44 protein-coding genes and 1 tRNA gene (1 of these 45 running past the window's edge) are annotated in these 57,671 nt (G+C 41.2%); 22 read left to right on the top strand and 23 right to left on the bottom strand.

Annotated elements, in window-relative coordinates; genetic code table 11:
• Positions 1 to 548 carry the end of an o-succinylbenzoate--CoA ligase gene (menE, locus tag L6773_RS10910; RefSeq protein ID WP_237854366.1) on the top strand. The gene continues 1,000 nt to the left of window position 1, outside the view, so the window shows 548 of its 1,548 coding nt (coding positions 1,001-1,548); its start codon lies beyond the left edge, outside the window; the stop codon is at positions 546 to 548.
• 515 nt (positions 549 to 1,063) lie between these two features.
• Here the strand turns inward: menE and tnpA are convergent.
• Positions 1,064 to 1,519: an IS200/IS605 family transposase gene (gene tnpA, locus L6773_RS10905; RefSeq protein WP_237854365.1), complete on the bottom strand. Its 456-nt coding sequence runs from the start codon at positions 1,517 to 1,519 to the stop codon at positions 1,064 to 1,066.
• A gap of 1,500 nt (positions 1,520 to 3,019) precedes the next feature.
• Between tnpA and L6773_RS10900 the strand changes: the two genes are divergently transcribed.
• Positions 3,020 to 3,781, top strand: a complete 762-nt coding sequence (locus L6773_RS10900; protein ID WP_237854363.1) for a hypothetical protein — start codon at positions 3,020 to 3,022, stop codon at positions 3,779 to 3,781.
• 189 nt (positions 3,782 to 3,970) lie between these two features.
• Here L6773_RS10900 and L6773_RS10895 read toward each other — a convergent pair whose 3' ends face one another.
• A complete protein-coding gene (locus L6773_RS10895) occupies positions 3,971 to 5,527 on the bottom strand; it encodes an NAD(P)/FAD-dependent oxidoreductase (RefSeq protein ID WP_237854361.1) in 1,557 nt (518 codons plus the stop codon).
• A 545-nt stretch (positions 5,528 to 6,072) separates the two neighbouring features.
• On the opposite strand from L6773_RS10895, the gene L6773_RS10890 reads away from it, so the two are divergent.
• Positions 6,073 to 6,435: a DoxX family protein gene (locus L6773_RS10890; RefSeq protein WP_255727739.1), complete on the top strand. Its 363-nt coding sequence runs from the start codon at positions 6,073 to 6,075 to the stop codon at positions 6,433 to 6,435.
• On the opposite strand, the gene L6773_RS10885 is transcribed toward L6773_RS10890, so the two are convergent.
• Positions 6,430 to 6,792, bottom strand: coding sequence for a DoxX family protein (locus L6773_RS10885; protein ID WP_237854359.1), 363 nt, complete (start codon positions 6,790 to 6,792; stop codon positions 6,430 to 6,432). The two genes, L6773_RS10890 and L6773_RS10885, sit on opposite strands and share 6 nt — an antisense overlap.
• A 451-nt stretch (positions 6,793 to 7,243) precedes the next feature.
• On the opposite strand from L6773_RS10885, the gene L6773_RS10880 reads away from it, so the two are divergent.
• The 3 genes from L6773_RS10880 (at position 7,244) to L6773_RS10870 (ending at position 10,973) form a co-directional block, all read left to right on the top strand.
• Entirely contained in the window at positions 7,244 to 7,411 is a 168-nt protein-coding gene (locus tag L6773_RS10880; protein ID WP_237854357.1) for a hypothetical protein, read from the top strand.
• A 761-nt stretch (positions 7,412 to 8,172) separates the two neighbouring features.
• Entirely contained in the window at positions 8,173 to 9,306 is a 1,134-nt protein-coding gene (locus L6773_RS10875) for a helix-turn-helix domain-containing protein (RefSeq protein ID WP_237854355.1), read from the top strand.
• A gap of 206 nt (positions 9,307 to 9,512) precedes the next feature.
• The gene (locus tag L6773_RS10870; protein WP_369431563.1) at positions 9,513 to 10,973 is read left to right on the top strand and encodes a serine hydrolase domain-containing protein; all 1,461 of its coding nucleotides are present in this window, start codon (positions 9,513 to 9,515) and stop codon (positions 10,971 to 10,973) included.
• A 240-nt stretch (positions 10,974 to 11,213) separates the two neighbouring features.
• Here L6773_RS10870 and L6773_RS10865 read toward each other — a convergent pair whose 3' ends face one another.
• The 5 genes from L6773_RS10865 to L6773_RS10845 form a co-directional block, all read right to left on the bottom strand.
• Positions 11,214 to 12,767 carry an amidohydrolase family protein gene (locus L6773_RS10865; protein ID WP_237854351.1) on the bottom strand — a complete coding sequence of 518 codons (1,554 nt, stop codon included), beginning with the start codon at positions 12,765 to 12,767 and terminating at the stop codon, positions 11,214 to 11,216.
• A gap of 9 nt (positions 12,768 to 12,776) precedes the next feature.
• Entirely contained in the window at positions 12,777 to 14,474 is a 1,698-nt protein-coding gene (locus L6773_RS10860; protein ID WP_237854349.1) for a serine hydrolase domain-containing protein, read from the bottom strand.
• A gap of 186 nt (positions 14,475 to 14,660) precedes the next feature.
• Positions 14,661 to 15,221 carry a hypothetical protein gene (locus tag L6773_RS10855; protein WP_237854347.1) on the bottom strand — a complete coding sequence of 187 codons (561 nt, stop codon included), beginning with the start codon at positions 15,219 to 15,221 and terminating at the stop codon, positions 14,661 to 14,663.
• Position 15,222: 1 nt separating this feature from the next.
• Complete coding sequence (locus tag L6773_RS10850) at positions 15,223 to 17,451, bottom strand: PKD domain-containing protein (protein WP_237854345.1); 2,229 nt, start codon at positions 17,449 to 17,451, stop codon at positions 15,223 to 15,225.
• Positions 17,452 to 17,830: 379 nt separating this feature from the next.
• Positions 17,831 to 18,955, bottom strand: a complete 1,125-nt coding sequence (locus L6773_RS10845; protein ID WP_237854343.1) for a glycoside hydrolase family protein — start codon at positions 18,953 to 18,955, stop codon at positions 17,831 to 17,833.
• A gap of 491 nt (positions 18,956 to 19,446) precedes the next feature.
• On the opposite strand from L6773_RS10845, the gene L6773_RS10840 reads away from it, so the two are divergent.
• Positions 19,447 to 19,530, top strand: a tRNA-Leu gene (locus L6773_RS10840).
• Positions 19,531 to 20,015: 485 nt separating this feature from the next.
• On the opposite strand, the gene L6773_RS10835 is transcribed toward L6773_RS10840, so the two are convergent.
• From L6773_RS10835 to L6773_RS10820, 4 genes are all read right to left on the bottom strand, one after another.
• Positions 20,016 to 21,752, bottom strand: a complete 1,737-nt coding sequence (locus tag L6773_RS10835) for a hypothetical protein (protein WP_237854341.1) — start codon at positions 21,750 to 21,752, stop codon at positions 20,016 to 20,018.
• A 1,063-nt stretch (positions 21,753 to 22,815) separates the two neighbouring features.
• Positions 22,816 to 23,235 carry a hypothetical protein gene (locus L6773_RS10830; protein ID WP_237854339.1) on the bottom strand — a complete coding sequence of 140 codons (420 nt, stop codon included), beginning with the start codon at positions 23,233 to 23,235 and terminating at the stop codon, positions 22,816 to 22,818.
• A 743-nt stretch (positions 23,236 to 23,978) separates the two neighbouring features.
• A complete protein-coding gene (locus tag L6773_RS10825) occupies positions 23,979 to 24,500 on the bottom strand; it encodes a lipocalin-like domain-containing protein (protein WP_237854337.1) in 522 nt (173 codons plus the stop codon).
• Positions 24,501 to 24,709: 209 nt separating this feature from the next.
• On the bottom strand, positions 24,710 to 25,948 hold the full coding sequence (locus L6773_RS10820) for a VWA domain-containing protein (protein ID WP_237854336.1): 1,239 nt from the start codon (positions 25,946 to 25,948) through the stop codon (positions 24,710 to 24,712).
• Between the two features lie 1,312 nt (positions 25,949 to 27,260).
• Here L6773_RS10820 and L6773_RS10815 point away from each other — a divergent pair.
• The 3 genes from L6773_RS10815 (at position 27,261) to L6773_RS10805 (ending at position 30,895) form a co-directional block, all read left to right on the top strand.
• Positions 27,261 to 28,679 carry a carboxypeptidase regulatory-like domain-containing protein gene (locus tag L6773_RS10815; RefSeq protein WP_237854334.1) on the top strand — a complete coding sequence of 473 codons (1,419 nt, stop codon included), beginning with the start codon at positions 27,261 to 27,263 and terminating at the stop codon, positions 28,677 to 28,679.
• 155 nt (positions 28,680 to 28,834) lie between these two features.
• Entirely contained in the window at positions 28,835 to 30,106 is a 1,272-nt protein-coding gene (locus tag L6773_RS10810) for an acetyl-CoA hydrolase/transferase family protein (RefSeq protein WP_237854332.1), read from the top strand.
• Between the two features lie 213 nt (positions 30,107 to 30,319).
• Positions 30,320 to 30,895, top strand: a complete 576-nt coding sequence (locus L6773_RS10805) for a hypothetical protein (RefSeq protein WP_237854330.1) — start codon at positions 30,320 to 30,322, stop codon at positions 30,893 to 30,895.
• Between the two features lie 60 nt (positions 30,896 to 30,955).
• On the opposite strand, the gene L6773_RS10800 is transcribed toward L6773_RS10805, so the two are convergent.
• On the bottom strand, positions 30,956 to 31,450 hold the full coding sequence (locus tag L6773_RS10800) for a putative metallopeptidase (RefSeq protein ID WP_237854328.1): 495 nt from the start codon (positions 31,448 to 31,450) through the stop codon (positions 30,956 to 30,958).
• A gap of 271 nt (positions 31,451 to 31,721) precedes the next feature.
• Here L6773_RS10800 and L6773_RS10795 point away from each other — a divergent pair, with 271 nt between their 5' ends.
• Positions 31,722 to 32,198, top strand: a complete 477-nt coding sequence (locus tag L6773_RS10795) for a hypothetical protein (RefSeq protein ID WP_237854326.1) — start codon at positions 31,722 to 31,724, stop codon at positions 32,196 to 32,198.
• On the opposite strand, the gene L6773_RS10790 is transcribed toward L6773_RS10795, so the two are convergent.
• Together L6773_RS10790 and L6773_RS10785 are read right to left on the bottom strand one after the other, a co-directional pair.
• The gene (locus L6773_RS10790) at positions 32,134 to 32,928 is read right to left on the bottom strand and encodes a lysophospholipid acyltransferase family protein (RefSeq protein ID WP_237854324.1); all 795 of its coding nucleotides are present in this window, start codon (positions 32,926 to 32,928) and stop codon (positions 32,134 to 32,136) included. The genes L6773_RS10795 and L6773_RS10790 overlap by 65 nt on opposite strands.
• A gap of 7 nt (positions 32,929 to 32,935) precedes the next feature.
• The gene (locus tag L6773_RS10785; protein ID WP_237854322.1) at positions 32,936 to 34,585 is read right to left on the bottom strand and encodes a DEAD/DEAH box helicase; all 1,650 of its coding nucleotides are present in this window, start codon (positions 34,583 to 34,585) and stop codon (positions 32,936 to 32,938) included.
• A gap of 169 nt (positions 34,586 to 34,754) precedes the next feature.
• Here L6773_RS10785 and L6773_RS10780 point away from each other — a divergent pair, with 169 nt between their 5' ends.
• Both L6773_RS10780 and queG read left to right on the top strand, forming a co-directional pair.
• Positions 34,755 to 35,507: an FKBP-type peptidyl-prolyl cis-trans isomerase gene (locus L6773_RS10780; RefSeq protein ID WP_237854320.1), complete on the top strand. Its 753-nt coding sequence runs from the start codon at positions 34,755 to 34,757 to the stop codon at positions 35,505 to 35,507.
• Positions 35,508 to 35,668: 161 nt separating this feature from the next.
• Entirely contained in the window at positions 35,669 to 36,613 is a 945-nt protein-coding gene (gene queG / locus L6773_RS10775; RefSeq protein ID WP_237854318.1) for a tRNA epoxyqueuosine(34) reductase QueG, read from the top strand.
• Positions 36,614 to 36,641: 28 nt separating this feature from the next.
• Here queG and L6773_RS10770 read toward each other — a convergent pair whose 3' ends face one another.
• The 6 genes from L6773_RS10770 to prfA all read right to left on the bottom strand — a co-directional run bounded on the left by L6773_RS10770 (position 36,642) and on the right by prfA (position 41,927).
• Positions 36,642 to 37,655, bottom strand: coding sequence for a TIGR00341 family protein (locus L6773_RS10770; RefSeq protein WP_237854316.1), 1,014 nt, complete (start codon positions 37,653 to 37,655; stop codon positions 36,642 to 36,644).
• 551 nt (positions 37,656 to 38,206) lie between these two features.
• Positions 38,207 to 38,926: an SDR family NAD(P)-dependent oxidoreductase gene (locus L6773_RS10765; RefSeq protein ID WP_237854314.1), complete on the bottom strand. Its 720-nt coding sequence runs from the start codon at positions 38,924 to 38,926 to the stop codon at positions 38,207 to 38,209.
• A gap of 54 nt (positions 38,927 to 38,980) precedes the next feature.
• Positions 38,981 to 39,631: a 7-carboxy-7-deazaguanine synthase QueE gene (locus L6773_RS10760; protein ID WP_237854313.1), complete on the bottom strand. Its 651-nt coding sequence runs from the start codon at positions 39,629 to 39,631 to the stop codon at positions 38,981 to 38,983.
• Positions 39,624 to 40,013 (bottom strand): 6-pyruvoyl trahydropterin synthase family protein, encoded by a 390-nt coding sequence (locus L6773_RS10755; RefSeq protein ID WP_237854311.1) that lies wholly within the window; start codon positions 40,011 to 40,013, stop codon positions 39,624 to 39,626. Before L6773_RS10755 ends, L6773_RS10760 begins: the two co-directional genes overlap by 8 nt.
• Before the next feature lie 117 nt (positions 40,014 to 40,130).
• Positions 40,131 to 40,745, bottom strand: coding sequence for an inorganic pyrophosphatase (locus L6773_RS10750; RefSeq protein WP_237854309.1), 615 nt, complete (start codon positions 40,743 to 40,745; stop codon positions 40,131 to 40,133).
• Positions 40,746 to 40,847: 102 nt separating this feature from the next.
• Entirely contained in the window at positions 40,848 to 41,927 is a 1,080-nt protein-coding gene (prfA, locus tag L6773_RS10745) for a peptide chain release factor 1 (protein ID WP_237854307.1), read from the bottom strand.
• A 512-nt stretch (positions 41,928 to 42,439) separates the two neighbouring features.
• Between prfA and L6773_RS10740 the strand changes: the two genes are divergently transcribed.
• Together L6773_RS10740 and L6773_RS10735 are read left to right on the top strand one after the other, a co-directional pair.
• Entirely contained in the window at positions 42,440 to 43,597 is a 1,158-nt protein-coding gene (locus tag L6773_RS10740) for a 5-(carboxyamino)imidazole ribonucleotide synthase (RefSeq protein WP_237854305.1), read from the top strand.
• 243 nt (positions 43,598 to 43,840) lie between these two features.
• On the top strand, positions 43,841 to 44,887 hold the full coding sequence (locus L6773_RS10735) for a sugar phosphate isomerase/epimerase family protein (protein ID WP_237854303.1): 1,047 nt from the start codon (positions 43,841 to 43,843) through the stop codon (positions 44,885 to 44,887).
• Positions 44,888 to 45,353: 466 nt separating this feature from the next.
• Here L6773_RS10735 and L6773_RS10730 read toward each other — a convergent pair whose 3' ends face one another.
• Entirely contained in the window at positions 45,354 to 45,791 is a 438-nt protein-coding gene (locus L6773_RS10730) for a transposase (protein ID WP_237854301.1), read from the bottom strand.
• Between the two features lie 375 nt (positions 45,792 to 46,166).
• Here L6773_RS10730 and L6773_RS10725 point away from each other — a divergent pair, with 375 nt between their 5' ends.
• A complete protein-coding gene (locus L6773_RS10725; protein WP_237854299.1) occupies positions 46,167 to 46,793 on the top strand; it encodes a 3-keto-disaccharide hydrolase in 627 nt (208 codons plus the stop codon).
• A 22-nt stretch (positions 46,794 to 46,815) separates the two neighbouring features.
• Here L6773_RS10725 and L6773_RS10720 read toward each other — a convergent pair whose 3' ends face one another.
• Positions 46,816 to 47,109, bottom strand: a complete 294-nt coding sequence (locus L6773_RS10720; RefSeq protein ID WP_237854297.1) for a hypothetical protein — start codon at positions 47,107 to 47,109, stop codon at positions 46,816 to 46,818.
• A 237-nt stretch (positions 47,110 to 47,346) separates the two neighbouring features.
• Between L6773_RS10720 and L6773_RS10715 the strand changes: the two genes are divergently transcribed.
• The 6 genes from L6773_RS10715 (at position 47,347) to L6773_RS10690 (ending at position 57,508) form a co-directional block, all read left to right on the top strand.
• Positions 47,347 to 47,724: a hypothetical protein gene (locus tag L6773_RS10715; protein WP_237854295.1), complete on the top strand. Its 378-nt coding sequence runs from the start codon at positions 47,347 to 47,349 to the stop codon at positions 47,722 to 47,724.
• 481 nt (positions 47,725 to 48,205) lie between these two features.
• Positions 48,206 to 48,571, top strand: coding sequence for a hypothetical protein (locus tag L6773_RS10710; RefSeq protein WP_237854293.1), 366 nt, complete (start codon positions 48,206 to 48,208; stop codon positions 48,569 to 48,571).
• A gap of 455 nt (positions 48,572 to 49,026) precedes the next feature.
• On the top strand, positions 49,027 to 50,415 hold the full coding sequence (locus L6773_RS10705) for an efflux transporter outer membrane subunit (protein WP_237854291.1): 1,389 nt from the start codon (positions 49,027 to 49,029) through the stop codon (positions 50,413 to 50,415).
• A 106-nt stretch (positions 50,416 to 50,521) separates the two neighbouring features.
• Positions 50,522 to 51,718 (top strand): efflux RND transporter periplasmic adaptor subunit, encoded by a 1,197-nt coding sequence (locus L6773_RS10700; RefSeq protein WP_237854290.1) that lies wholly within the window; start codon positions 50,522 to 50,524, stop codon positions 51,716 to 51,718.
• Between the two features lie 117 nt (positions 51,719 to 51,835).
• Positions 51,836 to 54,952 carry an efflux RND transporter permease subunit gene (locus tag L6773_RS10695; protein ID WP_237854288.1) on the top strand — a complete coding sequence of 1,039 codons (3,117 nt, stop codon included), beginning with the start codon at positions 51,836 to 51,838 and terminating at the stop codon, positions 54,950 to 54,952.
• A gap of 582 nt (positions 54,953 to 55,534) precedes the next feature.
• Positions 55,535 to 57,508 (top strand): TonB-dependent receptor plug domain-containing protein, encoded by a 1,974-nt coding sequence (locus L6773_RS10690; RefSeq protein ID WP_237854286.1) that lies wholly within the window; start codon positions 55,535 to 55,537, stop codon positions 57,506 to 57,508.
• The last annotated feature ends 163 nt before the right edge of the window (positions 57,509 to 57,671 follow it).

Here is a 57,671-nt window from a genome sequence, read left to right as displayed (position 1 = left end):
GTGTAGGCTCTGTTTTTGAACCAAACCAGATCGAGATCCGAAATGACAAGCAAGAATCTCTTCTATACAATGAGTCGGGCCATATTTGGCTGAAAGGCTCACAAGTTTTTGACGGTTACCTGGACGAATCAATCAACCAAAACTATATTGATGAAGACGGTTGGTTTTATACGGGAGATTTTGGACACATCAACCGGAAGGGACATCTTTTTATTGAAAATCGGCGTACGGACCTGATTATCACGGGGGGTGAGAATGTTAATCCCATTGAAGTTGAGGAGATTTTAAATTCCTTTTCGAGTATTAAAGAGTCAGCCGTAGTTGGAATACCTGATAAAAAATGGGGGCAAAAAGTTACAGCATTTCTTGTATTAAGTGATACCAACAGCAAACTCAATAAAGAAGAAATAGAAAAGGGATTGAACGACGCACTACGCAGCTTTAAAAGACCCAAAGAGTTCGTCATCATCAGCAAACTTCCCAAAACTGAGACTCACAAAATTAAGAGGTCTGAGTTGATCCGGCTCTACCGTGAAGCAACAAAATAAGTTGTCGTAAAAGAAAGCGGAGCATCTAAAATAGCCCAGGGTATTGCAGGCTTACAGCCTAACCGATAATTTTCATAATCTTTCACTCGGTTCATTACCCTGTCCATCTGTTTCAGGCCTTCAGCCTGAATATTTACCACACATCATCCTACCCGGGGCGTTGCCCCGGGCTTTGTTCTAATAGGCTTTCAGCCTAATTGGTTTGGACAATAAGGCTGAACTCACGTAACGAGTAGAATACAACCAGGCTGAAAGCCTGGGATGTTGAAAACAGTGTGTTTTAGTTCCAATCATTCTACCCCAATGCTGTCCTGAGCTGAATTCCTAGAAATTTCCAGCTTATCTTTCTTGGTAGTTTAGTCTTTGAGTTTGGCAATACAGAGGCTAAAAGCCTCAGCCAACTCAACCTTGGGTATCAACCCCAGGAAATAATGGCAGGACTAAGAAAAGAACAAGCTGAAAGCCTGGAATAGATTGAGTTTCAAAATTCTCTGATATTTGTTATTCAAAGACCATCAACTCCAATAATACGCCGGTTCGTACTCATTCACGTTATATTTGTCCATTAAACGCTCGATTTCTTCTTTATAAGTCACCTTTTTATGATGCTCATTTTGATGGGCAATGTATTCGGTAACAACATCCAGGTGTGAACAACTCACAGAAAACGCACCATATCCCCGTTGCCAATAGAATGAAGGCGTTCCTGATAATTGATTTTTTATCCATTTTGATGAACTCTTTTTGACCTCTTCTATAACCTGCGCTATTGTTACTGTTTTTGACATACGAAAAAGAATATGAACATGATCCGGCATTGAATTAATGATCAGAGCTGGACAGTTGAGATTTTTGAGAATAGTCGCCATATATGCGTGCAGATTCGTTGAGATTTTCTCATTGATCCAATAATTGCGGTCCTTTGTCCCAAATGTGGCATGTATGTAAATAGCTGATAAAGATTGACTCATAACAATGATTTGATGGAATTAGTCTTTATTGTATGAGACTGAAATGGGGATTCCCTTACAAAATTTGTTGTGATAATGGTGATCTCTTTCTGTTTCAGGCCTTCAGCCTGAATATTTACTACACATCACCCTACCCGGGGCGTTGCCCCGGCTTTGTTCTACTAGGCTTTCAGCCTATTTACTTTGGACAATAAGGCTGAACTCACGTAACGAGTAGAATACAACCAGGCTGAAAGCCTGGGTTAACTCAGCCTGGGGCACACGCCCCAGGTAACAGGTGAAACCATATCCAAAACAGGCTGAAAGCCTGGGCCAACTCAGCCAGAGACATCAGCTCCAGGTAACAAATAAAAAAATGATCCTGAAACAGGTTGAAAGCCTGGAATATTGAAAACAGTGTGGTTTAGTTCCAATTATTCTAACCCAAGGTTGTTCTACACCGAGTACTTAGTAATTTACAGCTTACCTACTTTTGCAGTTTGGTCTTTGAGTTTGGCAATACAGAGGCTAAAAGCCTCAGCCAACACAACCTGGGGTATCAACCCCAGGAAATAATGACAGGACTAAGAAAAGAACAGGCTGAAAGCCTGGGACAACTCAGCATGGGACAACTGCCCCAGGTCATAGGTAAAGCCATGTCCAAAAAAAAGCCTGAAATAAACCCCAGCAATTCCATTGCCGTATTTAAATTCTTATTGAAATCAACAACCCGCCACTAAACAGCCCTTTAAATTACAATCATTTTCCAGCTTTGTAGCATTTAAGATTTTTGGGATTATATTAGAGAAGGGTTGCAACCTAGGCTTCTGCCTACCTTGTCTTTGGTTGTAGTATGAGAGAAATCAGGCCCTGGTTTCAAATAGAATATAGAGATCTACATAACTGCTAATCTAACCCGAAAAGTTATGAAACTCATATACAGCCAGAGAGGGTTGGGATTTGGAGAAGAAGGCGTTTTAAACTGGATTACATTGTAGCTGCAGCCCTGACAGCCTACTATTTTGAGGTTACCGGAGGTGCAGCACCCTTCGTCAAAGCAGGACCGCAAGCAGCTTTCAACGTCACCGCCAAAAGGAGTTTGCAGGTTGCAAAGTAGACGTAGATGATGTAAATGCGGGCAGGAGTTCAAATAAAAAACTAATTCGAGGCAAACACCGGGTTTTCGCGTGAACTTGTGAATCTTATTTGATTGTGATGACTACAAACATAGCAAAGATGGGATATTTATTGGCGTCGGGCTTTAAAAATTCAAGGCTTCTTAGGTCCATACAGGTAGATGCCGCCTGTATGGACTATTTGAACTGAACGATCAAAAAGTCCAAACATCTGTTCGAAAAGTACAATCATTTCTCAATCGGACAGAGTAAAATCATAAGCAATACCGGCGGGGTACAAATTCTAATAGAAACAGGATATGGGTAGCTCTGAGAGAATCAGAGGAATACCCGGGAACCACCGTTAACCGGCAAAAACCTAATAATTAACAAATCAATAAAAGTTATGAAACACTTCTTAATCTTACTCTTCGTTCTTTTGCTCACGCCATTCAGTTTGTTTGCACAGGACGAAGAAGAGCAAGAATCCGTAATGTATGAATCCGTAATGTTAACACCGGATCTTAGTTCTTTAGAGCAACTGCAAGAAGCCATGCAGGAACACAATCGCACGTTCCACAATACGGCACCACACTCAGCTTTTGTTTTTAACATAACTTCGGGGCCCGATGCCGGTAAATTGACGTTGGTGATGGGACCTATGTCCTCTTTTTCCGACCTTGATAACCGACCCTCCAGCGATGAACATAATGATCATTGGATAAATGTAGTGCTTCCGTTGATTGAAGATGTAGGAACCGTGGAGTACTGGACGATGGATCAGGAACTCTCCAATCCCATTGAAGGAAATTATAGCATGCATTTTATGCGAATTAATACAATCTCCAGAGATTATCTCTTTTTGATACAGGGCGCACTGGAAAAAATTAGCGAAACCGTGAAAGCGATGGAGGGTGACAATCCCTGGATCTTATGGTGGAATGCATTTCAGCAGGGGGATCTTGGCCGCCATTTTGTAGTAGACTGGCCGATGAACAGCTGGGGCGAACTGGATGAAAACAATGAATTTCGTTCAACATTCGAAGAAGTTCATGGCAAACAGGCCTGGGATGACTGGAATAGCATAATGGACCTGGCCGTTGAAGATACCTACGATGAAGTCTGGGAATTAAACCCAGCCATGAGTGCAGATCTTCCTCAAGAATAGATAATGACTTTTGTGTAAAAGTAAAGCCTCTGGTTTTGATATGGATCAGGGGCTTTTTTTATGAAATATCACGCAAATTATATAATTGTAGTTTTTCAGGAGATCTTCTTTCAAAATAAAAACTGAAGCTCAGGCTACTCTTCTGCCCTTACCCAAATCATGGACTTGCTTAAGCACCGGATCTGTTTCTTACCGCGAATGAGCATTTATCTGTTTCGCACATCTCATTCCGTCCATGGCGGCCGATACAATGCCTCCGGCATAACCCGCTCCTTCTCCACATGGATATAGCCCGGAGATCTGAACATGCTCTAAAGTTTCACGATTCCGTGGAATTTTAACCGGGCTGGACGTTCGCGACTCAGGTGCATGCACTACGGCATCATTGGTCAGGTATCCACGCATGCTTTTCTCAAATTGCAAGAACCCTTCTTTCAAATTTTTGTGAATCAGTTCAGGAAGTACAGAACCCAGTTCAACAGAAGTAATCCCAGGAGCATAAGATGTGTTGGGCAAGTCCCTGGAAAGGTCTCCTTTGATAAAGTCCAGTAGGCGTTGAGCCGGAGCCGCCTGGGTCTTTCCACCTTCTGCCCAGGCTTTCTGCTCAATGAATCGCTGAAACTCCATCGCTGCTAACGGTCCGTATTTTTCAAAAGGTTTGAAATCTTCGGGCGTTAATTCCACTACAATCCCCGAATTTGAGGTTGAACGTGCCCGTCTCGAGGATGACCATCCGTTGGTCACTATCTCTCCCGGTGAGGTAGCACAGGGAGCGATAACCCCTCCCGGGCACATACAAAACGAATAAACCCCGCGGCCGTTTACCTGCTTAGCAATGCTGTAGGATGCCGGGGGAAGATAGTCCCCCCGGGTTTTGCAATTGTACTGTATGGAATCGATCAAAGATTGCGGATGCTCCACACGTACGCCTATGGCCAGCGGCTTCAGCTCAATCTCTATCCCCTCCCGGTACAACAGCTCAAAAATATCACGGGCTGAATGACCCGTTGCCAGGATCACCCTCTTGGCAGAATAGGTCGAACCATCCTGCGCCTTCACCCCTTTGATGGAAGTGGAATCGGTGATCAGGCCTGTTACTCGGGTATTGAAATGGATTTCACCTCCATGCTGCAAAATACACTCCCGCATATTCGCTATGATTGCAGGGAGCTTATTGGTTCCAATATGTGGATGAGCTTCTACAAGGATATTTTCTACAGCTCCAAAACCCACTAAAAGCTCCAGTACCTTTCGGACATCCCCCCGTTTTTTTGAACGGGTGTAGAGCTTTCCATCCGAATAAGTCCCGGCTCCTCCCTCCCCAAAACAGTAATTCGAATCCTCGTTCACAATATGATGCACATTGATCTGCTTGAGATCCCGGATGCGGTCTTTTACATTTTTTCCTCTTTCGATTATAACCGGTTTCAACCCATTTTCCAGGAGTTCCAGGGCGGCAAACAACCCGGCCGGTCCCGCTCCGATTATGATCACTTCTTCAGCATTTGCTACATTGGGATAATCAGGCAGCGAGATCTTCTCCGGTTGATACACTTCGTTGATATAAAGCCGCACCTTCAGCTGGTAGTAGGCCTGCCGGGATCGGGCATCAATGGAACGGCGCAATACCTGCACATGCCGAAGATCTCCAAGTGCAAGTCCCTCCTTATCTATAAGGTATTCTTTCAATAACCGAGGCTCACCTGCCACTTCGGGGAGCACCCGTATCTGTAGTTCTTTTTGCATTCGCCAAAAATACGGAATTGCGTGATGTAAACGAATTCACTTCGGAGGCTTGCAATATTTTGAGGGTCCCCTTTTTAATACTCATCAATCCAAAATTTGCAAAACAGTTACCCGGTATCAATGACATTTATTGGATTCAAATCTTCTGCTAGCATTTGTAATTAAACCGGTCAAGTTGATTGTATGAGCAGAAGTCACAAAGCAAATTTCACTTTTAATATGTGTATATGAAAATAATCGGTTTGACAGTTAAACCGGATTTTTTGGTTGCTAACTGGATCAATTTCTTCATATACACGTTATGTCGATCATTTCGGTATGGTCATTCGTGAGTAACAAACAGGTTTCGAGATATTACTTATGATATTTCTTATCCTCCTTTGAGACGAGAACGAGTACCTCTCTTCTGCCGTGACAAAGGAATACATTCTGAACAATCTATCAAGTTTAATTTTGACTCCTTTGACAAAATGAACGATAGCTGCAGGGGCTATGGTTTATGAAGTTCACTCTATACACACCTTCTTTATGAAAAAAGGATCTTATTGAGTAACTCCACAATATTTCTGTCAATTATTATTGCTTTGTTCTTTGCTGTTTACGGCATACAGTGCCTGAGATCCCCCTTTATGATTAAGGAGTTCGTTCGTTATGGTATGAATGATTCCCTTAGAAAGCTCACGGGTATCACTCAATTGTTGGGTGCATGCGGACTGGTAGCAGGCTTATACATCAGTATAATTGGCTTTTTTGCCGCCGCAGGGTTGAGCTTTATGATGCTCATTGCATTCATAACCCGTTTGAAGATCCGGGATTCCCTGAACCAGGCCTTGCCTTCTTTTTTCTTTATGACAGTCAACGGTTACCTGGCAATCAGGTATCTTATGCTCCTATTAAATGACTTATAAAAGAGCAATAGCCAAAGACAGAACCAAAAACGTAAACGCGGGAATAGATTTCTTTACAGGATCTTTAACCTTAATATGCATGCTTACCGCCCCCAGCATTAAAATTGCAATACCATAGGCTGCATACATTTCAAGCACCGGATACCAAATCGAAGCCAGGAGAGCAACCGCTAAAAGAATCTTCAACCCGCCAATGGTCCACATAAACGATTTGGATAGACCATAAGCTTTGAACTCCTCTTCAAGATTGCCTGCATTCCCTCCTCTCCATTGTGTTTTTTTACCGGAGCGCAGCAACCAGACATTTAAGATACTGAGACCAACGATGAGTTTTAATATGACGATGAGATATCCCATGATTTCTTTGTTCTTTAGATTTGTTATACAGCTACTTGGTGCTGCTTATGAGGATTATTCCAATTAAAGCAAAATTTAAACATGATCCAAAGCATAAGCATTTCTCTGTTCAAATATTGTGAAATTGAATGAGCAATAAACAACCTCAGGGCAGAGCCCGCAAGGTATCAATGTATAATTCAAATCGTTTCTGCACATTTGAACTTATTATAAAGTGTTCCCCTTTCCACGAAGGTATCACTATGGAAGAAGGAGGCAACTTTTCATCTTTTCCGACCCAGAGGATCGGGGAATTGAACCACATATGATTGAATTTGGTTATGAATGAAGTCCTTAAAGGCAGCCATGTGTCAATATCAATGCAATTGAGGACAAATTGAATGCTTTTATTGTCTTCTGCGTTATTATAGTAGAGTGACTGAACTCTCTTTTAAAAAAAGAATGATTTATTATGAATGATAAGAAGGATGAATCCAAGAAGAAGCAGCTCAAAAATAATGCTCAAAAAGAGAAGAAAAAGTTAGACAAGGAACTCAATCAAACTTTCCCGGCTAGTGATCCCCCCTCCCGTACCCGCCCGGGCCATGAAAAAGAAAAAAAGAAAGACAACGATTCTTGAAGGTGAGTATTCGATAAAAATATATCGGAAAATAGTTTTACTCATCTCGTTGCGTGGATTCGACTCGACAAGCTAATTTGCTCTTTTGCTCGTGCCATATAAAGCAGAGCGCCATTCGTATACCGTTTCACAGTCCCGCTTTGCTCGGGACAGACAAAAGGTCACTACACCGTCCCGTCAAAGCCAACCTCATGTCTTCTCCAACCCGACTCTCCAATTTTGCGGAGTTGGTACGGAGCAAATCCGGAGTTGGTATAGACTAAAATCATACGATTATTAAGTCATTTAGAGAAGAATTATCGCCAACGGGATGCAGTTAAAACCAACCTTAAAACTCCTCACTTATCCGTCGGTCGAAACTGACAGTAATAGATAGCTCCACTTACTTACTTTTAATGCCCGTTGCGAAGACGGACCTATTACCTGTTTAGTTTATAAAGAAAGATCAAGCTTACGTAAAAACGTGTCAGAGAATTCGGGAGTGCAAAGCACTTAAAAGAGTTCTTTTCTTGATATCGAAGTGATTCTTGGAAAATCCCCGACAAGCCTGTCAGGGAATACTTCATGTCACTTTAATCACTGCTAAACAGTATCGAACCTTCACAACTCGATAAAGACTATATTCTTCTTATTCTACATATTTAGCTCATTCTTACCCAGCCAACTCCTCTCATCTTGTAAAATGAGAGAAATGTTGAGATTCGTTTTAAGACGCATTCCATCTTTTTGCGTATATACAGAATGAATTTAAAGTTATTGACATGGAAGATATCACAGGAGCTGAACAAAACCTCTGGACTCTCATCATCACATGGGGCATGGTGCAGTGTTTTGTCCTAGCCGGTCTGCTCTCTTTTCAAAAGCAGGGGAACCGCTCCCAGAGAACGGTTATTATACTCATACTCCTGATTGTGGGTGTTCAGTCACTCCATTTTCTATATATGTACTTTGACTGGTACTTGGCATTCCCTCACTTCATTTGGACAGTTGAGCCACTTTGGTTTTTAACGGGTCCGCTTCTATACTTTTTTGAACGATTTTCAACTCAAAAAAACAGAACGTTTTACTGGCGGGATCTTTTCCATCTGCTCCCCTTCCTTCTGGCTATCATTTATATCTGGGATTATTATCTGCTTCAGGGAGATGCCAAGATAGCTTACTACAACTCCTTTTACGAAAACTACAATGTTTCGCCGGATTATTTCTATTTCCTGTTCATGCTGTCGCAACTAATCTACGGCATTGTAGCTCTTCGCAACTTTCGAGCATACTTTAAAAAAGTAGGCTTTGAATATTCAAATGATCTTATTTACAGGGACCGATGGGTGATTTTTATGCTCTCCGGGTTTGTTTTTTACTGGGGCTTTACACTTCTCTACCATATTCTGTTGATCGCAAATTTCGACCTTTTCTTCACTTACGACTACCTGACCTACACATTTTTAACATTGTTTGTGCAGGCGTTTGGTATTTCTGCTGTAACGTCCGACCACTCTTTTTTCACAACCCCGATTTCTGATCAACATGAGGAGTTGAAGGAGAAAACCAGCGAAAATCTGCAAGAAGAAGCGCAACGAATTCTTTCATTCATGGAAGAGGAAAAACCATATTTGAACCCTGAATTACGTATCAGTGATTTGAGCAGGCTACTGGATATTCCAAGCCATCATCTCTCGGCGATCATCAATGGATCATTCGATAAAAACTTCTTTGAGTTTGTCAACGATTATCGGGTTGAAGAAGTAAAAAGTAAACTGCCGGACCCATCATATTCCCACTATACTATTGATGCGATCGCCCGAGAATGCGGATTTAACAGCAGTGCATCGTTCTACAGGGTATTTAAACAAAGTACGGGCGTTACACCGAGTGAGTATCTGAAGGGAGTTGCTTAAGTTTACGGTTCATATGCAACATGTAGGGAAAAATATAATCGTTCAGAACACTACTGAGATCACTAAGCCCTCTTCTAATTTACTTCTGTTCCATTGCATTAGAATATGGTTTTAGTATCTCATATTAGAAGTTGAGAGATGTTCAGTTCAACGTTTAAAATTGTCTTGCGTAACATCGCCAGTATTAAACACTTGAACTAAACAATATGACAATGTCAACTTCTATCTCCTTAAAAAGTTTTATACTCCTCCTGGTCTTTTTGCCCGTTCTTGTATTTTCTCAGACAGGACCAGGTACTTTTGATTCAAAAACTTTCAATGGTGTATCAATCTCTATTGACTCTCTTCTGGCTGAGGAAAAATTGAGAGGTTTATCCTTGGCTGTGGTTGAAGATTACGAAACTGTTTGGGTAGAACAATGGGGGATAACCGATATCATATCTGGCAAACCAATAAATGAAAAGACCGTATTTAGTACGGCCTCAATTTCAAAACCAGTCACCGCTTTAGTAGCAGCAATACTTGAAGAGAAAGGTAAAATTGATTTATCAAAACCAGTAAACGATTACCTAAAGAGATGGAAGTTATCTGATAATAATTTTACAAAAAATCAGCCTGTTACACTCTACCATCTGCTTAGTCACACTGCAGGAACAACACAACATGGGTTTACAGATTATTATAACAGTGATGATTTACCTTCTCTAAAAGAAAGTCTTGAGGGTAGGATTCCAGGCTATGATGAGCCGGTTGAAGTAATATTTGAACCGGGCACCAGCTGGAAGTATAGTGGCGGTGGTTATACACTGGTTCAAATGGCTCTTGAAGACCATCTAAATACTCCACTGCATAAATTGGCAAGTGAACATTTATTTGAACCATTACAAATGACAAGAACCTCAATGATTCAGCCTCAAGAGACTCAATTCTTTAAAAATGTGGCAAAAGCTCACAATGAAAATGGTACAATAATACAAACAGGTATTCCTATTACTCCCCAGGTAGCTGCTTCAGGTATGTGGTCTACACCAGAAGATATGGCAAAATTGCTTATTGAAATCCAAAAAGCTTTAGCAGGTAAAGGAACCATTTTATCTCAAAACACAGCAAAAAAAGTTACTGAAGTTGTTACAATAAAAGTTGGAGGAGGTTGGAGTTACGGTTTTGAAAGGTTTGGGTATTTTGGAAATCAGCATTGGTTTTCTCACGGTGGAGCTAACACAGGAACAGGGGGATACATCTATGGAACTATGGAGGGCGGAAATGCGATTGCAATGTTTGGAAACGGACCAAACAGCATCCGGGAACCTATCATTAATACATTCCGGGATAAAATTATTAGTAGTTATGGATGGGAGAAACCATTTCCTGATAATAATGTACCGGTACCCAAAAAACTTGCAGATAAAATCAAAGGTAATTATTTCAATCCTCATTTAGATGCAGAAATGACTGTTGAATTTGACTCCACGGGTATTCTTACGATTTCTCCTTTTTTTACCGGTCCGACGGCAGAGGGAGTCTACATTGGGGAAGGTTTATTCCAATTTAGAGAGTTCCCCAACTTGATTACTTTTAGAGTGAATCCTGAGAATGAAACCTTCAGTTTAGGATTAACCCGAAAAGGTCTAAATGAAGTAGATTTTATGTTTTCAAAACGAAATTAGCGTGAACTCTCGAAGAAAAGGTCTGAAGTAAAGAAACAAAACAATACCTCCTTTCGGCCGTCATAAAGGGATCATTCGATATAAACTTCTTTGAGTTTGTCAACGATTATCGGATTTAACAGCAGCGCATCGTTCTACAGGGTATTTAAACAAAGTACGGGCGTTATCCCAAGTGAGTATCTGATAGAAGTTGCTTAAGTTTACGGTTCATATGCAACATGTAGGGAAAAATGTAATCGTTTAGAAGATTATTGAAATCAGTAAATGCCAGATCATTTTACAGGTCAGAGAAAAGCTGGCGGCCTGTCGTTTCGTAAAGTCTTTTAATTCCTGAATTTTTTTTGAGTTGTAAAATCTTCCATTCTGAATGACTGCCGAAATCTCCCTTATAGATTTAATGTCATCCAAGGGATTTTTGTCAAGTATAATAAGATCGGCTTTTTTGCCCACTTCAATGCTTCCATACTCTTTTTCCAAACCAAGATGGATAGCCGGATTAAGTGTTGCGGTTTTAAGTGCTTCAGATGTGGTGAGTCCTGCTTTTACCATCTCTTCAAGTTCATCATGCATACTTGAACCATAAAATACATAACTGTCGAGAGCATCAGTGCCCGCCATAATAAGAACACCTTCATCATTTGCTTTTCCGGTTATTTCAAGACCTTTCAAATAGAAATCCATAAATGCTTCTCTTGCAGTAGAAGTCGTATCTAATTCGAGCATCATTGATCGATCAATACCCCACATCGTTTTCTGAAGCCACGGTACATAATCAACTCTCTTATAATCCAGATATTCAGGATCATCTAAAAAAGCCTCCCAACGTCGTGTAACGTGGGTTGGACAGTAGGCAGTCCCATACTGTTTCATGATTCTAAATAGTTCAGCGGCCTTCGTACTATCGTAACCTGATACAATTTCACTAAGAAATAACCCCGGTGTGTCGAAATCATCGTGCGAGAGTTTTCCTGAAACGATCTCATTTGAACTTTTATAAGAGCCATAAATCAATGCTCTTGCATGTTCAAGGCTGTTAAGGTGGACCAGTGCTTCCGATGCTGGTACCTCTTCAGGTATATGTCCCCATAGTGGTAAATTGTAATTAGGTGCATGCTTTTTTAGATATTTGAAAATCTCTCTCGAACCTGGCCCTTTCAACTGAAGCTTAATAAAATCTGAATCTTGTTTTGATGATTCCTCTAAGAAAACCTGAACCTTTTCCTCCAATGTGGTTTTTTCTGGGACCGAATTGTAAGCATCAAGGTTACCGGCATTCTCCAGCACATGACTCGCAATTGCCAATATTTGTGGTCCGGGATATTTACCGGCAAGAACATCTAAATTCCGGATTCTCTTATCTGACATATGAGTAAAGAAAGAATCACTACTATCGGCGGATGAAAGACCCATATCGCGGATGCCGGTGATGCCATAAGCTACCATCAAAGGATAGTGCAGCCGTGGAGACATCTTAATAGTATGAACGTGCATGTCCCAAAAGCCAGGGACCAAATACTTATTCCCAGCATCTATTACCACAGTTCCATCGCTGATATTCATGGAGTCAGATGCTGTAATTTGCCTGATGATTCCATCTCTAATCAAAACGGATTGATTTCGATGGACAGAACCATTCTCTACATCTATTATTGATACATTTTGAATGACGCTATCCTTCTGAGAAGGAACAACAGGTAATTCCTCTAAAGGCCATAGTATGGCAGTAAAAAATATCAATAGAAAGATCCCAAGAAGAATAGCAATTACTTGTAGGGATTTTTTAAATATGTTCATGAACTGAGGTCAATCCAATTTCTCCACCCGTCCGACCAGATCATCGCCCTGCATAACGTGAATCTCCTCAATCACTCCGCTGCCATTTCGTTTAAAATGCAATTGCATTCCCACATCATCCTCTAAGAAGAATTTGTCTTTTTCAAAAGGCAAAAAATACATCATGTTGTCGATCATCAGACCATCGTTTTCGACCGTTATAGTCGGCTGATGACCGGGCATCATTCCATCTTCCGTAAATTGATAATTCCCCAGATACTGCTCCAGAACTTCCTCAGAAACAGTTAAAGGCTGTAAGATTTTCACTTCAGATGCATCAATAAGAGTGGCTTTTTGTGTAAAATTCCGACCGTCTGTACGAGTAAATCCGATTACCTCTCCGGATGAATCGACGTGGAATGTAATCGTAAAACGGTCGTTATCGATATCAAAAAATTGCCTCACCCCGATTGGAAAAAATTCAAGGGCATTATCAAAAAGTAACCGATCTTCCTGTGATTTGATTTCTACCTGTTTACCCGCTCTGATGCCACTCTCAATCTCATAAAAGCCCTCATATTTTTCGAACTCTTCCAGATCTAAATTGATCGGCTCAGGGGAGTTCAATCCTGCCAGATTATTGATAAAACGGTCGAACACAGGCTGAGCTCCAAAATCAACATTTGCCAGGCTAATAAATGTGTAATCCTTTTCCGGCAGATAAAAAACCATAGCACTGACTCCATAAAAACCACCGGAATGACCAATTACTTCGATTCCATTTTGAGTGTATTTCTGAAATCCGAATCCATATCCTCCCCTGTGCATGGCTGTCATCTTCTCAAATTGTTCTTTCGTAATAAGATCCCCGTTCCGAAGAGCCTGCATGAACAAAAACAGATCCCGGGATGTAGAGTACGCTCCGCCGGCCGGCATTCCTTTAATGGCTCTCATAAATTGATTCGAACGCAGGGCACCGTCATTGGGCACCCCAAATTCTGCGGAAGCCTGGAAATCGATTGTATACCCGGTCGCCACATTTTTGATGATTAAATCTGCCTCAAAGAATCCTGTATTCTCCATTCCCGCTCTTTCGAAAATATTCCTCCTCAGGTAGTCGTAATATGTCATTCCTGTCACCTTTTCGATGATTCGCCCCAAAATTACATAATTCGTATTTGAATAGAGAATTCGGTCATCCGGCACGTCGGCCACAGTTAAGTTCGAATAAAACCGATCGTAATCTTCCAGTGATCGAAGACGTGAGCGGTCTGAATAGAGGTAATCGTCCTGGAAGAAAAAATCAGAAATGCCACTGGTATGAGACAACAGTTCGTTGATAGTAGTGTTTTTAGCGATCTCCGGTTTTGTAAAATCTTCGAAGTAAGTGATGAACGAAACATTCGGGTCAATTTTTCCCTCCTGGATGAGAATACCGATTGCCGTCGCAGTAAACATCTTGGTGACAGACGCAAGGTTAAATTTCGTATGCAAATCTACCGAAACATCCCAGGTTCTGTTGGCTACTCCATGAATACTCTCAAATACTTTTTCTTCACCATGATAAATGGTTGTTATTCCGCTGTACTTGCCATGATCGGCCCTGAACTCTATGTACTTTTCAAGGTTTTCAGAGTTAAAGTTATCCGTGTCCAGGGCAAATGTAATTGTGGATTCAAACAGAATAATGAGTGTAAAAATACAGGCTCGATTGATTATAGGGTACATAAAGTGACTTAAAAGTGAATATTTTTGCGTCACCCGAATGATCGATAGGACTTGAATGGAATGGAAATTAAGTTTATCTCAACTTTATAATATGGGACCTACATCCGACATTTGTAATGCTGAAAATCTCAGATGAGTACTCGCTTTAAAATGAATATAGTTTATAGTTCTAAATAAATGGGAGGTTCAGGGAGCAATCGGAATGCCTTCTCCCAGGTCAAGAGTTCCGGGAAAATCCACTTCTTCACTCTCTTTTTTTCCAATTTCATGACCCTCACAGTTTATCGTACCCGAGGCTTTGATATTCCCGGTACGTATTTGTTTTATTTTGGCATCCTGAATTTTCAAAATAATCCCCTGAACGATCAGCTCTAGGTTAATCTCAAAATTAATTTTGCCAATCGATTTTTGATTAATCTCAATATCAAGATAGGGTTTGTGGTTTGAGATCATGGTATGTTCTTTCAACTCAATGATAACTACTGCCTCCGGATCATATTCTTCCCTGTTGATATACTTATTCAGAACCCCGGATTCCCTCCAGGCCCTAATCAACAAATCCGGTAATGGTATGTTAAGGAGCTCACTCGCTCTTGATTTGATCTCATCTGACAAATCACCCCAAAGCATTGATCCCTTTTCTTCTTTATAAGATTGCTTAATGGAATCCAATGTCTGTTGATCAAGATTTTCAATCAATAAATTCTTCCCAGCTTCGGTTTCTCTGCCCTGGAAAATTTGTTTCATGCTAATGGCTGGATTCATCATTTTGTCTCCATTCTTTCTTCAATAAATGTTCAACATTTTTAATTTTCTGCATTCCGATATCTTTTACCGGTTTAATAGTTATCTCTCTGTTTATATTGATTAAACTCCCCGGTGAAATTTGTTGATTCCCAAGATCCTTGCGAGGTGTAACAATTGTGTCGATTTTTCCTTTTGGCTTGGTATTTCGCCCGGATTTTTTCTTCAACCTACCTCTAATAAATATGTAACCGCCTAACAGTACAACCAAGATACCGGTGACTGTAATTACCCAGGTAGTAAATCCTCTCTCACCGACTTCCAAATTTATTATACTGCTCTGGATATATTCCCCTCCCGGTATTCGAGCTTCTACAAAAGCATTGTAGGATCCGTTACTGCGATAAGAATGGAATGTTGTAGAACTTTCAGACCATTCCGACTCTTCACCGTCACCAAAATAGAATTTATATTCAGCTAAAAGATTCGAGGGAATACCCATTGCAGTAAACTGAATCCTTTCATCTTTACTAGCTTCAGTTTTGCCTGTAATCAAACGTATTGTATAATCTGACTGAACTGTTACGGTAAAGGGATTGCTCGTAAATGTTCTGCCATCTATTGTGGCCATAAAAGTAACTTCATGGTCCCCGGAGCTGTTAAAAGTGTAATCTACATCCGGAGTTGCCGAACTAAATGTGGAATCACCGACGATAAAACTAAACTCAGCATCAACGATACCGGGTTCTATGATACCGGTTAACCGTGAGCGTTCTCCTACCTGCAAAATGTCTCTATCTGAGGTAACCCTGACATCAACGGCAGTTATTTGCAAAGGGTTGCTGTTTACAATCAGTTCTTCATTTGGATGTCGGGCAATAGCTGAAACCCGGTATATTCCCGGAGTGTTATAACGATGATTTATTTGCTCATCAATACCGAAGCTTTCAGTGTTTTCGTCTCCATAATTAATTTCATAGGTAAATTCGGGCCTGGCTGGTTCAAGTTGAAGAGAAAACAATATTGTATTCCCTGTTTGAACGAAATTGTCACCAGAAATCAGGTTTAAGCTTGGATTAGCAACATTGATCCTGACTGTCTGACTTCCTGCGAACTCCTCCTGAATATAAGCTACGAGGTCAACGTCAAAAGTTCCGGGAAATGGATAGCTGTATTCAACGACTGAACCATCAAAATTTCTAAAATTATCATCTCCAAAACTGATAATCATGGAAACAGAATCATTGTCCGAGCCACCGGAAAACTCAATACTCTCATTCACAAACACGTTCGTTTTATCGGCATTCAAAACCAGGCTGACTTCCGGTATCAGTACCTCAATGGCTACCGGTTCACTTCTTATGTTTAAACCGCTGGGTCCTGTAATAACTTCCACAAATGCCTCATAACGGTCACTTTGTCTGTATGTATGGGTAGTTTCCGGGCTTGGCTGCCATCCACTTTGTTCACCATTTCCAAAATGAAAATTGTACCTGGTATTTTCATATTCAGGATCTACAAAAGCTTCAAATTCAACTACACTTCCAATTTCTGTAAAGCTCGTAGACAGGCTCAGTTCAGCGGTCGGCTGAACCTGATCCCCGGGATCATAAATTACATTGGGATCAAAGACTGCAACATCTGGGTTTGGATAGCTACCAAAATTTGAAAATTGAGAAAACACAAAATTATCAACACTGATATTGTCACTCCCAGATTCATCGATAACTTGCAGCAGCCCGGTACGTCCTGCAATTCGAGAAAGGTCCCATTCAGCTCTTTCAACTTCTAATTCATATCCTGTAGCATATTCAGCCCGAATTCTGCCCTCAATCTGGTCCAAAATGTAGAGTACAACTCGTGTTTCAAAGGCTCCACTTCCACGGATCAAAAAACTTAAAGTACCTTCCGGAATCGTGAACGTATTGGATGTTAGTGTGCCAGTTAAACGATTTGTACCGGATGTAACCCAATGATTCCCCTGCATTGTAAATTGCACTTCACCGTTTAGAGACATCATCTGATTAGAAGAAACCGGCTGGTTAACAAAGGCTCTCCCACTTGTTTGCCAACCTCTCAAATTTCCCTCTTCAAAATCTAATGTAAATGAAGGCGGGGACATTTCCTGCCCGTATGATTCTTGAGAATTAGAAATAATCCCCGTAAAAGTGATAATGAATAGACCTATTTTTATAATTCTGAGTATAGCACTATGCTTGATACAAATCTTCATTTTCCCTCTTACTTTTCGTAAAAATAATTTTTACATATAAAACTATAGTTTAAAAATAGATTCAAAGCAACAAAGAAAATCCTACTCTCTATTTAAGCTTACCGTCTTCATTTTTGATTAGTAACTCACCACTCCATTTATGAGTACGTAAGCTTAATTATTTTAACCATACAGATCTTAGTTTGATTTCTTACAGTATAGGCACATGTGATATCTTGTGATTTTTCTGTAATGATGGTGTTATTGGAGAAGGTCAACCAATCTTTAGAGTTTTCTCATGCTCTGTGACCTTGGTCATCATTAAGATGCTTTTTAATGCCCGAAGATCTTCTATTACGTCGTTATAAAAGGTTAAAAAAGGTGTTTTGAAATATTTTGCTCAATCCTCATCTAAACTGTGATAGTACTCTCTCATCACATCTATTTTCTCCCTGTTATCGAGCAGGGACCGGTCAGAAAACATCATTATTCCGGTTGATGGTGGTTTGGAGCCTTCAATCATCACTTGCCGAAATTCTACCGGAGATACTTCAACCGGGCTATCGTGAGCCTGCACAATCGGCCAAACCAGTGGTTTCTCCTCTACCGCTGATTCGATCCGTTCGCCCAGCCATGTCGTATAATCGCTTACCCATTCGGGTTCTCTTTCCTTCATTTTATGGAACATCATCGGGGAAAGTACGTCTGCTATTTCTGCAAAAGCTTCTACATCAATTCCGAGGGTGTTATACAATGCACCATCATGATCTTCCGGGAACCACGAGCAGTAGAATATTCCGACCAGTGCATCCGGCTGCTTCTCTTTTACAATGGTTTTCATATCGATCATCCACTCATTGAGGACTATATTTCTCCATTCCCTCCATGATGGATCTGCATTTTCTAAAATCCAATCTGCTCTGGTTGCTATGTCTGATTCTGGAATGTTGAGGTTATAGTGATCAGCAAATGTCCTTGTGCAGCGATCACAGAAGCAGGTTTCAGGTAAAATGGGATCCGCTGTCTCAAATTGTGCATGCCAGTGCACATAGTCCAGGAAAATTCCTCCCACCTCATAATTGGAGAGAATGTTTCTAAGCTGATTCGACCGATACTCTTTAAAGTCCGGGTCGGTTGGACAGACTCCCATAAACCAATCAGCCGGAGGTGCTGGGTTTCCCGTTTTGTCAATTGGCCAGGCTTCCGGATGCTCTTCTACATAATTTCGACCATTCAAAGTTGGAAATTCCACAAATACTGCTGCATTCTGCTTATTTGCTGTTTCATATAGATTATCATTTAGTGAAATACTGCGTACAAAAATGGCATTTAATCCAAGTTCATCGAATGCATAGCCGGCCTCCAAAAGCGAGCCGGGATTGCCGTAGACGCCTTTTATGAATGGGCGTTCATTCGTTTGTACAGTTGATTTACTTTCCTGACAAGAGATGATGCCGACTAAGGCGATTAAAACCAGTAGAAGTGTTCTCTTTACATACAAAGACGGAAAAACGATCATTCTCATTCGATAAAGTTTAGGTTACTTTGCAAATAGTATAGTGAATATTTACTCCTTAATGACTAAAAATCGATGGAATTAGATCGCTATTAATCAAGGACCACAAAAGAGTGACTATAGTAAGATACACTGTACGATTCTTGGCTAGAAATTCATGTAACGATCCAACCTCGTTACGTAATCTCCAAATTGGTCCGCCATATACTCCATAAAAACTCTGAAGCAACTGATATCTCTTCTTATTTAATAAAGAATGAATTCCATTACGAAATTAAAACCCTAATCTACGTTGAAGAAGTAATTCGTAATGTTGTATATTTACGACCTGCCAGAAGGCAGTGTTCATTTATGTCTTATGGAGCTTAATTTTTGTTACCAAAAGTGTTGTTAACGTCTTTTGGAGGAGCAAATAGAGTGGATAAGAACTACGTTTCAGGACGTAATTGATTATTCACAGAAGTGAGCTCAGGTACTGCAAGACAAGGATTAACATTTTTGCCCGGGTGGCGGAATTGGTAGACGCGCCGGACTCAAAATCCGGTGGTAGCGATACTGTAAGGGTTCGAGTCCCTTCCCGGGTACAATTAGCCCTGTAAAACATTGATTTTGCAGGGTTTTTTTAATTTATGGTAAAACAATGATTGAACAAACATAATAAAAGACACTTCTTCAGGTAAAAAATTAGAGAATGAATAATCATTGAAAGTCAGATTATTTTAAAATCCTCAATGGACAAATTTCATCTTCTTACCTGATTATTATTTTGTATTTCAATATTGGCTTAAACCAATATTTTTTACTTCCGCCATCAAATAAGCCATGCACTTCGGCGCTTTTAGTATCTATATCGTAAGCTGATCAACATCTTCAAAGGTAAGCTTGCCATGAATATTAAACTAAGTCGCTTGTTGTATCTCAATTTAAGTAACAATCATTGCAAATTGTTTTCTTGTCAACTTATATCAAAAAAAGAATGGCAGCTCTCAACCACCATTCTTTAATGAGTTCATCAGAAGTATGTTCATTCAGTTTTAATGATCTCTTTTGTGTCAATGATCATTAACTGTTATTTCGTTATCCGATCTTCATGTGAAATATTGACTGTGAAAACCGAGCGTTGGTTGTCAATCATAGAGGCCGTAGCCATTACATAGTATGTTTGATTAGATGATTCGACCATCATATCATCGATGGAATGTGATGCATTTTGAGATCTATCCCAACAGTCTGTTGTTGGAGAATCGTACGGTTGATATACGCGTATGAACGTTTTATTGTCCGGAGTGCTTGCACTAATCTCAAGGTCGATTCGGTTTGATCCGGTCTGGACTTCAATCGCCATTACGTTAGTCGAGAGTCTCGAAACAACTGATGATTCTTCTTTGGGATCAGATTCCGATCGTGTACCTGCATCATATGTTACAGTAGTTGGCCTCGCAAGGACATCACTATCAAAATCACAAACCGCATTGAGTTTACTTTTAAATCCAGTGGTTACTCTTGATTCGACTGCTTGATTACGAACCCAACCCCAATAATCATCGGTCATAGAATATAGTTCGTCAACTTTTTTGGCCGTTGGCTTGTTCGTACCATTCGATTGCTGATCAAACACGGGCTCTAAAATATCCGCTAATGTCGAGGATCGATTGTTGATCAGATATGTCCAGAAATCCTGTGTCCTGTACGGTCGTCTATCATTATTCGATGTCAGCGGTATATCTACTGTACGTAGCGGAGGTTGGCTGGCCCTGATAGCTGCTTTCGAACCTGAAGTATTTGCATCTTCTGTCAGTTCTGCTGTTGCTTCAATCACCCAATTAGGCCGTTGTTTTGGAAGTTTACTCCAACTAATTGGTGCATAGTTGTATTGAATCGCATGGAAAAATTCATGTCGTGTCGTACCTTCAGAAGGAGCATTGTTTCCGTCGTAGCAGGTGATCGCCTTGTTCGTGAGTGAGAGATATTTTCCAGCCGTATCCCCCTTACACCAGGCTGTCCCTTCTTTCTTGATGATCCAGGTGTAGGCATTACTTAATACCGGGCTTCTCAAATCCGGAGATCGAAAATCAGATACAAAATCGTCATGCGCATCTTTCAAATATGACTCGACAAGATTCTTTTCACGACTTCCACATTCTCCACTGTTAAAACCGCCTTTACACTTCACATTAAATCCACCGCTATGGGGTAACGCCTTTGTATTCATTGTCTCTTGACCAAAAAAATCTTTCGTCCTCTCAAATAGATTTTCCCCCTCTGCATCTGCCATCGATGGTGAGGAATAATCATCTGTTTCAATAACACTGAGCACAATTCCATCCGAGACAAGAAATCTAACTGGAACAACTAATTGATCACTCTCGGGTTCATAAGCACTCTGCAATAAATCCCAACCGTACTCAGGAGAAGAAGCATCGGTGTCTGTCACAAAGCTACTTGGCACACGAACTCCAAGTGCCAATTGAGTAGGATCAGCATCTTCGGGGACCGGTAACGCAAGATAAAGGGGTGTATCCTCAGCTGAGAGATCAATATTACTCGAGCTTGTAATTTTGTGGAAAGAACCTGATAAATTAACTACTTCGGGGAGTGGAGTTCCAACGATTGGGTCTTCAATCTCCTGCCCTGTGACTGTAATCGATTCATTTATAGAATTATTTGAAGCCATCAACTGCATCCCGGATTCAGTTGATGCGGTTCCACCCGGTTCAAGTGTTTGATCCACTTTTTCGGAATCCGACTCGATGCCTATAATATCACAACCGGCGAAAGCGACTGCGAGGATTATTAAAAGTGACACTAAAGATGATCGAAAAAAAAACTTTTCTTTGATAAAATTCACTAATTCTGAAATCTTCCGGCTGATATTGGTTTTTTTCGTAATCACTATACTTATTGTTTTTTTAATGTGAATATGAAAAAATGAAAGGAAAAATCACGAGTTAGAGAATAATATTTGAATGCATAAAACAGTATTAAAATGAATATTTAATTGATATCTGTTTGTTTTACAATACTCATATTAGGTGGGTTCGGTATCTAAAACTCTATTCTTTTCTAACTTATACCAGTAATTTACTGGACTGCAATGAGATAAACTCCTGTGAAATCATGTCTTAGAAAATATAATTTTTAAAAGAACAAGGATTCAAATTATCATCTAGGGCGCTTTGCAGAACCAACTATTTGTTTTTCCCGAGTAGTCGGGATTGTACCTCCTCATTGTCCCGAAGGGATATCTTTGGGGCGCTCAAACTGACGTCCTATTGAGCGCAGCGGAGCAGTCTGCCCCGAACCGTCGGGGAAGTCGAAATTCATCCGGTATTTCAAAACTCTCATCTAAAATTTTTTTTATCACCTACCATTTACAGTCAAAAATGTATATTAAATCGTAATAATTCAAATATAATAATGTATATATTCATGTATTATATTTATAAATAACAATTATACAATAATGAACAACTATGTGTTACTCTGTGGGTTTGGCTATCGATCACTAGGGAAGAACTTAAGAGTTGAAATATCTATAAAGTGCCTGACTTTTGTAGACACACAACCTTCAGATTCATGTAACCTTTCGGACCTGAAGGTTCAGGTTTTCCGTTGTAATCTTTTGCAGATCGGATTACCTTTCAATGGTTTTATAAAGGATATGACAGCTCTCAACCATCATATCCCGAATCAATATTCAGAAGCTGCTCAAAACTTCTGAATGTTTTCTGTTCGTGTTCTCATTTTTATGAACCGAGAAATTGGAAATCCCAACAATTAATGTTTCGTGAAATAAAACCACAACCATTTAGGTAATGGTCGGAGTTTGGTATTCTACGTTCAATTTGAGTTCAAATTAATTTGTCCATTTAACTCCCATCTCCAATACGAGAATTTGTAGCATTAAATACACCACCAGGATTTGGATACCAAACCCATGCATGAAGAGTCCAACCTACACCACCAACGTGATGCCATTCATCTCCATCAATACCTGGAAACACATCGTTCAAGATTGAAATATCGAAACCATTTTCAACAGTCGGACCAGGATAGATATACTCAACAGCTACTAAACGACGTTTTGAATCATTCGCCGGATTATGGATATAAACAAGTGCTTCCGGAGCATAGGGATCGATAACATCATCCATGAGCCCCCCATTAACATAGTGGTACCCCATACCTGGGACAAAAGGTGTTGCTTCAAGATACCCATCAGCTATGGCCTTATCTACATCATGGTAAGTTGCTGTTGCGGTTCGTATAGCCGCTAATACTTTTCTCATATCAGGTGATAGTGCGGACTCAGAAGATAAAATAGTTGAAGAATCTATGATCGAATTATTCGCTGACTGATTATCTGATGTTATAGTAGAGTCACAACTGAGAATTAATAATGATGACAAACATGTAAAGACGACAAATTTTAGAGTTGAATATAACATAACCCCTCCTTTTTACAGTTATTAGGTTAGACATTGGTTTTACCCGCGAGTTATTCATTTAATTGAATAGCTGCCATTTCTGACATCTAATCATTAATAAACAATAAACTTTTTCTGTTCTTGTATCTTGTACTTTTCAATCAAAAGTTTGGATTTTTATATTTGAGGCAGGAGAGACAAGCCATGTCATAGCAAAATTATAACAATTCGACACCTACAAAATTGAATCAATCAGAACATTCACTAATAAAGATAATTTACACTCTAAAAGATTTATATACGCCTAAGATCACACCGTACCGGGTCGAACGAGAGAACGGCCGGACCTACCTCGTTAAAGAGGTGAGACATTGAACCAGGCACTGGAGAGATAAGACCTCCATCTTTCAGATTGTTGTCAAAACCAAAGAGGATCATTACTTAAAGATGTGGTTTGATGTTCATACCATCAACTGGTACATCGCTGAATAATTAACAAGGATGAGATTTTAATTGAATACTGAATATATATGAAGCAAATGTGAAGGTCTTTTAACTAAATAGTGTAAAATTTATCAACCTACAATAGCACAGGAGTCTAATTTTTATTTAGAAAGATTTAACCTCACATGAAGCCTCACAATCTCAGCTGGGGGTTCATATCCAGGATCCAACTCTTCTTCCACTTCCATTTCAAATTCAATAATTAATCTGTTTGTAGTCAGAGAGTGAATATTGATCACCGTTTCCCATTGCGTTCCTTCATCAAGTATAATGATGGAATCATTGTTCTTTATGGTCCATTCACCCTCCTCATAACCTGTAGGTCCTATGTTTGTCCAATACCAGTACTCAGCATCAAATTCAATAGATCCATTTAACATATCATGATAATAATTATGGAAATAACTAAGAGATTCATCAGCTTCTTGCTCAGAATACCCAACATCCAATAAATATTGTTCAATAGTTACGTTCCCCACAAATGCATCATATTCAACATCTGTTACTTCCCATTCACCTACAATTTTGGAATTAGATTCTTTAGTAGAACTGCAATCTGAAAGTAGAAAAGTAAGCGAGCCAATTAATATCAACGGCGTTAATATTTTATGTCGATCATTCATAATTCTTCTCCTTACTGTTAGTTTATTATTGATATGCTTCAATCCGGATTTTTGGTGGCTTATTTTTTAATTTTATAATTTCAGGATTTATAGAGGACCTTATATTCCACTGAATATTCCTCCAAAAATAAATGCTTCAAACCTTATGATGAGAAAAAACCCTTAGATTAATTCTAAGGGTTTTTTGATTTTTAGCTCCTAGAGTTAAACTATGGCTTACCACCACCAACAATTTTCACAGCATCGAAACCTGCAATCGATTCACCATCATTGGTTTTACCGATCAGCCATCCATTCAAATCACCACTGACAAGGCCAGTGTCTTGTGTTGGAAAATGACCCAAAAAGTCAGGTATTCCATCACCATTTACATCTTCTATGTGGCCATCGCCATGTGCAAGTGAAGCACCGTCTTCATTCTGAATCAAACTAAGCGAACCAAAAAGTACGGTTACGGGATTGATTGTAGTTACATCAAAATTCTCGCTTCCTAAAACAGCAACCGGTATTACACCTTTGTTGTTTGGGTTGATTGAATTTGGTTCACCTTCTGGTTTAATATCAACTGCCACCGGAGTCGGACAAATGTCTTCTGCAATATCTGAAAATATTGTAACAAGATTATTAAAGTCCGTACCCTTATAATCTCCAGGAGATGCAATATTTTGCATAGTCGGTACATCAGCACCAATACCAACAGCAATGGTGAATACACGAATACCCGGACCGTTTGGATCTTCAGTTTTGATCAGGTTCGCAGCACTTAGAGCTGCTTGCCTAGCGTTAGTGCTGCCGCTTCTAAGAATTCCATTTGAATCGTAATAGTAAAATGTTTGACCATCCGATAAAACCACCATGATCTTTGTTGCCGCATCACGATCTAGACCGCTCGGAGTTGTAGTGACAAAACTAAACAGGCTTTCATCTCCAGTCAGCTCTTCAGCTCCATAAATAATTCCACCTTGGATATTTGTTCCACCTCCGGCTGTCAGGCCATTAATGGCACCCTCCAGTGACTGTTGCCCTGCCGCATCCACAGGTGTAAGATTCACCAAACGTTGGGCTGTCGTTGAAAAGCTAACCAATGTTCCTTGATCCGTATCCCCAAGTTCAGCAACAAGAGCTTTGGCGCCATTTTTTATGGATTGTAATTCACTCGAGTTTATCGATCCTGAAACATCAAGGACTATTGCTACGTCAAGCAGTGCCGCTTCACAAACAGGTGCCAAGTCTCCGGTATGATTGGATCGCTGCATTTCTTCAAAATCAGCTGAAGAAAGTGAGTTCCCGTTGTCCACAACAGAAGAGTCACACCCTGTGAATAGCAAGGCCATTACTAAGACTGTAAAGAATCCAATTTGACGAATCCATGTCAAATTATTCGTTACGGTAATTCTGTTTATACAGTTTACATTATTTGGTAGACGTACTTTTTTTAGGTTAGACATTTTACTTCCTCCTTTTAGATTAAGGTAAATAGAAGAAAAGGTCTTATTGTCCCGACTTCACTTTAATTTTAATTACCGCAATCACTAAAGATTAGGATATTTAAATTCGACCCTTTCTTCAATTCAGTTTAGAATTGCTAAATAAATTCTACCACTTTGCACTTGACATAATGGACTTGAGTGAAGTATACGTCTACAGATGTAAATATTTATTTTCCCCCTTAATGATTACCTTTTCCAAGCCCCCCAACGTTCAGATGTAAGTGGAAAAGAAATCACTATCAATTCTTTTTGAGTATAAACAATTAAAAGATATAAAACTATTAATACCTTTAAACATTTTTTATTAAATCAAATAGTAGGGTCTTAAGAAGTATCGCTTGTTATTAAATCTTGTTCGTTTTGTAATTAATTATAGGATTTTTAACCACTTTTACTGCATTATTCAGTATTAATTAAACTGAGCGTGAATATTAAAGGGATTTGATCCACTACATTTCAAACACAAGATCAGACTCAACCGGATCGAACGAGAGACGGCCGGACCTGTCAAGTTAATGAAGTGAGAAATTACATTACTCACCTTCAAAAAAAACCCTACATATTTAAATTTGTAGCCAGTATAAGAACAGTATCACTGCTTAGAAATATTAATTGATGAAAAGAGACTACGCACGGCAAGTACTTTCAAAGTTATCTCGGTCGGAATCATAAAAAGTACTAACTACCATAGTCTAAACGTTTTATAAGTACGCTCGAAAGAGCGACTCTCTTGATGAATAGTAGGGTATCACATCTGAATGGTGTGATACCTCGTTTTTTATCTTTTATAAACCAAAAGTTACTCATTCCCTCTGTCTCAAAATTACTTTTTTCCCATTTCTTAGATTTGCTTACTGATGATATCAAATAGATTTGTATTCCTCTCTCATATCAAGAAATGCTTAAAAAACGTTAGATTTTTTTCCTATAGCGCCATCCATATTGAGTCAATCTATTCCACCATTTTAGTTCAGTTCAAAGGATAGCTATATTTAATAATTTCAATCAAAAAGCTTTTTAGGCTGAAGATCACATACTGAAATTATCATTTTACAACGCAGATAAATATTTACAGAGATTATATAAATTTTTGACAATTCAAGGTTCCTGTTTATAATTGTCCATATTATTTTACAAGAGTACATGAAAAATAACTATTCGACTTCCTGCAAGGATCTAAACTTCTTTTTTCGGGATTGATTGCTTATCATTATTAATATGAAAATTTTCTAATATTTGGATTTCGAATTCTCACTAAACGTTGGATGGGATGAAAAACAAACTAACAATTCTATTTTTGGCTTTTTCGGTCATAGCTTTAACATTTCTTTCAAGCTGTGAAGAGATCTATGAGCCTATAACAGTAACCGGCCGCGTTATCGACACCAATACGGAAAGCCCGGTTGCCAATGCAACAGTATCAATCGTATTGCCGGAAGACCTGGCCATGCAAACAATCAGTAATAGCAGCGGTGAATTCGTCTTTGAAGAAGTTGCCGTTGACAGTGTGATTGATTTAACCCTGGAAGCTCAAAAAGAGGGGTTCTCATCAGGATCGATAACGACCATAGCGGCACCCGAACGCGAGCTTAGCGTCCCCGACATCAGAATTCGAAACCAACAGTCGGGTGGCGATGATGAAGTGACAGGAGAAACCGGTGGTGCGGCAAATATTGAACTGGTTAATCTTGAATCTCAATCCATTCGAATCGATGAAACCGGGGGTGCCGGTAACAGCGCTTTTACCTTTGTTGTACTTGATTCTACGGGACGAGCAATCAATGCACAAAATGCCGTTGATGTACGTTTTCGCATAACAGAGGGACCCAAAGGGGGTGAAACCATTACGCCTGAGGTTGTGCGATCAAACGCAAATGGCGAAGTCACTTCAAATATTTTCGCAGGAAATGTAGCCGGTAATCTTAAGATTGAAGCACTCATCGAAAGAACCGATATTGGATTAACAATCCGTTCTAAACCCATTCTACTGACAATTCACGGTGGGTTCCCGGACTTGGAACATTTCAGTATAGCCGCAGATATTTACAATTTTGAAGCTTATACAATTAATGGAAACAGGAACGAGATTACTGTTATCGTGGGTGATAAATATTCCAACCCTGTTAAAGAAGGAACACCTGTCTATTTTAATACTACACATGGAGTGATCCAGGGGTCCGGTGTTACAAATGCTGATGGAGAAGTAACTGTAGATCTAATTTCAGGCGACCCTCGGCCACCTGCTGAAAATGCGATATCCACGATTCGTGCATACACTTTTGACGAGAATGATGTCGAAATAACACGTGAAATCCCTGTCTTATTCTCCGGCCCACCAGCTTCAAACAGAATCCAGGTAACTCCTACTACCTTTGATATTGGTCCCGGGGGTAGTCAAACGTTTACAATGACGGTTACCGATGAAAATGGAAATCCGCTCCCGTACAATACTCAAATTTCCGTTTCTCCCTCCGATGGCATGACACTGGATGGCGAAGTCGACATAACGGTTCCGAATACCCTGTCGCCCGGTCCCGGGGTTACAGAATTCACATTCTCAGCCCAGGATTCTGATGACGAAAGTAACGAATCACAAAATGTGAGTATTCTTATTGAAGTAGAAACTCCCGGTGGATACAGGGCTACAAAAACAATCTCCGGAACCAAAGCAAAATCAGCTTTTAATTAGCTCTCATCTTTCCAATAATACTGTCGGTTTTAAAGGAACCGGCAGTATTAAATATTTCGGAATTTCTGCTCTTTTTACCCGATTTTTTATTCATTCTTTATTTGAAAGTGTTATCTTTTAATGAAAGAGAATTACCAACTAACTAATCAAGAGCTATGAAATATTTATCTTCAGATGAGGCTCTACAGTGTGTTAAAAAAGGTGATAACATTTTTGTTCATACTGCAGCAGCCGCTCCTCAACAACTTGTAAAATCTCTAACAAGCCGTCACTCGGAACTGAGTGAGATCACAATTTATCATTTACATACAGAAGGTGTTGCACCCTATGTAAATCCCGAATACAAGGACACTTTTAAAACAAAAGCATTCTTTGTTGGAAAAAATGTTCGGCACGCCCTTGAAACCGGTGAAGCTGACTATATACCAGTATTTTTAAGTGAAATTCCACACTTTTTTAATCGTGGGATTATCGAACTGGACGTAGCATTGGTAAATGTGAGTCCTCCCGATAAGCACGGTTACTGTTCGCTTGGAGTATCGGTAGATGCAAGCCGCGCGGCCGTATTGAACGCCAAAACTGTGGTCGCACAGATGAATCCCAATATGCCGCGTACACATGGTGATGGCATCATACATAGCAGCCACATTGATATTGCCGTAGAAGTTGATGACCCACTTCCTGAAGCCCCACCGATGGAGTTGTCGGAAGCTGAACTTTCAATTGGTAAAAACTGTGCCAGCCTGATCAAAGACGGTGCCACCATGCAGATGGGAATTGGCAATATTCCGGATGCAGTATTAGCCTCACTCAAGAATCACAAAAATTTGGGTGTGCATACAGAGATGTTTTCCGACGGTTTGATTGATCTGCTTGAGGCGGGAGTTGTAAACAATTCGGAGAAAAAAATTCACCCGAATCGGACAGTCGCTTCATTCCTTTTCGGAAGCAGAAGACTCTACGATTATGTGGATGATAATCCTAATGTTGCAATGTTGGATTGTGCTTATGTGAATGACACAGCTGTGATTCGCAGAAATCCCAACGTGGTGGCAATCAACAGTGCAATTGAAGTAGATTTAACCGGACAGGTTTGTGCTGATTCAATCGGCACCCGGCAGTACTCAGGAGTGGGCGGCCAGATGGATTTTATCCGCGGAGCTTCCTTGTCTCCCGGCGGTAAACCAATTATCGCACTGCCCTCCTCCACAAGGCGAGGTCAATCCAGGATTGTACCATTTCTAAAGCAAGGAGCCGGTGTGGTAACTACCCGGGCTCACGTGCATTATGTTGTAACAGAATACGGCGTAGCCGATCTCTACAGCAAGTCCCTGAGAGAACGGGCAAAAGCTTTGATCGAAATTTCACATCCTGACTCAAGGGAAGAACTGGAAAAAGCTGCTTACGAACGGTTTAATACGTTGTGATAAAGCATGCTTTTTTAGAAGTATAAACATCACATTTAAACCAACACGGAAAGCCGGTGTTTATAAACATCGGCTTTTTTTATCCAAACAAATCGATGGATGTTTGCCTGATTTAAACTGAATGTTTGTATATTCATGCAGGATTTATCGTTTTTCAGGTTAAATCCTTATCATCTTCCGAATCATTAATTACACTTGGATCTATACTCAGATATGGAACAATCGTCATCGCCAAAAAAGATCTCTCATTCAGACAAAGAAGTATCATCACTAATCAGTAAACTGGATGATATAAACCTGGAATCATCCTATTATTTGATACTCGTGGCCGGCCCCAATAAGTCAGCAAGGAAGAAAGTACTGTCTCGGGTAGAGAAGAAGATCGGTTCATTTAAAGAGATTGATCTCCGGGATGTGATCAAGCTAAATGAAGATGCTTGCTATAAAAAAATTGATGAGTTATTCAGCCAGATTGGTGAAACAGAGAAAAATCTTCACTTCATACATGGGGATGCATTGGCCGGCGAATATACCGGTTTCACCTACTCCAGTACGCGATATGCCACACCCCAGGAAAAATACCTGCTCAAGAAGATAAAAAGCAGTGAAAAGTTTGTGATCATTGAGCTTGAGGATGTAGAAAACATTGATAAAACTCTCGAGCGCTATTCACAAACAGCAATTCTATGTAACAAACCCACATCTGCAATGGGTAAATTCCTGTGGAAACTAAAGCAGATCAAAGTTCACGGACACACTTTTTCCAATAAACGGCCTAAAACAGCATAAAAGACTTTTTTTAGTTTGTTCTTCAAGGTTTAAGGTGAACCTTAAACTTTAGACCTTGAACTAAACCGTTACTTTCCCCTCTTGGCGAGGATCTAAATCGTACAGCGATGAAACGGTAGCCTGGATTGTCTTGTACCATTCATTTCCATACTTGTCGTTGATCACATAGTAATCAGCAAAGTCTGGCTTGCGAATCTTCATCTTCCATTCCTGGTTTTTCGCCTTAAATACCGGATCGATGTGCAACAACTGGTGGTAGAGCAACATTTTTTTAGTGTCATCATCCAGCATATCCCATAACTCGCCGGATACTTCAACCAGGTAATCATTCCCGGAGTAGTGTTTTACCTCGCGGGTAGCTTTTACACATTTTGCAGCTCTCTGTTTTGAAATGTTCGGATAGACTAACAAAAAACCAATTTGAGCCGGGCCAATATCAATTTGATGAGTTTCAAGAACTTCCGAAGCCAATTTCTCCATCTCGGGGGCTTCCATTAACTCTTTACCACTTAATTTGATCTCTCCTTTGGGGTCTAAATAGTCGTTTTGAGCCATATAATTCGTTTGTAGATTTTTTTTGATTTATAATTTTCAGGAAGGCGAAAAGATACAAAAGATATGGTTGAATGCATTCTTCCTTACAGTACTTTTTAACAGAAATATTTGACTGACATTCAAATTTTTTACCCTTAGTATCATTCGACTCAACAACTATAATTCAGCAACTCCGCAAGACTTCGCAGCTGAAATTGGAAGCCATCATTTCATTTCATGCCAAATAATCCTATCATTAAAAAGAAAGAGAAATATTTTAAAATGAATTACTATGAAAAAGAGTCTGCTGGGTAGTTTAATCGGGATTAGTATTATTCTTAGTCTTGAGTCGCTTTCGAGAGTGATCATTTCGCTGTACGAAAATGAAGATATCCTTATGTTTTCATACAGCCTTTATTCAGGATTTTGGCCGATGTTGCTTGTAGTTATCGCCGCATTCAGTACCTTTTTCGGGGCTATGTTCGCTCTCACCTATGGCCGCGAAAAACAAGTTTTCTCTCTAATCCTTTTTGTCATTTTTGCCGGACTCTACAGGTATGGTCAGATCACGCTTCTTGATGATACCGAAGGATTGCTCTACCCGGTTGTTGTTCTTGTATTATCGTTGTTAAGTATATTTTTAGCCTGGAAGCTGGTTCGCCCATCAAAAGCTAAAAAAGATCAAGATAGTTCAGGTACGCCCCCTACCCCTCAGAAACATCACCACCATCCCGTTGACGGCGATCAGCAGCATAGTCAACCGCAGTAACATCTACTCCTCTCCACTCAGCTAACTGTTCGGCCATTTGATCCCGAACTGCTTGCATGAGTAACGTAGAATCTCCCTTTTCATAATCATCAGTTGGAATCGGGTCCAATATTTTCAACTTCACGTGAACATCTTTTTCAAAAACCCACGATTTTTTGGGCAAACAGCCTTGGGTACCGTCTAACACGAGTGGCAGAATCGGTTTCTTTTCGCGAATAGCTAGATCAAAAGCACCACTGGCAAACCTCGTTAAATTTCCTGTTCTGGATCGGGTGCCTTCCGGGAAAAACATCACAGAGGTATTCCGGTCGAGGTAATATTTGCACCTTTTGAATACCATTAAAGCCTGTTTTTTTGACCCTCGTGAAACCGGGATATCGCCCGCAAGTTTCATCATCCAGCCGACAATGGGAATCTCAAATAGTTCTTTCTTGGCTACCCATTTCATCTCCCAGGGCAGGTTGGATATTACAGGAATGTCGGCATTCGACATGTGATTACTTACAATTATATAGGGATGACGATCATCAATCTTTGTATCTCCCTCAATGGATATCTTCCAGTTAGGATTCACACGTGAAATCAATAATCCCAGCCTGCGAAACATACGTCCCGTTTTATATCGGGCGGAATCGCGGTCTAAAAGCCTTACAACTGCAAGCAGCGGGAGCCAGAAGATCACCAATAAACCCACTGCTATCCATATGATGATTGATGCAATGTGCTGCATTTCAAAATCAGTTACTTCTGATTTTCGGTATAAAGCTTTTAATGATCCCCCAAACACCTTTTGCCGGCTTACGGGATCTTTTATTTCGATCCACAGCTTTCTCAATTACAGGTGGTAAATTGATATCTGTTTTCTCTTCACGAGTTTTCTTAGAACGGGATTGAGCTTTCTTTCCGCTTTCTTCTTTTTTCTTAGGAGAAGTATCCCGGGGTGATCTTTTTTGTGGCCCGCTAGATTGATTTTGAGATCTCTTCTGATTTTGCTGTTGTTTCGGCTTCTGCTGCTGATCAGATTCTTGCGGTTGTTTCGATTTTTCCGGCTGCTTTGAATCTTGTTCCTGCTTCTCCTCTATTTGGGGACTCGATTTTTTTTCAGACGATTGTTGATCCTTCTTTCCGCCTCTAGTGGGGCGGGGAGGAAGATTTTCTCTTTTCTTTCTGTCGGAAGAAGACCGAGTATCTGAATCTTTCGATTTCTCCTTTTTCTTCTGGGTCTGTTTGGGTGACTGAAAATGCTTATCCCAGGAAAAATCGTTTGGATTCTTAAAATCGCCCGGAACATCCAATTTCTTAATTGAATTCTCTTTGATTTTATCGATATCGCGGAAGGTTCTTTGATCCCGCTTTGTAATAAATGTGATGGCAATTCCGGATTTATCATACCGGGCTGTCCGTCCTATTCTGTGCACATAATCATCTGTATTATTCGGCACGTCATAGTTGATAATAATGGATACTTCTTTGATATCAATTCCGCGTGCTAATACATCTGTAGCTACAATAATGGGAACTTGCTTATTCTTGAAAGCAGCTAACGCCTTATTTCGCTCGTCCTGGGAGCGATCTCCATGAATACTGGCCGCCTTCATACCCTCATTTTTCAAGAGTCTTTGGAGTTCATCAGTACCTTTTTTAGTGGATGTAAAGATGATGCACGACTCCCACTCTAACTGATCGAATATTCCTTTTACCAACGGAATTTTTTGGTGACTCTTGAGGAAATAGGCCCTCTGTTCTACATTGGCAGATGGCTTGGCACGCTCGATTTCCACCGTTTGCGGATTCTGCATGATTGAGGACGCAAGTCGCTCAATTTCACCCGGCATTGTTGCCGAAAACAGAAGCGTTTGCCGATTCTCCGGCAGCCAACTTATGATTTTTTTCATATCAGGAAGAAAACCCATATCCAGCATCCTGTCGGCTTCATCCAATACAAGGTACTCGAGGTTCGAAAAATCAATATTTACAACTTTATTCTGATCGATAAGCCGTCCGGGGGTTGCCACAATAATATCTACCCCGGCTTTTAAAGCTTTGGCCTGAATGGAGAAATCACTTCCGCCAATGACAGTTGCCGATGTAATACCCGCATGGTAACCGATCGCAAAAATTTGCTCGTCAATCTGTTTAGCCAGCTCACGGGTGGGACTTAAGATCAAAGCTTTTACTCCTTTTCTCTCGCTTCGAAGTACCCGCTCCATAATGGGAATAACAAATGCACCGGTTTTACCGGTACCTGTTTGAGCAATTCCGATAACATCTTTTCCATCCGTAATGAGAGGAATAGATTTTTCCTGGATGGCTGTAGGCTCTTCGAATCTCAGGTCTCTCAGTCCTGCTAAAAGAGATTCGGATAAATTAAATTCAGTAAACTTCAAATGGTTTCGTTTCTATAAATGTGAATAATTCAATTCTTTAACCCTACAATATAAGCAAGTTCAGGCCAACATTTTATCAATTCTGATAAAAGAGCTTGTCTTTTCAATAGGTTGAAAAAAGTTTACCTTACGGCACCACTAATTCAAAAAAAACTTATCACACTACTGTATGAAACATCTATATTTAGCTGCTATAATTTTAATTAGCTCAATGCTTCTGTTTTCTGCTTGTAATAGCTATGAACAGAGAGCGTCTGAAGATCTGTCAACAAAAATAGACTCATTGAGTTACAGCTTTGGGTATCTCCAGGGTTCCAGCTTATCTAATGAAGGTATCAACGATATTGATATTCAGAATTATGTTGCAGGCTTGCAAACCGGATTAGACACTACAGACACTTCTGTGGCTATTGATCAGATTGCAATGCAAACACTGATTCAAACTTACTTGCAAGAACTTGAAATGAACAGACAGCAACAGGCTGAAGAGGAAGCTTCCGTAAATCGTGAACGTGGAGTAGCCTTTCTCGAAGAAAATCTACAAAATGAAGACGTTACGGAAACTGAATCCGGCCTTCAGTACAGAGTTCTTGAAGAGGGAGACGGCGATAGCCCAACCGCAGAAGACAGAGTACAAGTTCACTATGAAGGACGACTGCTTTCTGATGAGGTATTTGACAGCTCATACGAAAGAGGCCAACCTGCTACTTTCCCGTTGAACCGTGTTATTCCGGGTTGGACTGAAGGACTACAATTGATGCAAGAAGGGGCACAATATCGATTCTTTATCCCTGCTGATCTTGCTTATGGAGCGAATCCACCGCAAGGAAGTCCAATTCCTCCGGGCGCAGTCCTTATTTTTGATGTAGAACTGCTTGAAGTAAATCCTGAACCTCAGCAGCAACAGCTTCAGCAGCAGTAATGCTATGTTAGAAATGGTATTTTTCTAAAAAATTCCAGAGTTATTTCCGGAACCATATACTGGAGCAAAAACGTTTAAAGCCAACTTAAAAAATATCATTTCTCAGAATCTAAAATCGCGCAATCATTTATTTGGTTGCGCGATTTTTTTATGTTGATTTCATGATGGATATTCACACTCTCACAAATAAAGTTCGCCTGAAATCTTTCGAGCTGGGTTTTGACCAGTGCGGGTTTGCCAAAGCCGGCCCGCTTGACCCGGAAGCTTTTCGGCTTGAACAGTGGCTCAACCAAAACCTCCATGGCACCATGGGGTGGATGGAAAACTACTTCGATAAGCGCATTGACCCAACTAAATTGGTACCGGGAGCAAAAAGTGTCGTCAGTGTTTTGGCAAGTTATCGGTTTAAGGAAAATGAGATGCACGATAAACAAACTGATGACCCTAAAATTGCCAAATACGCAAGAGGTCGAGATTATCACAAAGTATTCAAAAATCGGCTCAAAAAGCTTTTTTTCTACACGAAAGAGTTAACCGGAGATATAAAAGGGCGGTTTTTTGTGGACTCTGCGCCGGTGATGGATAAAGCCTGGGCACAACGAGCCGGACTTGGATGGATTGGAAAAAATTCCAACTTGCTCAATCAAACTCACGGTTCTTTTTTCCTGATTGGTGAGATGATCATAGATATTCCGTTTGTGTATGATGCCCCTCAAACCGATCATTGTGGAAGCTGTACAAAATGTATTGACGCCTGTCCTACGGACGCTATACATGAACCCTATCGAATTGACAGCAACCGTTGCATTTCTTACCTGACGATTGAGTTAAAAGAAAATATGCCCGAAGAATTTGAAGATAAACTTTCTGATTGGGCGTTCGGTTGTGATATCTGCCAGGATGTATGTCCATGGAACCGGAAGGCAAAGTACGGACATATTGATGACTTAAAACCTCGTGAGCGTGTTTTGAATCCGCCGAAAAAGTGGACAACTCTTGAGGAAGATGAGTTTGAAGACATTTTTGAGGGAAGCGCTGTTCGGCGTGCCGGGTACAAACAGTTTACTGAAAATGCCAAGCGGGTGGAATTAACTTCTATCGGATAGTGGTAATAAGATTTTTTAGGAGAATATTTCAGGCAATAAAAATTAACAGGGCCAATATCAGCAGTAAGAAAGTCCAGAGTGCAAATGCAATCTTATTGATTTTCTTAGCTTTTTCAGCTTTATACCAGGTTCTCGGTGAGACCCCCTGAAGAGCGAATGTTGCCACAGCGGCAAGGTTCACACAAATAACGTTGGTTGTTAGAAGTAAAAAGGCATAATACGCTGCGCTGAACTGCATATCCCCTATTAATAAACCTGCAGTTACCAAAGGCGGCAATAATGCAACTGCAACCATAACACCAATAACAGCGGCAGACATCCCGATTGTGTATGCCAATACGCCTGCCGCCCCTGAAGCAAGGGCAAGGGCAATATCAGAGAGATGAACCTGAGTTCGACTCCCAATTTCATACACAGTTGTGTCTACACTCAGGAAAATTCCCATTACAACTGAAATTAAAAGAGCGACTAAAATTCCTGTTATATTTGTTCTGACAGATTTTTTTAACAGGTCTGAATCTCCTAAAGTTGTAGACAATGCCAATGCTACATTCGGCCCCAGCAATGGCGCTATCACCATCGCGCCGATTACAACTGCAGTACTATCCCGCAGCATTCCAAGGGCTGCCACGATGGTTGAAAAGGTGACCATTGCAATATAAACCGAAGACAGATTTACACTATCCGATATTTCATTATACAGTTCTTCACGGCTCACACGCACTCCGCTTAAAGGTGCCTCCCAAGGTTCGCTTTTCTCTTCTTCTTCCTCTTTACTTTCCTCCTCTTCGGGCTCCTCTACCCTGGGTAAGGTAGCTTCAACATCCTGCATAACTAACCGATATCTCTCATCCTTGCCCATCAGTTGTTCCGCCTTGTCCAGAAAGCTTTCAGTTTTACTTGCATCTACCAAAGCCTTTAGCAGGTATCCACTCTCCGATTCCTCATTCCAATAATGTTCGACTGAGTTATCACTCAAAAGATGTTTAAAATCCTCTTTTGCATCCTTTGGTACAACTACTTCAATCTGTCTGAGAGGCATAATCTATTTATTTTTAGCATTATATCAGCTATTTGTTTGAATACAATCATAAACAAATAAATCGATATTCGTTACCCGAAAAATCCTTTTTCACGATTACTCTCTGGAAAATTAATAATATCTAATATAAAAAGTGCTCTGGCATCTATATATTGTAGAAGAGTATAGAGTAATTTACTTAATAATAGGTTGAGCTAGTAAGAAAGTGCTGTTGATAATTTTCTCAACAAAACTGAAAAACCCGGCTATCAACCGGGCTTTTCTACTACGTTGGCTTTTTCGGGGTACAACAAGTAATATCTGGGTAGATATTACTATGCTATATACAAGAACAATTTAATTTTGTTCCCGACCTTGAAAGGTTTTTTAAATTAAAAAATTTTAATCTTCTTAGAAAGAGATAAAATCAGAATTTTTAAAGGGTTTCGCCTACTCTTATCTCCATTTTTTTTTCAAAAAAAAACAAGCCAATCCATTCAACTTTGACCCGGAATATATGGATTGAGCTCAACTAAGCAGCTTTCTGAGAGCAAAAACAACATCGAGGCATTCTACATGGCCGGAACTCTTCCATGTTGGGGTTGAATTAAGATCTCTTCCACCACACTTCTTGGAGAAAGTTCTGAGATTGTAACCAATATAGAAGCGACATCCGTCGGATTGATCAGACGCTCCGGACTCATATCCGATTGATCCCACGAGGTTGAGTGTGTTTGACCAAGATTAATTGCAGTTACGCCAATATCTGTTTGCATTAACTCCTCGCGAAGGGATCTTGTATACCCAAGCAGTGCGTGTTTGGATGCGGAATAAGCTCCACTGTCTTTAAGTCCCCTTAATGCACCAACAGAACAGATATTGATGACCAATGCACGATCCGCTTTCCGCAGATCCGGTAAAAATCGTTTTATAATGTGTACAGCCGTAAAGAGATTTACATCTATCTCTTGCCTGAACTCCTCATCAGTTGTATCGGCCAATGTTTTATAAAGGTAACTGCCGGCATTATTAATTATAATTCCGGGATCGGGAAAATTTGCAGGGATCTTCAGGTTCAAGACCTCTTCCATATCTGTAGCATCACAAACCAACAATTCTACCTGGTTGGCACCGGCTTCCTCACATAAAAGCTTTGTTTGTTCGAGGTTTTTTTCATTTCGGGCTAATAATAGGATCGGTCTTCGGGTTGAAGCCGCGAACGTAATTGCAATACTTCTGCCGATTCCCTGGCTTGCCCCTGTAATGAGTACAGATGATTCTTTATAACTCATAAATAAAAAACATAGTCGTTACTTTGAAAAGTCTTTTGAGTAAACCAATATCAACTATGGAACATTCAGATATTTATGTGTCTGCAAACTAATTCCCCATTCAGGGTTTTTTTTCACATAATCCACAATCAGGTCAACGGATGATGGAGTGTCCCATTCGGGTTGTAAAAGCAACCTTGTATTCCCGGGACATTTCTCTGCATTCAGTTCAGCCCATTCAATATCTTTATTCTTCAATACAACTACTTTCAACTCATCTACGTATGGAAATACTTCGTCTAACGGTTTTTTAAACCTCTTAGGTGATAACGTAATCCAATCTAAATGACCAGACAGCGGTGAAGAACCACTGGTTTCGATATGTACTTGAAGTCCATTTTCTTTAAGCCGAACCGTCAGGGGTTCAAGATTGTGCAACAAAGGTTCACCCCCGGTAATCACGGCAAAAGTAGCTCCGCTATCCACGGCACGCGAAACTATCTCCCTGGTTTTAATTCTTGGATGCTTGCTTTCATCCCAGCTATCCTTCACATCACACCACCAGCATTGCACATCGCAGCCCGCCAGCCGTATAAAATATGAAGGTTTTCCGGTATGGGCCCCCTCACCCTGGATAGTATAAAAATCTTCCATCAGAGGATATTCCACTTCATCAAATTTTGAAGCGGATTTCTTTTTAACCTTATGTCCTTTGAGGCTATACATCTTTATCTGTGTATTCCACCCAGCTTGTTTCTGTTTCCCAAACGGTCACAGTCAGTTCAATTCCATCCGGAATTCGTGTCTGAGTTTCTTTGTGAATATATTCGGCTATTCGCTCTGCTGTAGTTGAAACTGGCAACTCTTCATTCAAAACAGTGTGATCGAGTCCGCCTTTTGTTCCTTCGGCTGCAGCCCACTTCAATTCTTTAAAATCACAAACCATATCGGCCGATTTCAAGTATTTCGAAGGATTCAGTTTATGTGATTTTGCGGCAATATGGACTTTATAGGTGTGGCCATGCATTCTGCCACATTTTCCATCATACCCATCAATAAAATGAGCCGCATCAAATTTAAATTCTGTATTTAATGTCCAGGTTGGCATTGAATATAGGTTCAAAAATCAAAAATCTAATAGCTTGGAAAGATAGGGAATTTTATAATTCTCCGCAGATTTTGAAAAGACTTTCACGCACACTCTTTAATTCGACACTTTTACAACTTATTCGCCAAACATATCTACGTAATCTTTCATTGAAGCCGAGATAACTTTTGTGGCTTCATCCCTGCCATAAACACGATCTACAAACACATCAGTCTCTTTTTTACCGGGAATCAGTTTATATGTACTAAAATAGTGGCGCAATCTCTCGATCAATACAGTTGGCAGATCGGTTACATCTTCAATACTGGCATAATAGCTGTCGTTATCCAATACAGAGATAATTTTGTCATCTGCCTCACCATGATCAATCATGTGCAGTCCTCCGACAACCCGGGCACTCAGAATCACCTCTGCCCTGTCGATTGGCCGTTCACTCAATACACATATATCCAACGGATCTCCATCACCTTTCTCGGTGTGTTCCGAAAGTGCCCCAATTAGATCCCCGCAATAGGTTCGAGGGATAAAACCGTAGAGCGAGGGGGGCATGGAAGAACTCCTCTGCGGCCGATCTACGCGCATATATCCGGTTCGCTTGTCTACTTCATATTTGATAGCGTCGAAAGAGGTGACCTCTATAAAGGCATTAACTACATTGGGTGCATCATCTCCGGTTTCTAAACCATGCCAGGGATGAGGTCTCCATCGAAAAAAGGGGTTGGGAAAATTCACGGAATCGTTTGTTGTTAGTGGTTAATTGTTCGTCGTTTATTTATTCAGTTCTAAAACTCATTTCATGTAACTAAAATCCTTCTCCTGCATCTTGAAAACTGATTAATCCATGATCGCATTCAGTTTTTCAAGATTTTCTTCTACACGAAGTGCTTTTATTACATCGCCAATATTTCCTTTCAAAATATCATCAAGGTTATAAAGAGTCAGGTTGATACGATGATCAGTTAGCCGGCCCTGCGGAAAATTGTAGGTGCGGATTTTTGCACTTCGGTCTCCGGTTGATACCTGGCTTTTGCGGTCAGCTGCTCGTTCTGCACGAATTTTTTCCATCTCCATATCATAAAGTTTGGTTTTCAACATCACCAGTGCCTTCTCTTTGTTTTGATGCTGAGACCGTTCCTGCTGACATTCGACCACCACTCCGCTCGGCTCGTGTGTGAGCCGAATAGCTGAGTCTGTTTTATTCACATGCTGTCCACCCGCTCCACTTGCTCGAAAGGTATCCACGCGAACTTCATTCATATCGATGTTGATCTCAACATCATCATTTACTTCCGGGAGTACAGCAACCGTTGCCGCAGAGGTATGAACGCGCCCCTGTGATTCGGTTTCAGGTACTCGCTGAACACGATGCACACCACTCTCATATTTCATTTTGCCGTACACTTCTTCACCGGAAAGTTCAAAAACTATCTCTTTGAAACCGCCCTTCTCACTATCGGCTACGGATAGAATGCTTTGTTTCCACTTTTGAGAATCCGCATATCGCCGGTACATATCGAAAAGATCTCCGGCAAAAAGTGCGGCTTCATCTCCACCTGTTCCGGCCCTGACCTCAATAATACAGTTCTTGGAATCATCCGGATCTTTGGGGATCAACTTCATTTTGATCTCTTCTTCCAACTCCTCAAGCCGCTGTTTCAACTCCTTTGTTTCTACCCGAGCCATCTCCGTGATTTCAGGATCGTCGTCCATCTCCATCAGCTCCTCATTGCCTGAAATCTGCTTGGTTATGGACTGCCATTCATCAAAATCTTCAACCAATTCCTTTAATTGAGTATGTTCTTTCGTTAACTCGGCGTATTCCTGGGGACGGTCATAAATTGCAGGATCAGCCATAGCCTGGGTGATCTCTTCGTAACGCTCCTTAACCTGTTGTAGTTTTCCTTCTAAATCCATTCTTTCTCTAAATCTACTGCAAGAATATTTGTGATATTTGATCTTTATTTGAATCTGATTTTTGCCTTCATGTTGAAGCATTCAGCTATCAGCAAGTCTTTTTACTCTGTTAGCTGAGTGCTGATTGCTTTTAGATTCACGGCTTAATCGCTTCATCGCTAAAAAACATCTATCACAATTCATACACTTTAAAACATTCACTTCAAAGATATAGAATTTGAAGGTGATCTTTGGAATCGAATTTTATCAGCTTTTGGATTGTGGAATGATATTTCGGGATTGCGGTTTTTCTGAAATTGAAACCATTATGGAAGCCAAGTGGCCACTTTTCCTCAATCCGCAATCCAAAATCCACTTTCCTACCTTTTCAATGTTAAAATCAATACCTTTTTCAAAATTGAAATCATACGCAGCCAGTCATCGGATGAGTGTTTTGAGCAGAAATCTAAAAAATAAGCTGATTCACTCATCCGATGATTCCAGGTTTAGCAAATTTATAATCACAACATTTTATGAAGCAACCTTTATCATCAAATTTTGTAATTGGATTTTTAGGAGCCGGACAACTTGCGCGAATGTCATCTTTGCAAGCCTTTCGCTATGGAATGCAGGTGGCTGTTTTTTCGGATCGGCCGGAAGATGAACCGGTGCAATTTATGACCCCTCACTCCTACTCCGGTTCATTTGATGACGTGGATTCAATGCTTGAATTTGCCAAAGCCTGTGATGTGATTACGCTTGAAAATGAATTTATTGATTCAGCCATACTTTCAGAATTACAGGAGAGATCCGGTACACCGATTTACCCTTCACCAAAAAGCTTTTCCCTGATTGAAAACAAATTAATTGAGAAGCAGACATTTGAAGATGCAGGAATTCCTGTGACACCATACGCCATTGTAAAAACAAAGGAGGATCTGAATGATTTCGGAAAAAAGTATGGATGGCCTTTTCTCTTAAAATCATCTAAAGGCGGTTATGACGGATATGGAAATGAAACCGTAAAGAACCTGGACCAGGCTTTGGAGGCATTTGAAAATTTGGGAGGTAACTTAGGCCGAGACATTCTTGCTGAAGCTTTTGTTGATTTTACTCATGAGCTCGCCGTTCAGGTTGCCCGAAACGAAACGGGCCATGTGGTCTACCCTTGCTGCGAAACGGTCCAGGAGAATCATATATGCGTGGCCGTAAAATCTCCCGCTCCAGTTGACGAATCTATACAAAAACGGGCACAAGAGTTAGCAGTAAAAGCCACGGAAGCCATTGACGCTACAGGAATCTTCGCATTTGAATTTTTCCTGACCACTTCCGGTGATGTACTTTTAAATGAATCTGCACCCCGGCCCCACAATTCAGGTCATTATACCATTGAGGGATGCATCACCTCACAGTTTGAAAATCATGTACGAGCCGTTTGTGGTTTGCCTTTGGGAGACCCCGGTTTAGTCAAGCCAGCCGTTGCGATGATCAACCTATTGGGAACCCGCAAGAGAGACGCTCAAATAGAACACGCTGAAAAAGCTGTTGCCGAATCGAATGGACACCTGCATTTCTACGGTAAGTTAGATAGTAAAGTCGGACGAAAAATGGCTCACTATACGCTTTTGGGGGATGACCTGGAAGAAATCTATCAGCGAGCAAACGAGGTCACCAAAGAGATTGAAATTTAAATCAGTTTACCTTTCACCGCTTTACATTTTATTGCATCTTAATGGTATAAAATTACTTTATTTACAGGTAACAGGTTTGTGACATGGTAATTTGACAGCGTCATTGCGAGCCCCGGTTTTTGGGGTGCGTTTATCTCCATTCAAAGAGATCATCGCGATTTTTTCATTGGAGATAGTCCTTGCTATGATCTGCTCAACCATTTGCAAATCCTCCACAGGGTCTATCAAAAAACATAACAGGGTATGAAAAAGGAAAACAAAGGTGTCTCAAGACGTCAATTTCTCGGAACTTCATTTTCATTAGCAACAGGCCTCCTGGCAGGAGCCGGATCAGCTTTTGGGGCTTCATCAGCTTTGAGAACGTTTACTAGACCTGACTCCATGATTAATGGAGTACAAATCGGTACCATCACATATTCCTACCGAAGTATGCCGGATCAAAGTGCCGAAGCAATTCTTAAAGCTGTCATTGAAAGCGGAATCAGTGCCGTTGAACTGATGGGCGATCCGGCTGAACTCTATGCCGGCCGGCCTGAAAATCCGATAAACCGCCGGGAGATGTTCTCGTTGATGAGAAAATCGAGGGATGAAGGATTAACGGATGAAGAGCAGGGTCGGATGAACCAGATGCAATCTCAAATGGAAGAGTATAATGCCCGAGTTGCCGAGTGGAGATCATCCGTTTCCATGGACAAATTCGCCGAGCTCAGACAGATGTACAATGATGCGGGTGTGAGTATCTACGCATTCAAACCGAACGCATTTGGTGCAGAAAATTCTGATGAAGAAGTTGAATATGCATTACGGGCTGCTAAAGCATTGGGTGCAACATCATGTACAAGAGAACTTCCCGATGATGCCGCACTTAGCCGGCGGCTCGGTTCACTTGCCGAAAAGCATGGGGTTTACATGGGATACCACAATCACACCCAGGCCACTCCTACTCTTTGGGATACGGCACTTGAGCAATCAGAATACAACTCTTTGAATTTAGATATCGGTCACTGGGTAGCGGCCGGAAATCCAAGTGTAGTTGACTTTATTCGAGAAAAACACGACCGTATCACTAGTATTCATGTAAAAGATCGAACGACTCCCGGAAACGGTGCTGAAAACCTGATATGGGGCAAAGGCAATACGCCGATTCGAGAAGTTTTACAGCTGATGAGCGAGGAGAATTATGATTTTCCCGCAACGATTGAACTTGAATACCAGGTTCCTGAAGGATCTGATGCTGTGCAAGAAGTTGCACGATGTCTTGATTTTTGTAAAGAATCACTGAATGCTTAAAAGATTAAACTTACATACTTCATCTGTTTTATTGAATTACAAAAAGCCGTGAGTATAAAATGAGTTGAGGCGGTACCCATCTCCGCGCAATTCGTCAATATAAATACGAGCAACAAAGCGAACCAAAATTTCATTCTGGTGCAAAGCACCGATCCGAGAATGCGAGAATTAGCTCCCCCATGCCGAAACGTAATTCGTCAAATATTCGTCGAGAATCGTAAGTAATTAGTAGAGCAAGCAGCCCAAAATCAAAAATTTTATAAAAATTTAGTTTTAAATATCTATTACCGTCTGCTTTAGCTGACGGTTAAAAAAGAGCCAAAAAGTTAGTGGCTTTAGCCACATTCGGCTTTCAGAACAGTAGTTTTTTCTCATGCACTTGGTTGGTCCTCTGTAGCCTCATTTTCGTTAAAACTAATAAGAACTGTAAAGCTTCATGTTACAAGTTTATTCGCAGAATGTGGCATCATCCCTTTATTCTCTCCCAACCATATTTTTCCATAAACTCATCAATTTCCTCATTGAAAGATACCTTTCCGTGATGCTTTTCCTGTGAATGAATATACGTTCTCGCTGCTTCCAAATGACTTTCACTAACACTAACAGCCCAGTAATCATCCTGCCAAGTAAATCTACGATCCAGAAGTCCACTACGGTTTATCCAAAAAGAGGATTCTCCTTTAATGAGCTGTGCTACTTTACTAATATTTTGCTCCTTCCCCAGGGAGATCAGACAATGAGCATGTTCCTGGTATCCGTTGATACAATCAAGCCATATACTCTTTGTTTTGGCATTGGCTTTTATATCTTGAAACATCTCTCGCCTCACATCCTTTGAGCTAAGAAATGGCTCTCTGTTTTTTGTGCAAAATACCAAATGAATCCAAATGCGAACCCAACTCATTAGTTTATCTCTTTTTTTAATTCTCTTACGCGGCAAGGATCTAGCCCTGGTTGAGGAATTTTTACCCCTTTTTTATAGTATGAACCAAAAAATGCCTGTTCCTTACAGTTTCTACCCTTTTTAAAAATCAAGGCCTCTCTCAATCTAATAATTAGCGAATTATTCAGGAACAGATGTGGCTAAAGCCACTCGATTTCTCGTCGTCGCTCATCCGTCAGCTAAAGCAGACGGTAATAAAAGCGCTTAACAGGTTCGAAGAAAAATTCTTTCATTTAATCAAAAGTTTTAAAATTTAAATAACTTCTTGTATATCTCTTTTCTTTTACTTTATTCAGTTTATCTTAAAGAATAATAAAAATTTAACTTTTACGACTCATGATGAAAATTTTCTCTCATATTTTCCTGTTAATAACGCTATTACTGACAACAGCTCACGCACAGTCTTCAGATGATGACTGGATCTCACTCTTCGACGGACAAACCTTTAATAATTGGTCAGCCGCCGAAAACCCGGAAACGTTCTCAATCGAGGATGGTATGATTGTTGTTGATGGCCCGCGGGCTCACCTTTTTTACAACGGTCCGGTCGAAAATCACAACTTTGATGATTTTGTGTTCAAAGCCGACATTATGACGATGGAAAATGCTAATTCAGGAATCTTTTTCCACACACAATACCAGGAAGAGGGCTGGCCGGCTCACGGGTATGAAGCACAGATCAATAACTCTTACGACCCTGATCCGCGACGGACCGCCAGTGTATATAATGTGGATGATAACACAGAGATCACCTTTCCTGATAACGAGTGGTTTACAATGACCATACGTGTAGAAGGTCAACACATAACCATTATGGTGAATGATGAAGTGATTACAGATTATACAGAACCGGGAGATGTGGATCGAGGCACGAACGTTCTCTCAAGTGGTACTTTTGCTTTACAGGGTCACGATCCGGACAGTAAAGTCTATTTCAAAAATATCAGGGTGAAACCTTTATAAGATCTCACCCCAAATTCTGAGTTTAAACGTTTCTTAGATGGTTATTTAGCCATAAACGGACTTCTTTGCGCGTCATATCATCATTTTTTAACTCGTCGCGCAGAAGTCTTTCAATCTCTAAAGCGTCTTCTTTCTCAAAATTTTCGTGTTCTTCTGAATATTGATTGATAAAATCCAGAACCTCATCACCTTCATCTCGCCTGAACAGCCTGCTTTCTGTCTCAGTAACTGTAGTAGTTTCGGTTCTTGGTGCGGTTGCAGGTCCAGTTTCCCAGTTATAATCGTATTTCAAATCTGATCGATCTAATAATGGCATAATACTCTCCGTTAGATTTCATTCTTATTCACTTCTATAACAATCATTAGATTATAAGTGTTTCTTCGGGTGCTTTTTCAACAGGTCATCAATTGTAATTATGAGTATACTCGTGTTGCTCATTTATAGTTAGCAATTTGAGACAAACCTATTTGATGAAGGCGACTCATTTTAAAGGTGTGAGCTTAATATTTACAAGCCCCCTAATGAACCGGCTTATTTAAGAAATGATACTCAATGAATAAAAATACTGTTCTCACACTTCTTCTATTCATTACTGCGTGCCGGGCTACCCCTGATTTGAGAGAGGGACTTTGGACCGGAACGCTGACTCCAATGAATCATCCCGAAATGGAGAATCCAATTAATTACGAAATTTCATATCCTTCGGGCTCTCTTTCCATTGATGTAATAAGCCCGGACTCATCAATCATCCCTACTCGAAATGTTCAATTCGAAAATGATACTCTCTATTTCCAGTTTGATGAACCGGAGGAACAAGTTACCCTGAATTGTGCTCTCGGACGTATGGAAAATCTGGAAGGCCACTTTTCAGGACGATGTACTGATCCCAATGGTCAATGGGCGTACTTTATGATGGTTCCTCCCGAATAGATCGAAAAAAAAACCCACCATAAAACTTTTTCCCGATGCCGGTAGGTGTATGATTGCAGTTAAGGGTATTTAAAATGAGAACTGACTCTACAAATTTCAGTCATTTAATTTAATCGAACGTGAGTTCTATTAGAGATCGATATAAAATGAATGTAAACGCATTGAAAAGTCCACTTCCCGAATGTCTTCGGTACAGGCTATTTTTCCCCAACGGGATCCCTGCGAGGCATGGAGGGGATTTTTACTACTCCAAATCAGTCATCAAAATAATCACCAGAATTCAATGCCGGATTTACCCTCCTTCGAAAGAGGGGTGTAGGGGTGGTTGAATTTCTTTAATTATCATCACACTCATATTTCAAGCTTTCAGTATTCTCCATTTTTTAAATCACGATTAGTCTACTTCCCCCAACCCATCCTTCGCAAGTGTGGAGCGTTATATTCAGAATTCTTATGTCAAACTTACGATAATCTATAAAAAATGCGCCGATTACTCTCGAATATTGCCCTGTTTCTCATCACACTTCTACTCATCTCTTGTTCTGGCAGCGTCTCAGACCTCAGTAAAAAAGATGTCTCGCTGAACATCGAAAATGAACACCTCCTTGTTAAAAACAACTTCAACCATTCAATCTATTATTTCGCAGTAGAATCCGGGGTTGCTGCTCAAATTAACTGGGCACCGCTTTCAACAGAAGAAAATCGCGTTCGGCCCGGAAGACTTAAAAGTATCCCGTTGGATTCAATTCACGCTTACGATCCTGGTGAGGAAATTCTGTTCTACTACTGGTCGCAAAAAGAGCCAAAAAACAACAACATCAAATTTCAGAGCATACAATCACAATAATTCAAGAGAGAAGTCAAGCTTATTAACAGATCCGCTGTCTTCAATTGCTCTGGCCAAGAGTTGTGCAAGTATCAAGCGAATTGTCAATCGTGTCCGTATCCATTTGCAAAAATATGGGCTCAAGCTACATTCATTGACTACGCGTGGTCGAATAAATCATCCCACATGTCAAACCCTCCACTATTCCAATGCATGCTTCAAACAACGGATTTAAAACTTGCACCGGTTTTTAGCGTAGGCAAACTTTTAATTCAATTTTTTTTAAAACAATTAACAACTCCCATAAACTATCTTCTCTCGGAGTTTGTTGGCAATACTGGTTATGAATTTTATGTGAAAAACTATTTAAGCAGAGTTCTTCAAAGTTCATATAGATTCCCTGTTTAAGTTCACCTGCAGATAAGAATTAAACCAATTAAATCACGAAAAAGGTTATTAAAACGAACCCTTTACTCATGCCCCGAAACAGATTAACATTTCAACTCATTATCTTCTTGGGCGTTCTTTTAATGCTTTTTAGCGGCTGCAGAACCCAAAGTGATTTGACAGATCCGATTGAAATTCCGGAATCTTTTTCTGAATCGGGGGTTGAAATTGTTCCCGCTAAATGGTGGACATCCTTCGAAGACAAACGTTTAAGCACTGTGATTGACAGTGCAATGAGTTCAAATTTTACCCTGCTCACTGCCTGGGAACGATTAAGAGCGGCAGAAGCTGTTGTAGATCGCGAATCCTCACTCCTATTTCCCACTCTTGAAGCCACCGGCTCAGCACGAGCCGATCGATTTTCCGACAGCTCTCGAGATTCTGAACAATTACAATTAGGGCTTTCAACCTCTTATGAAATAGATCTGTGGGGCCGAATCGGTTCAACCATTGATGCCGAGCAATTTCGCGCACAGGCAACCCTCTATGATTATCAAACTGCTGCATTAAGCCTAACGGCAGAAATTACGCGTACCTGGTATCGGCTTGCAGATGCACAAAACCAGCTCGCACTCGTGAATGAGCAGATCAATACGAACCTGACAGTCTTAGAACTTCTGAATAATCGTTTTGAGATTGGACAAATACAAAGCGTAGATGTTCTCCGGCAGCAGCAACTGGTTGAGGCCACACGAGAGCAACGGACATATGCGGAGGCAAGAGTTCAAACTTTGGAACACCAGCTTGCTGTCTTATTAGGACAAACTCCACAAAGCGGCGTTGATTTAAGGCCCGAAGACCTTCCGCAGCTTGCACCACTACCAAGTGCCGGTCTGCCGACGGATCTTGTTCAAAAACGTCCGGATGTTCGCAGTGCGTTTGCATCTCTGCGTGCCGCTGACAATGATCTGGCCGCAGCAATCAGTAATCAATATCCGCGATTTAGCATCTCTGCTTCTGCTTCCACAGCTGCAGAAAGTGCCGGAGCCCTGTTTGAAGATTGGGCGGTCTCTTTCGCCGGAAACTTATTGGCGCCCATTTTTTACGGTGGCGAGCTACGGGCTGAAGTGGATCGAAATGAAGCTGTAAAAAATCAACGGCTCTATGAATATGGACAAACCATTTTAACCGCTTTCCGGGAAGTTGAAGATGCCCTGATCCAGGAAAAGAAACAGGTAGAAAGCATTGAAAGCATCGAACGACAGTTAGAATTGGCCAGTCAGTCGTACCGGCAGCTTCGCATTCAGTACTTGAACGGTAGCGGAAATTACCTGGATGTATTAACTGCATTGGATGATATCCAACAATTGCGCAGGGATCTATTAACTGCTCAATTAACGTTGGTAGAGTACAGAATTTCATTATACCGAGCATTGGCCGGTTCATTTGAAACCGAGATGATAGCAGAGAATAACTGATTTAACGTACACTGTAGTTTACAACTCAAGATTACCCTTGGAACCACCAGAGATCAAATCAGGCCTCAAAGAAATTTTATAAGAATTATTAATCGACAAATTATTTATGAGCACAAAGAAAACAATACTTATAAGTTTTGGGATATTGATAGCAGGAGCAGCTATCATATTGCTGATATTCAATACGGAACCTGAGGCTCAACGATCCGGGGCAACCAAACAAACTGCTATGCTTGTTAATACCGTTCAGGTAGAGCGCAGTAACTTTACACCGACAATTAGTGCAATGGGTACTGTTGTTCCATCTCAAGATGTAATGCTGAGCCCTCGGGTGGGGGGACAGATCATTCAGTTGTCTGAAAATTTTACCCCGGGTGGATATGTTGAAGAGGGCGAAATGCTGCTCCAGATCGACCCGGCCGATTACCGAAACGCTCTCCAGCAGAGAATAAGTGAACTTCAGCAGGCTCAAACAAATCTTGAGATTGAGATGGGGCGGCAAAATGTTGCGCGGCAGGATTATGAACTTCTTGACGATTCTCTTACAAATGAAAATCGGTCGCTTGTGCTTCGCGAACCTCAACTGAACGCGGCGAGATCGAATGTACAATCTGCAGAAGCTGCTGTTGAACAAGCTGAGTTAAATTTAGAGCGAACGACCATCCGTGCTCCCTTTGATGCATATATTTTATCGCGAAATGTAAATCTTGGTTCACAAGTCTCCCCCGGGGATGAGCTTGCACGATTAGTGGGCAGGGATACCTACTGGATTGAAACAACAGTTCCTTTAAGACATCTCCGCTGGATTGATGTACCCCAAAATGGCAATGGCGGGTCCCCGGTTACAATCAGAAACAGAAGTGTATGGGATGAAGATGAATATCGCGAAGGTTCTCTCTTCAGGCTTGTAGGTACCCTTACAGATGAAACGAGATTAGCCAGGATATTGGTGGAAGTCCCGGATCCTCACGGTTATGAACAAGAGAATAGTGACCGGCCAAGGCTTATGATCGGCTCTTATGTTGTAGCAGATATACAGGCACAGGAAATTCAAAACGTGGTTCGATTAAGCCGGGACTATGTAAGACAAAATGATACGATTTGGGTGAATGAGAATGATACACTGCGAATACGAGATGCCGAGATCCTGTTTCGAGATGCCAATTACGCCTACATCACTGAAGGAATTGAAGATGGTGAACATGTGGTAACTACAAACCTGTCAACCGTTGTGGACGGATCCCCTCTACGTTTAGAAGGATCCGCGGCAACGGCCATGGCGGATAGTGTGACAACAGAATAAATGATTTCATCTCATAAAAATTACCGCTGTGAGCGCAAAGTAACGCTTAGTTTATTTCACAACGATCTATAATCTCTACGGTGTTTTGCATCTCCGTGGTTTTAAAAAACAGTTCAAATGACTGAAAACGAATCAAATAATACAGAACAGAGTAAAGCCTCGGGTGCAATTGCATTTATGGCAAAAAACCCGATTGCCGCTAATTTATTGATGATCATCCTGATCGGTGGCGGTATCTGGACAATGTTTAACATCCAGAAGGAGGTCTTTCCGCAGTACCAGCTGGATTTTGTAGATGTCAGTGTGGTTTACCCCGGTGCATCGCCTGCCGAGGTTGAACAAGGGATCTTAAGGCCCGTTGAAGAAGCAATTCGCGGAGTGCAGGGAATTCAAGAGGTAACCTCTGAGGCACAGGAGGGATCCGGCCAGGTATCTATTGAATTGGTTGTGGGAACCGACCGGATGAAGACCTACCAGGATATCGACCAGGCCGTTAATCGAATTCGAACCTTCCCGGATAATATTGAGGAGCCCGAGGTTCAGCTGCAAACCAATCAACAAGAAGTAATGACGATTGGAATTTACGGGGATGTAAATATCTGGACGCTGCGAACACTGGCTGAAAACCTGCGTGATCAGCTTCTCAGCAATGGAGAAATTACGCAAGTTGATATCGGAAATGTCCCGGATTATGTAACCCATGTAGAAATTCCGCGGGAGCGACTTCGGGAGTACGGTTTGACATTAGGCGATATTTCTGACCTCATTGCCCAATCGAGTGAAGATATCCCCGCCGGAGCCGTTGAGACCAGTGCGGGTGAAATTCTGCTCCGCATGCAGGAACGAAAACAGTGGGCAGATGAATATGGTGATATTGAACTGATAGCCTCCGAATCAGGCGACAATGTAACTCTAGCAGACATTGCTGAAATTACCGATGGTTTTGAAGAGACCGGTTTTCATGGGGAGTTTAACCGTCAACCAACGGTTGATCTCGAAATTTACCGAATCGGAAGCCAGTCTCCCCTTGCTATATCAGAAGCGGTAATCGAAGTACTTGAACAGGCTGAGCCCAATTTCCCGCCGGGCGTTCAGTATCGAATTGACAGCAGTGCTGCCGAAGATTTTGAAGAACGACTTTCATTGCTTATGGAAAATGGTGTACTCGCCATCCTGATTGTGATGGTGATCCTGGCACTCTTTCTTGAATACCGCCTCGCTTTTTGGGTCATGATGGGTATGACGATCTCCTTTGTTGGAGCCATCCTCTTCCTCCCTCTTGCAAATCTCAGCATCAATATGATATCGATGTTTGGATTCCTTGTGGTCCTTGGAATTGTGGTAGATGATGCAATTGTAGTCGGGGAAAATGTCTACGAGTTCAGAGAGCGCGGAATGAGTTTTCTTGATGCCGCTATTGAAGGTGCCAAAGATATGGGGCGCCCTGTAACATTCGCTATTTTGACGAATATCATCGCTTTTGTCCCCCTGCTGTTTATGCCCGGCGTGACCGGAAAATACTGGTGGCCGCTGCCCGCTGTCGTCATTATTGTATTAGCCGTTTCACTCTTTGAAGCACTGTTTATACTTCCCGCTCATTTAGCTCACAGCAAGAAAAAAGAGCGTTTCAAAATTGGTAAACTGATTCATAAATATCAGCAGGCATTTGCAGACCGCTTTAACCACTTTATTAATACCAAATACAGGAGATTCCTCGAACTTTGTCTTCATAATCGATACATCACAATGAGTGTGGCTACTGCCCTGCTCCTCGTTGTTGGCGGGTACGGGTACAGCGATCATATGGGGATGGTGATGATGCCGGAAGATGCTGCCGATGAAATTGAAACCGGTGTTAGATTGCCCGTCGGGACCACTCCTGTTCAGGCTGCAGCCGTAGCGAAAGATATTACAAATTCCACCCATCAGATGTTTGAGGAACACAACCTGTTTGAAGTGGCACATGGCATTAAAACCAATGTACGGGGTCAGAGTTTTATAGATGTTGAAATTGTTTTGAAAAACCCGGACGAGCGAGACATGACTGCCCAGGAAGTAATTGAACTCTGGCGCGATCAAATTGGAGATATTCCCGGTGTAGATCAAATGACCTTTGAAGCAGAACGCGGACCGGGTGGCTGGATGCCGGATATCAGTGTGGATCTGAGCCACTCAAATATTGAAGTGCTGGAAGCAGCCAGCGAAGCATTTGTTGAGAGAGTGGAGCAGTTCACGGAGACCCGGGATGTGAACGACAACTACAACCGCGGCAAAAAACAGTTCGACTTCAGGCTTCTGCCGGAAGGCCGTAAACTTGGATTGACACCGGAGGATGTAGGACGACAGCTGCGAGATGCCTTCTTCGGTGCATTGGCTATGAGACAGCTCCGGGGAACAAATGAAATTGAAGTCCGGGTTAAACTTCCGCGTCATCAACGGCAAGACATTCACCATCTCGAAGATTTTGTAATACAAACCCCGGCAGGACAAGAGGTTCCCCTTATGGATGTTGTAAGTCTTGAAGAGGGTGAGGCGTTTACAAGCATTAACCGGCGAGATGGCCGACGAGTAGTAAGCGTTAGCATGGATGCCGAACCGGCCAGTGCCGTATCCAGAATTCTGGAGTCTATACAAACAGAAACGCTGCCGCAGTTGCGGGCTGACTTCCCCGGAATTACCTGGACCTTTGAGGGCAGCCAGGCAGAGATGCGTGAATCTACCTCTGCTCTTTGGGGTAGCTTTATGTTAGCCATGGCCGTGATCTACGGACTCCTGGCGATCGCTTTTGGAAGTTACATGCAGCCATTGATTGTAATGGGTGCCATACCCTTCGGCACTGTCGGGGCTGTAATCGGGCATATTATATTGGGCTACGACCTCTCCCTGGTAAGCCTGATGGGTGTGATTGCTCTCTCCGGAGTTGTTCTGAACGACTCACTGATTATGATCGACTACGCCAACAAGCAGCGAAAGAAGAATCTCAGTCCATTTGAAGCGATCCACGAAGCAGGCCTCCGGCGTTTTCGTCCTATTATGCTTACGACGTTCACAACCTTTGGGGGACTTACTCCAATCATTCTGGAACAATCACGTCAAGCTATCCAGTTAATCCCAATGGCGATTTCACTCGGATTTGGTATCGTGTTTGCAACTTCGATTATTCTGGTGATTGTGCCCTGCATCTACATGATACAGCATGATTTTCTTTCAAAGTTTCAAATCGCTTCTGCCTGATTTTTGATTAGAGTCATTGGATGAATAAATTTGTAACTCAGATCGGAAATCGGATATCGGATATCACCAATCGAATATCTGTCAATCCCTGGTCTAGTGCAATGTTCAGAGAAGTGTCAATTGAACCTCTTCCATTTTTAAAAAGAGCAGGCACAAGTGACATCCTCATATTACCGATGGCACAATGATTATTCCGACAAGTAAGTACCAACATGATTCCAATTTATGTTTTGAAATATCGGATTTAACACTTGCACCAGTTTGGTTGTACCTCAGATCGGAAATCGAGTATCGGATATCGCCAATCGAATATCTGTCAATCCCTGGTCTAGTGCAATGTTCAGAGAAGTGTCAATTGAACCCTTCCATTTATAAAAAAAGAGCAGACAAAAGTGACATCCTTGATTTACTGATTGCAGATTAATTTTTCCCGGCAATACGAACTCTGCATTATCACAATGCTACTTTGGATATTCCGGATTTAACACTCGTGCCAGTTTGGGGTAACATCCAAATTGTAAAAACTTAAATAGAACAAGATAAAATGGTATTTTAGGTTTTTTGAATCTAAAATATCATCTAATGAGAAAATTGCAGATTCGCACCTGCTCACTCGTTCTTCTGCTCATAACTCTGACAACGTCATCCGCTTTTGCTCAAATTACTATGGAATTGGACTCCATCGAGGTGACGGCCACCCGGATTCCAACCTTAATTAAAGAGAGTGGTAAAAGTGTATCCATCATTACCCACGAAGATATCCAAGCGATGCCGGTTACATCCGTTGATGAACTTCTTCAGTCACTCCCAGGCGTGAACCTGAACAGCCGGAATGCCTTTGGCGTACAGGCTGATATCGGAATGCGGGGCAGCACCTTTGCCCAGGTACTCGTACTGGTGGATGGAATCCGGATCAACGATCCGCTGACCGCTCATTTCAATAACAACATCCCCGTCTCAATGTCTGAAATCGAGAGGATTGAAATTATCCGCGGACCTGCCGCCACATCATACGGTGCAGATGCCGTCGGCGGGATCATCCATATTAAAACTAGAACCTTTGTAAACGGGTCAGATACAACCCGGAAATTCAGTTCATCCGGGAATATCGGCTATGGCGAGCATTCCTTATTTCTGACCGATGCGGGTTTTCATGGCCAGCTGGATAAACTTCAAATTTCCGGCGGCATAAAAACCAGTATTTCAGAAGGGCAAACCTTCCAAAATCCCAATTTTGGGCAAGTTGAATCTGCCGATCAAACCTACAGAAATGATTTCAACCTGCAGACCTATACCCTTTCAGCGGCTTACCAGTTCAGTGACAAATGGAGGCTCTACTCCCGCGTAGGTTTCGACGAGCGGGATTTCAGTGCCAAATATTTCTATACGGGCAGTACCTTTGATGAATCCTATGAAGAGACGGAAAGTGTGTGGACCCAATTGGCCCTGAGCCGGACAGGCGAGATGCATCAGACCGATCTGAATATGGGATACAGAAACGGAAGTGATTATTTCCTGTTCAATCCCGCACTGCCTGCAAACGAACACACCACCGGCCAGTACGCCTTTTCTCTGAATCATGGGATAAACCTGGATAACGATTTGCGCTTATCTATCGGAACCCAGGGATTTCACAAAACCATTGAGAGCACCGATCGCGGGAATCATGAAAACAGCTCGATCGGCTTTTACACAATACTCTCGAAACAACTCACCGAGCATCTGAAGGGAACAGCAAGCGCACGGCTGGAATATGATGAAAACTTCGGTACCGAATTTCTGCCGCAAGTCAGCCTCGCCTATCCACTGGAGAATGTATCATTCCGAAGTTCCTTTGGAAAAGCGATCCGTGCAGGTGATTTTACCGAGCGATTTGTTTCCACTCAGATTAAGGATCTCTCTCCCGGCAGAAACCTGGGAAATGCCGATCTCGAAGCGGAAACCTCGTACACCATCGATTTTGGTGTGGATATCTATCCCTACGACGGCCTTACGATTAGCAATACCGCTTTCTACCGGACTTCTGATAACCTGATTGATTATACCGTTACCAATTCAAATTCCATCTCAAACAGCGATAAACTCCAGCCCGATGCCGAGTATTATTACGCAACGAATGTGTCAGACAGCCGCACATTTGGAGTGGAATCCCTGATCGGAAAATATTTTGCCCTGGCCAACAGCCGCTTTCTGCATGCCGAGGTGAATTATACCTACTTGTATACGACAAATGACGCCGGCGATGTATCAAAGTATATTGCAAACCATCCCAAACACGATCTCAGCTTTATCCTGTCTTACCAGGGAGAATATTTTGATGTTACCTCCACGTCCCATTTGATCAAGCGAAACAGTGAATCGTTATCCGCTATTAACGGGAGAATCCAATCCGACTATTTTTTAAGTCACCTGAAAGTGGAAGCGATGCCGTTTTCAAAAAACAGGGTCAGTTTTTACATGAAGGTGCATAACCTGCTCGATACCGATTACCAGGAGATCCTGGGAGCTCAAATGCCGGGCCGCTGGGTGATGGCAGGATTACAGTGGAATATCTGAAACCGGGTATCGAATTTCGGATATCGCAAATCGAATATCGTCCGACTCTCTAGTCTAGTGCAAGGTTCAGCGAAGCGTCAATTGAACCCCTTCCATTTATAAAAAAAACTGGCACAAGTGACATCCTTGATTTACTTACAGTTCGATGATTTTTCCGGCAATA

Source organism: Rhodohalobacter sulfatireducens, assembly GCF_022012475.1.
GTDB lineage: Bacteria > Bacteroidota > Rhodothermia > Balneolales > Balneolaceae > Rhodohalobacter > Rhodohalobacter sulfatireducens.
This window is presented reverse-complemented; position numbering and strand designations above follow the sequence as displayed.

Coding starts and splice junctions, on each gene's coding strand:
- tnpA (WP_237854365.1), bottom strand. CDS start 1,519: ATGAGTCAATCTTTATCAGCTATTTACATACATGCCACATTTGGGACA.
- L6773_RS10900 (WP_237854363.1), top strand. CDS start 3,020: ATGAAACACTTCTTAATCTTACTCTTCGTTCTTTTGCTCACGCCATTC.
- L6773_RS10895 (WP_237854361.1), bottom strand. CDS start 5,527: ATGCAAAAAGAACTACAGATACGGGTGCTCCCCGAAGTGGCAGGTGAG.
- L6773_RS10885 (WP_237854359.1), bottom strand. CDS start 6,792: ATGGGATATCTCATCGTCATATTAAAACTCATCGTTGGTCTCAGTATC.
- L6773_RS10880 (WP_237854357.1), top strand. CDS start 7,244: ATGAATGATAAGAAGGATGAATCCAAGAAGAAGCAGCTCAAAAATAAT.
- L6773_RS10875 (WP_237854355.1), top strand. CDS start 8,173: ATGGAAGATATCACAGGAGCTGAACAAAACCTCTGGACTCTCATCATC.
- L6773_RS10870 (WP_369431563.1), top strand. CDS start 9,513: ATGACAATGTCAACTTCTATCTCCTTAAAAAGTTTTATACTCCTCCTG.
- L6773_RS10865 (WP_237854351.1), bottom strand. CDS start 12,767: ATGAACATATTTAAAAAATCCCTACAAGTAATTGCTATTCTTCTTGGG.
- L6773_RS10860 (WP_237854349.1), bottom strand. CDS start 14,474: ATGTACCCTATAATCAATCGAGCCTGTATTTTTACACTCATTATTCTG.
- L6773_RS10855 (WP_237854347.1), bottom strand. CDS start 15,221: ATGAAACAAATTTTCCAGGGCAGAGAAACCGAAGCTGGGAAGAATTTA.
- L6773_RS10850 (WP_237854345.1), bottom strand. CDS start 17,451: ATGAAGATTTGTATCAAGCATAGTGCTATACTCAGAATTATAAAAATA.
- L6773_RS10845 (WP_237854343.1), bottom strand. CDS start 18,955: ATGAGAATGATCGTTTTTCCGTCTTTGTATGTAAAGAGAACACTTCTA.
- L6773_RS10830 (WP_237854339.1), bottom strand. CDS start 23,235: ATGAGAAAAGTATTAGCGGCTATACGAACCGCAACAGCAACTTACCAT.
- L6773_RS10825 (WP_237854337.1), bottom strand. CDS start 24,500: ATGAATGATCGACATAAAATATTAACGCCGTTGATATTAATTGGCTCG.
- L6773_RS10820 (WP_237854336.1), bottom strand. CDS start 25,948: ATGTCTAACCTAAAAAAAGTACGTCTACCAAATAATGTAAACTGTATA.
- L6773_RS10815 (WP_237854334.1), top strand. CDS start 27,261: ATGAAAAACAAACTAACAATTCTATTTTTGGCTTTTTCGGTCATAGCT.
- L6773_RS10810 (WP_237854332.1), top strand. CDS start 28,835: ATGAAATATTTATCTTCAGATGAGGCTCTACAGTGTGTTAAAAAAGGT.
- L6773_RS10805 (WP_237854330.1), top strand. CDS start 30,320: ATGGAACAATCGTCATCGCCAAAAAAGATCTCTCATTCAGACAAAGAA.
- L6773_RS10800 (WP_237854328.1), bottom strand. CDS start 31,450: ATGGCTCAAAACGACTATTTAGACCCCAAAGGAGAGATCAAATTAAGT.
- L6773_RS10795 (WP_237854326.1), top strand. CDS start 31,722: ATGAAAAAGAGTCTGCTGGGTAGTTTAATCGGGATTAGTATTATTCTT.
- L6773_RS10790 (WP_237854324.1), bottom strand. CDS start 32,928: ATGCAGCACATTGCATCAATCATCATATGGATAGCAGTGGGTTTATTG.
- L6773_RS10780 (WP_237854320.1), top strand. CDS start 34,755: ATGAAACATCTATATTTAGCTGCTATAATTTTAATTAGCTCAATGCTT.
- queG (WP_237854318.1), top strand. CDS start 35,669: ATGATGGATATTCACACTCTCACAAATAAAGTTCGCCTGAAATCTTTC.
- L6773_RS10770 (WP_237854316.1), bottom strand. CDS start 37,655: ATGCCTCTCAGACAGATTGAAGTAGTTGTACCAAAGGATGCAAAAGAG.
- L6773_RS10765 (WP_237854314.1), bottom strand. CDS start 38,926: ATGAGTTATAAAGAATCATCTGTACTCATTACAGGGGCAAGCCAGGGA.
- L6773_RS10760 (WP_237854313.1), bottom strand. CDS start 39,631: ATGTATAGCCTCAAAGGACATAAGGTTAAAAAGAAATCCGCTTCAAAA.
- L6773_RS10755 (WP_237854311.1), bottom strand. CDS start 40,013: ATGCCAACCTGGACATTAAATACAGAATTTAAATTTGATGCGGCTCAT.
- prfA (WP_237854307.1), bottom strand. CDS start 41,927: ATGGATTTAGAAGGAAAACTACAACAGGTTAAGGAGCGTTACGAAGAG.
- L6773_RS10740 (WP_237854305.1), top strand. CDS start 42,440: ATGAAGCAACCTTTATCATCAAATTTTGTAATTGGATTTTTAGGAGCC.
- L6773_RS10735 (WP_237854303.1), top strand. CDS start 43,841: ATGAAAAAGGAAAACAAAGGTGTCTCAAGACGTCAATTTCTCGGAACT.
- L6773_RS10730 (WP_237854301.1), bottom strand. CDS start 45,791: ATGAGTTGGGTTCGCATTTGGATTCATTTGGTATTTTGCACAAAAAAC.
- L6773_RS10725 (WP_237854299.1), top strand. CDS start 46,167: ATGATGAAAATTTTCTCTCATATTTTCCTGTTAATAACGCTATTACTG.
- L6773_RS10720 (WP_237854297.1), bottom strand. CDS start 47,109: ATGCCATTATTAGATCGATCAGATTTGAAATACGATTATAACTGGGAA.
- L6773_RS10715 (WP_237854295.1), top strand. CDS start 47,347: ATGAATAAAAATACTGTTCTCACACTTCTTCTATTCATTACTGCGTGC.
- L6773_RS10710 (WP_237854293.1), top strand. CDS start 48,206: ATGCGCCGATTACTCTCGAATATTGCCCTGTTTCTCATCACACTTCTA.
- L6773_RS10705 (WP_237854291.1), top strand. CDS start 49,027: ATGCCCCGAAACAGATTAACATTTCAACTCATTATCTTCTTGGGCGTT.
- L6773_RS10700 (WP_237854290.1), top strand. CDS start 50,522: ATGAGCACAAAGAAAACAATACTTATAAGTTTTGGGATATTGATAGCA.
- L6773_RS10695 (WP_237854288.1), top strand. CDS start 51,836: ATGACTGAAAACGAATCAAATAATACAGAACAGAGTAAAGCCTCGGGT.
- L6773_RS10690 (WP_237854286.1), top strand. CDS start 55,535: ATGAGAAAATTGCAGATTCGCACCTGCTCACTCGTTCTTCTGCTCATA.